This is a genomic window from Variovorax sp. GW821-FHT09B01, assembly GCF_059418345.1.
Map to the genome: position 1 here is coordinate 1 of NZ_JBWKPQ010000006.1, position 54,308 is coordinate 54,308.

54 protein-coding genes, 2 tRNA genes and 1 riboswitch (1 of these 57 running past the window's edge) are annotated in these 54,308 nt (G+C 69.2%); of the genes, 34 read left to right on the top strand and 22 right to left on the bottom strand.

Annotated features, from left to right (window positions below; all coding sequences use genetic code 11):
• The first annotated feature begins 327 nt into the window (after positions 1–327).
• The 7 genes from AC07RV_RS18925 to AC07RV_RS18955 are packed head-to-tail and all read left to right on the top strand — an operon-like array spanning position 328 to position 6,869.
• A complete protein-coding gene (locus AC07RV_RS18925; RefSeq protein ID WP_296789275.1) occupies positions 328–2,106 on the top strand; it encodes a nitrite/sulfite reductase in 1,779 nt (592 codons plus the stop codon).
• Positions 2,103–2,498 carry a DUF934 domain-containing protein gene (locus AC07RV_RS18930; protein ID WP_057596678.1) on the top strand — a complete coding sequence of 132 codons (396 nt, stop codon included), beginning with the start codon at positions 2,103–2,105 and terminating at the stop codon, positions 2,496–2,498. The genes AC07RV_RS18925 and AC07RV_RS18930 overlap by 4 nt, the downstream gene beginning before the upstream one ends.
• Before the next feature lie 27 nt (positions 2,499–2,525).
• Positions 2,526–3,146: a phosphoadenosine phosphosulfate reductase domain-containing protein gene (locus AC07RV_RS18935; RefSeq protein ID WP_093341456.1), complete on the top strand. Its 621-nt coding sequence runs from the start codon at positions 2,526–2,528 to the stop codon at positions 3,144–3,146.
• A gap of 41 nt (positions 3,147–3,187) precedes the next feature.
• The gene (gene cysD / locus AC07RV_RS18940) at positions 3,188–4,129 is read left to right on the top strand and encodes a sulfate adenylyltransferase subunit CysD (protein WP_296789274.1); all 942 of its coding nucleotides are present in this window, start codon (positions 3,188–3,190) and stop codon (positions 4,127–4,129) included.
• The gene (locus AC07RV_RS18945; RefSeq protein WP_296789273.1) at positions 4,129–5,469 is read left to right on the top strand and encodes a sulfate adenylyltransferase subunit 1; all 1,341 of its coding nucleotides are present in this window, start codon (positions 4,129–4,131) and stop codon (positions 5,467–5,469) included. The genes cysD and AC07RV_RS18945 overlap by 1 nt, the downstream gene beginning before the upstream one ends.
• A gap of 42 nt (positions 5,470–5,511) precedes the next feature.
• Positions 5,512–5,841, top strand: coding sequence for a ferredoxin FdxA (gene fdxA / locus AC07RV_RS18950; protein ID WP_057596674.1), 330 nt, complete (start codon positions 5,512–5,514; stop codon positions 5,839–5,841).
• The gene (locus AC07RV_RS18955; RefSeq protein ID WP_296789272.1) at positions 5,799–6,869 is read left to right on the top strand and encodes an NAD(P)/FAD-dependent oxidoreductase; all 1,071 of its coding nucleotides are present in this window, start codon (positions 5,799–5,801) and stop codon (positions 6,867–6,869) included. The genes fdxA and AC07RV_RS18955 overlap by 43 nt, the downstream gene beginning before the upstream one ends.
• 7 nt (positions 6,870–6,876) lie before the next feature.
• Here the strand turns inward: AC07RV_RS18955 and AC07RV_RS18960 are convergent, their stop codons facing one another.
• A complete protein-coding gene (locus AC07RV_RS18960; RefSeq protein WP_296789270.1) occupies positions 6,877–8,181 on the bottom strand; it encodes an aspartate aminotransferase family protein in 1,305 nt (434 codons plus the stop codon).
• A gap of 121 nt (positions 8,182–8,302) precedes the next feature.
• Here AC07RV_RS18960 and AC07RV_RS18965 point away from each other — a divergent pair, with 121 nt between their 5' ends.
• Entirely contained in the window at positions 8,303–9,052 is a 750-nt protein-coding gene (locus AC07RV_RS18965; RefSeq protein WP_296789269.1) for a TetR/AcrR family transcriptional regulator, read from the top strand.
• On the opposite strand, the gene AC07RV_RS18970 is transcribed toward AC07RV_RS18965, so the two are convergent.
• Positions 9,039–9,983 carry a LysR family transcriptional regulator gene (locus AC07RV_RS18970; protein ID WP_057596670.1) on the bottom strand — a complete coding sequence of 315 codons (945 nt, stop codon included), beginning with the start codon at positions 9,981–9,983 and terminating at the stop codon, positions 9,039–9,041. The two genes, AC07RV_RS18965 and AC07RV_RS18970, sit on opposite strands and share 14 nt — an antisense overlap.
• Positions 9,984–10,068: 85 nt before the next feature.
• Between AC07RV_RS18970 and AC07RV_RS18975 the strand changes: the two genes are divergently transcribed.
• Genes AC07RV_RS18975 through AC07RV_RS18985 form a run of 3 tightly spaced genes read left to right on the top strand, consistent with a single transcriptional unit; the run spans position 10,069 to position 13,270 of the window.
• Positions 10,069–11,070: a Bug family tripartite tricarboxylate transporter substrate binding protein gene (locus AC07RV_RS18975; protein ID WP_296789268.1), complete on the top strand. Its 1,002-nt coding sequence runs from the start codon at positions 10,069–10,071 to the stop codon at positions 11,068–11,070.
• Positions 11,067–12,299 (top strand): aromatic ring-hydroxylating dioxygenase subunit alpha, encoded by a 1,233-nt coding sequence (locus AC07RV_RS18980; RefSeq protein ID WP_296789267.1) that lies wholly within the window; start codon positions 11,067–11,069, stop codon positions 12,297–12,299. Before AC07RV_RS18975 ends, AC07RV_RS18980 begins: the two co-directional genes overlap by 4 nt.
• Positions 12,296–13,270 carry a PDR/VanB family oxidoreductase gene (locus AC07RV_RS18985; RefSeq protein WP_296789265.1) on the top strand — a complete coding sequence of 325 codons (975 nt, stop codon included), beginning with the start codon at positions 12,296–12,298 and terminating at the stop codon, positions 13,268–13,270. The genes AC07RV_RS18980 and AC07RV_RS18985 overlap by 4 nt, the downstream gene beginning before the upstream one ends.
• On the opposite strand, the gene AC07RV_RS18990 is transcribed toward AC07RV_RS18985, so the two are convergent.
• Positions 13,267–15,201: an adenylate/guanylate cyclase domain-containing protein gene (locus tag AC07RV_RS18990; RefSeq protein ID WP_296789264.1), complete on the bottom strand. Its 1,935-nt coding sequence runs from the start codon at positions 15,199–15,201 to the stop codon at positions 13,267–13,269. The genes AC07RV_RS18985 and AC07RV_RS18990 overlap by 4 nt on opposite strands.
• Before the next feature lie 102 nt (positions 15,202–15,303).
• Positions 15,304–15,406: riboswitch (TPP riboswitch) on the top strand.
• Between the two features lie 76 nt (positions 15,407–15,482).
• Between AC07RV_RS18990 and AC07RV_RS18995 the strand changes: the two genes are divergently transcribed.
• Complete coding sequence (locus tag AC07RV_RS18995) at positions 15,483–16,823, top strand: purine-cytosine permease family protein (protein ID WP_093341445.1); 1,341 nt, start codon at positions 15,483–15,485, stop codon at positions 16,821–16,823.
• On the opposite strand, the gene thiD is transcribed toward AC07RV_RS18995, so the two are convergent.
• Positions 16,762–17,616, bottom strand: coding sequence for a bifunctional hydroxymethylpyrimidine kinase/phosphomethylpyrimidine kinase (gene thiD, locus AC07RV_RS19000; protein ID WP_093341444.1), 855 nt, complete (start codon positions 17,614–17,616; stop codon positions 16,762–16,764). The two genes, AC07RV_RS18995 and thiD, sit on opposite strands and share 62 nt — an antisense overlap.
• Before the next feature lie 44 nt (positions 17,617–17,660).
• Between thiD and AC07RV_RS19005 the strand changes: the two genes are divergently transcribed.
• From AC07RV_RS19005 to AC07RV_RS19050, 10 genes are all read left to right on the top strand, one after another.
• Positions 17,661–18,746: an FAD-dependent oxidoreductase gene (locus tag AC07RV_RS19005; RefSeq protein ID WP_296789261.1), complete on the top strand. Its 1,086-nt coding sequence runs from the start codon at positions 17,661–17,663 to the stop codon at positions 18,744–18,746.
• 5 nt (positions 18,747–18,751) lie between these two features.
• Positions 18,752–18,949, top strand: coding sequence for a sulfur carrier protein ThiS (gene thiS, locus AC07RV_RS19010; RefSeq protein WP_208509429.1), 198 nt, complete (start codon positions 18,752–18,754; stop codon positions 18,947–18,949).
• 23 nt (positions 18,950–18,972) lie between these two features.
• Entirely contained in the window at positions 18,973–19,788 is an 816-nt protein-coding gene (locus AC07RV_RS19015; RefSeq protein ID WP_296789260.1) for a thiazole synthase, read from the top strand.
• Between the two features lie 8 nt (positions 19,789–19,796).
• Positions 19,797–20,753, top strand: coding sequence for a thiamine phosphate synthase (gene thiE, locus AC07RV_RS19020; RefSeq protein WP_296789259.1), 957 nt, complete (start codon positions 19,797–19,799; stop codon positions 20,751–20,753).
• Between the two features lie 59 nt (positions 20,754–20,812).
• Complete coding sequence (locus AC07RV_RS19025) at positions 20,813–22,906, top strand: TonB-dependent siderophore receptor (protein ID WP_296789257.1); 2,094 nt, start codon at positions 20,813–20,815, stop codon at positions 22,904–22,906.
• 68 nt (positions 22,907–22,974) lie between these two features.
• Positions 22,975–23,050 (top strand) — tRNA-Asn (locus AC07RV_RS19030).
• Positions 23,051–23,072: 22 nt separating this feature from the next.
• Positions 23,073–23,258, top strand: coding sequence for a hypothetical protein (locus AC07RV_RS19035; protein ID WP_296789256.1), 186 nt, complete (start codon positions 23,073–23,075; stop codon positions 23,256–23,258).
• A 101-nt stretch (positions 23,259–23,359) separates the two neighbouring features.
• Entirely contained in the window at positions 23,360–23,836 is a 477-nt protein-coding gene (locus AC07RV_RS19040; protein ID WP_296789254.1) for a hypothetical protein, read from the top strand.
• Positions 23,833–24,054: a hypothetical protein gene (locus AC07RV_RS19045; protein ID WP_296789253.1), complete on the top strand. Its 222-nt coding sequence runs from the start codon at positions 23,833–23,835 to the stop codon at positions 24,052–24,054. Before AC07RV_RS19040 ends, AC07RV_RS19045 begins: the two co-directional genes overlap by 4 nt.
• 14 nt (positions 24,055–24,068) lie before the next feature.
• Positions 24,069–24,590, top strand: a complete 522-nt coding sequence (locus tag AC07RV_RS19050) for a nuclease domain-containing protein (RefSeq protein WP_296789252.1) — start codon at positions 24,069–24,071, stop codon at positions 24,588–24,590.
• Here the strand turns inward: AC07RV_RS19050 and AC07RV_RS19055 are convergent.
• Positions 24,566–25,447, bottom strand: a complete 882-nt coding sequence (locus AC07RV_RS19055) for an AbiJ-NTD4 domain-containing protein (protein ID WP_296789251.1) — start codon at positions 25,445–25,447, stop codon at positions 24,566–24,568. The two genes, AC07RV_RS19050 and AC07RV_RS19055, sit on opposite strands and share 25 nt — an antisense overlap.
• 66 nt (positions 25,448–25,513) lie before the next feature.
• Between AC07RV_RS19055 and AC07RV_RS19060 the strand changes: the two genes are divergently transcribed.
• The 4 genes from AC07RV_RS19060 to AC07RV_RS19075 all read left to right on the top strand — a co-directional run bounded on the left by AC07RV_RS19060 (position 25,514) and on the right by AC07RV_RS19075 (position 27,463).
• A tRNA-Met gene (locus AC07RV_RS19060) sits at positions 25,514–25,591 on the top strand.
• A 736-nt stretch (positions 25,592–26,327) separates the two neighbouring features.
• Entirely contained in the window at positions 26,328–26,591 is a 264-nt protein-coding gene (locus tag AC07RV_RS19065; RefSeq protein WP_296789249.1) for a terminase small subunit-like protein, read from the top strand.
• Positions 26,592–26,910: 319 nt separating this feature from the next.
• On the top strand, positions 26,911–27,180 hold the full coding sequence (locus AC07RV_RS19070) for a hypothetical protein (RefSeq protein WP_057596661.1): 270 nt from the start codon (positions 26,911–26,913) through the stop codon (positions 27,178–27,180).
• A gap of 58 nt (positions 27,181–27,238) precedes the next feature.
• Positions 27,239–27,463: a hypothetical protein gene (locus tag AC07RV_RS19075; protein ID WP_296789248.1), complete on the top strand. Its 225-nt coding sequence runs from the start codon at positions 27,239–27,241 to the stop codon at positions 27,461–27,463.
• 138 nt (positions 27,464–27,601) lie between these two features.
• Here the strand turns inward: AC07RV_RS19075 and AC07RV_RS19080 are convergent, their stop codons facing one another.
• The gene (locus AC07RV_RS19080) at positions 27,602–27,838 is read right to left on the bottom strand and encodes a hypothetical protein (protein ID WP_093341437.1); all 237 of its coding nucleotides are present in this window, start codon (positions 27,836–27,838) and stop codon (positions 27,602–27,604) included.
• Positions 27,839–28,402: 564 nt separating this feature from the next.
• On the opposite strand from AC07RV_RS19080, the gene AC07RV_RS19085 reads away from it, so the two are divergent.
• Positions 28,403–29,293 carry a CsgG/HfaB family protein gene (locus tag AC07RV_RS19085; protein ID WP_296789247.1) on the top strand — a complete coding sequence of 297 codons (891 nt, stop codon included), beginning with the start codon at positions 28,403–28,405 and terminating at the stop codon, positions 29,291–29,293.
• Between the two features lie 73 nt (positions 29,294–29,366).
• Here AC07RV_RS19085 and AC07RV_RS19090 read toward each other — a convergent pair whose 3' ends face one another.
• Positions 29,367–29,771: a GFA family protein gene (locus tag AC07RV_RS19090; protein WP_296789245.1), complete on the bottom strand. Its 405-nt coding sequence runs from the start codon at positions 29,769–29,771 to the stop codon at positions 29,367–29,369.
• Between the two features lie 96 nt (positions 29,772–29,867).
• On the opposite strand from AC07RV_RS19090, the gene AC07RV_RS19095 reads away from it, so the two are divergent.
• The 3 genes from AC07RV_RS19095 (at position 29,868) to AC07RV_RS19105 (ending at position 33,594) form a co-directional block, all read left to right on the top strand.
• Positions 29,868–30,830: a helix-turn-helix transcriptional regulator gene (locus tag AC07RV_RS19095; protein ID WP_296789244.1), complete on the top strand. Its 963-nt coding sequence runs from the start codon at positions 29,868–29,870 to the stop codon at positions 30,828–30,830.
• Between the two features lie 108 nt (positions 30,831–30,938).
• A complete protein-coding gene (locus AC07RV_RS19100) occupies positions 30,939–31,691 on the top strand; it encodes a response regulator transcription factor (protein WP_093341431.1) in 753 nt (250 codons plus the stop codon).
• Complete coding sequence (locus tag AC07RV_RS19105; protein ID WP_296789241.1) at positions 31,633–33,594, top strand: sensor histidine kinase; 1,962 nt, start codon at positions 31,633–31,635, stop codon at positions 33,592–33,594. The genes AC07RV_RS19100 and AC07RV_RS19105 overlap by 59 nt, the downstream gene beginning before the upstream one ends.
• A 15-nt stretch (positions 33,595–33,609) precedes the next feature.
• Here AC07RV_RS19105 and AC07RV_RS19110 read toward each other — a convergent pair whose 3' ends face one another.
• From AC07RV_RS19110 to AC07RV_RS19130, 5 genes are all read right to left on the bottom strand, one after another.
• Entirely contained in the window at positions 33,610–33,966 is a 357-nt protein-coding gene (locus AC07RV_RS19110) for a hypothetical protein (RefSeq protein WP_296789239.1), read from the bottom strand.
• A gap of 34 nt (positions 33,967–34,000) precedes the next feature.
• Positions 34,001–35,476, bottom strand: a complete 1,476-nt coding sequence (locus tag AC07RV_RS19115; protein WP_093341427.1) for a DegQ family serine endoprotease — start codon at positions 35,474–35,476, stop codon at positions 34,001–34,003.
• 115 nt (positions 35,477–35,591) lie between these two features.
• On the bottom strand, positions 35,592–36,911 hold the full coding sequence (locus tag AC07RV_RS19120; protein ID WP_444813601.1) for an ATP-binding protein: 1,320 nt from the start codon (positions 36,909–36,911) through the stop codon (positions 35,592–35,594).
• 44 nt (positions 36,912–36,955) lie between these two features.
• On the bottom strand, positions 36,956–37,615 hold the full coding sequence (locus AC07RV_RS19125) for a response regulator (protein WP_057592472.1): 660 nt from the start codon (positions 37,613–37,615) through the stop codon (positions 36,956–36,958).
• A gap of 55 nt (positions 37,616–37,670) precedes the next feature.
• Positions 37,671–38,441: an IclR family transcriptional regulator domain-containing protein gene (locus AC07RV_RS19130; protein ID WP_296789238.1), complete on the bottom strand. Its 771-nt coding sequence runs from the start codon at positions 38,439–38,441 to the stop codon at positions 37,671–37,673.
• 130 nt (positions 38,442–38,571) lie between these two features.
• Between AC07RV_RS19130 and pobA the strand changes: the two genes are divergently transcribed.
• Positions 38,572–39,753, top strand: coding sequence for a 4-hydroxybenzoate 3-monooxygenase (gene pobA / locus AC07RV_RS19135; RefSeq protein ID WP_261213778.1), 1,182 nt, complete (start codon positions 38,572–38,574; stop codon positions 39,751–39,753).
• Here pobA and AC07RV_RS19140 read toward each other — a convergent pair.
• Genes AC07RV_RS19140 through AC07RV_RS19150 form a run of 3 tightly spaced genes read right to left on the bottom strand, consistent with a single transcriptional unit; the run spans position 39,723 to position 43,465 of the window.
• Positions 39,723–40,151: an SRPBCC family protein gene (locus AC07RV_RS19140; RefSeq protein WP_296789237.1), complete on the bottom strand. Its 429-nt coding sequence runs from the start codon at positions 40,149–40,151 to the stop codon at positions 39,723–39,725. The genes pobA and AC07RV_RS19140 overlap by 31 nt on opposite strands.
• A gap of 49 nt (positions 40,152–40,200) precedes the next feature.
• Positions 40,201–41,118, bottom strand: coding sequence for a helix-turn-helix transcriptional regulator (locus tag AC07RV_RS19145; protein WP_296789235.1), 918 nt, complete (start codon positions 41,116–41,118; stop codon positions 40,201–40,203).
• Between the two features lie 37 nt (positions 41,119–41,155).
• The gene (locus tag AC07RV_RS19150) at positions 41,156–43,465 is read right to left on the bottom strand and encodes a xanthine dehydrogenase family protein molybdopterin-binding subunit (protein ID WP_492714465.1); all 2,310 of its coding nucleotides are present in this window, start codon (positions 43,463–43,465) and stop codon (positions 41,156–41,158) included.
• Positions 43,466–43,724: 259 nt separating this feature from the next.
• Here AC07RV_RS19150 and aat point away from each other — a divergent pair, with 259 nt between their 5' ends.
• From aat to AC07RV_RS19165, 3 genes are read left to right on the top strand one after another with little or no spacing between them, the layout of a single operon-like run.
• Positions 43,725–44,480, top strand: coding sequence for a leucyl/phenylalanyl-tRNA--protein transferase (gene aat / locus AC07RV_RS19155; RefSeq protein ID WP_208511886.1), 756 nt, complete (start codon positions 43,725–43,727; stop codon positions 44,478–44,480).
• The gene (locus tag AC07RV_RS19160) at positions 44,477–45,226 is read left to right on the top strand and encodes an arginyltransferase (protein WP_093341418.1); all 750 of its coding nucleotides are present in this window, start codon (positions 44,477–44,479) and stop codon (positions 45,224–45,226) included. The genes aat and AC07RV_RS19160 overlap by 4 nt, the downstream gene beginning before the upstream one ends.
• Before the next feature lie 30 nt (positions 45,227–45,256).
• Positions 45,257–46,108, top strand: coding sequence for an IclR family transcriptional regulator (locus AC07RV_RS19165; protein ID WP_296789233.1), 852 nt, complete (start codon positions 45,257–45,259; stop codon positions 46,106–46,108).
• A gap of 112 nt (positions 46,109–46,220) precedes the next feature.
• Here AC07RV_RS19165 and AC07RV_RS19170 read toward each other — a convergent pair whose 3' ends face one another.
• From AC07RV_RS19170 to AC07RV_RS19200, 7 genes are all read right to left on the bottom strand, one after another.
• Positions 46,221–47,405 carry a serine hydrolase gene (locus tag AC07RV_RS19170; protein ID WP_093341415.1) on the bottom strand — a complete coding sequence of 395 codons (1,185 nt, stop codon included), beginning with the start codon at positions 47,403–47,405 and terminating at the stop codon, positions 46,221–46,223.
• 117 nt (positions 47,406–47,522) lie between these two features.
• Positions 47,523–49,061, bottom strand: a complete 1,539-nt coding sequence (locus AC07RV_RS19175; RefSeq protein WP_296789231.1) for a 2-isopropylmalate synthase — start codon at positions 49,059–49,061, stop codon at positions 47,523–47,525.
• Between the two features lie 50 nt (positions 49,062–49,111).
• Complete coding sequence (gene leuA / locus AC07RV_RS19180) at positions 49,112–50,818, bottom strand: 2-isopropylmalate synthase (RefSeq protein ID WP_296789230.1); 1,707 nt, start codon at positions 50,816–50,818, stop codon at positions 49,112–49,114.
• Between the two features lie 222 nt (positions 50,819–51,040).
• Positions 51,041–51,865, bottom strand: a complete 825-nt coding sequence (pssA, locus tag AC07RV_RS19185) for a CDP-diacylglycerol--serine O-phosphatidyltransferase (RefSeq protein WP_057592484.1) — start codon at positions 51,863–51,865, stop codon at positions 51,041–51,043.
• Between the two features lie 184 nt (positions 51,866–52,049).
• The gene (gene ilvC / locus AC07RV_RS19190; RefSeq protein WP_296789229.1) at positions 52,050–53,066 is read right to left on the bottom strand and encodes a ketol-acid reductoisomerase; all 1,017 of its coding nucleotides are present in this window, start codon (positions 53,064–53,066) and stop codon (positions 52,050–52,052) included.
• A 146-nt stretch (positions 53,067–53,212) separates the two neighbouring features.
• Positions 53,213–53,704 carry an acetolactate synthase small subunit gene (ilvN, locus tag AC07RV_RS19195; RefSeq protein ID WP_012747479.1) on the bottom strand — a complete coding sequence of 164 codons (492 nt, stop codon included), beginning with the start codon at positions 53,702–53,704 and terminating at the stop codon, positions 53,213–53,215.
• A gap of 141 nt (positions 53,705–53,845) precedes the next feature.
• A protein-coding gene (locus AC07RV_RS19200; RefSeq protein ID WP_296789226.1) for an acetolactate synthase 3 catalytic subunit crosses the window boundary here: on the bottom strand, positions 53,846–54,308 show its 3' portion. The gene runs 1,322 nt beyond the window's last position; 463 of the gene's 1,785 nt are visible here — the last part of the coding sequence; the start codon falls outside the window, past its right edge; it ends in the stop codon at positions 53,846–53,848.

Sequence of the window (54,308 nt, forward strand, 5' to 3'; positions counted from 1 at the left end):
CCTTTTCTTTGGTTACTTTCTTTTGGCGAAGCAAAAGAAAGTGACTCGCCCGCCGGGGCGAGACCCGGCCAACAGCCCAAAAACAGAACACACCCCCAACCCAACCTCCACCCCAAAGGCTTCCTAAAATCCCCCCTCCCCCCGCACCCGCCCTTATCCAGAATAAGCATCCAACCGCCCGCAAACCCGCATGAACACTGGCGAATAAGCTTATCCGCATAAGGCGCGAACCAAAAAATAGTTTGGTTCCATAAGGCACGCTTTCAGAATCCCGGCTTCTTGCTGGCGCGCTGGACGCACCGCACTTCAAGACAAGACTCACGCACGATGTACCAATACACAGACTTCGACCGCCAGTTCGTTCATCAACGAGCCGCCCAATTCCGCGACCAGCTCGAGCGCTGGCAAAAGGGCCGCCTCCACGAAGACGAGTTCCGTCCCCTGCGCCTGCAGAACGGCTGGTACGTGCAGCGCTACGCCCCGATGCTGCGCGTGGCCGTGCCCTACGGCGAACTCTCGAGCCGGCAGGTGCGCGTGCTCGCGAAGATCGCCCGCGAGTACGACGAGCCCGAGGCCGAGGTCTACAAGAAGGCCATCGAGACCCAGGGTCAGCTCGGCAGCCAGAAGCTGCCCACCCACTACGCCCACTTCTCGACCCGCCAGAACGTCCAGTTCAACTGGATCCCGCTCGCCAAGTCGGCCGACGTGATGGACCTGCTGGCCTCGGTCGACATGCACGGCATCCAGACCAGCGGCAACTGCATCCGCAACATCACGAGCGACGAGCGCGCCGGCATCGCCATCGACGAGGTGGCCGATCCGCGCCCCTACGCCGAAATCATGCGCCAGTGGAGCACGCTGCATCCCGAGTTCGCGTTCCTGCCACGCAAGTTCAAGATCGCGATCACGGGCGCCGACGAGGACCGTGCCGCCACGGGCTGGCACGACGTGGGCCTGAAGCTGGTGAAGAACGAAGCCGGCGAGATCGGCTTCCGCGTGCAGGTCGGTGGCGGCATGGGCCGCACGCCGATCGTGGGCACGGTGCTGCGCGAGTTCCTGCCGTGGCAGCAGATCATGAACTACCTCGAGGCCGTGATCCGGGTTTACAACCGCTACGGCCGCCGCGACAACATCTACAAGGCGCGCATCAAGATCCTGGTGAAGGCCGAAGGCCAGCGCTACATCGACGACGTCGATGCCGAATACAAGCAGATCCTCGAGCACGACGGCGCGCCGCACACGATCACGCAGGAAGAGTTCGACCGCGTGGCCGCCTCCTTCGTGCCGCCGGAACTGGCCACCCGCGTGCTGCAGGGCGCCGAGAAGACCGACGCCGAGCTGCGCGCCCATGCCGCCGACGACGTGCAGTTCGCACGCTGGCTCGCGCGCAACGTGGCGCCGCACAAGAACCCGGCCCTGCGCGCGGTCACGCTGTCGTTCAAGCGCCTGAAGCAGGCGCCCGGCGATGCCTCGGCCGACCAGCTCGACACGCTCGCGCAGCTGGCCGACCGCTTCTCGGCCGGCGAAGCCCGCGTGACGCACGACCAGAACGTGGTGCTGCCCTGGGTGCACGCCGAAGACCTGCATGCGCTGTGGCTCGCAGCCCGCGCGGCCGGCTTCGCGAGCGCCAACGTGCACCTGCTGACCGACATGATCGCCTGCCCCGGCGGCGACTTCTGCGCGCTGGCCAATGCGCGCTCGATCCCGATCGCCGAGGCGATCACCGAGCGCTACCAGGACCTCGACGAGCTCGACGACATCGGCGAGATCGACCTGCACATCAGCGGCTGCATCAACTCCTGCGGCCACCACCACAGCGGCCACATCGGCATCCTGGGCGTCGACAAGGACGGCAAGGAGTGGTACCAGGTCACGCTCGGCGGCTCCGACGGCTCGGCCCTCAGCGGCACGCCGCAGGCCGGCAAGGTGGTCGGCCCCTCGTTCTCGGCGGCCGAAGTGCCGGGCGTGATCGAGGCCGTGCTCACGACCTACCGCGACACGCGCGAGAACGGCGAGAACTTCATCGACACGCTGCGCCGCGTGGGACCCGACCCGTTCAAGGCCGCGGCCAACGGTGCGCGTTTCAAGGTGGAGGAAGCAGCATGAACAAGACCCTGAACATCCTGGCGGCCGAGGAACACGTGGACGACGGCGACCCGAAGGTGCTGCAACTGGCGAACGACGCCGATCCGCTCGCGATCGAGGTCTGCCTGTCGGACATCGAGCGCATCGACCTGCACTTCCCGAAATTCACCGACGGCCGCGCCTACAGCCAGGCCTTCCTGCTGCGCCGCCGCCTGGGCTTCAAGGGCGACATCCGCGCCACCGGCGACGTGCTGATCGACCAGCTGGTGCAGATGGAACGCACCGGCTTCTCGAGCGCCGTGCTCAAGGAAGGCGTGGACGCCTCCGACGCGCAGCGCCAGTTCGACCGCTTCTCGGCCTTCTACCAGGGCGACGCGGTGCAGACCGCGCCGCACTTCGCGGCCGGCAACTGAGTTCCCACAGCAACGCTTGATTCATCCATGAGCATCGACCTCGCACGCATCAACACCGAACTCGGCCGCAACGCCGAAGGCCTGGTGGACTGGGCCATCGGCCTGGGCCAGAACGCGATCGTCACCACCAATTTCCGGCCCTTCGAGGCCGTGATCCTGCACATGGTGACGCGCGCGAAGCGCGACGTGCCGGTGATCTGGATGGACAACGGCTACAACACCGAGGCCACCTACCGCTTCGCCGACGAGGTGACCAAGCAGCTGGGCCTGGACCTGCACATCTACCTGCCGCGCCGCTCGCGCGCGCACCGCGAGGCGGTCGACGGCCCGACGCCGGCGCTCGACGATCCGCGCCACGCCGCCTTCACCGAGGAGGTGAAGCTCGAGCCGTTCGCGCGTGCCCTGCGCGAGACGGCGCCCAAGGTCTGGTTCACCGCGCTGCGCGCCACCGACACGGCCGTGCGCGCGCAGATGGAGCCGGTCAGCATCAACCCCGACGGCCTGATCAAGGTCGCGCCGCTCTTGCACTGGTCGTCCAAGGACCTCTACACCTACTGCGAGGCGCACGGCCTGCCGAACAACTTCGACTACGTGGACCCGACCAAGGGCGAGGACAACCGCGAATGCGGCCTGCACCTCTCGCATTGAACGCACGCTCCACCGACTCCGAATCTCCAGCGCCCCACCCGATGAACGCCCGTACCGAATCCGATCTGCTGCTGCCGCCCGCGCACCTGTCCAACACGCACCTCGATGCGCTGGAAGAAGAGACCATCTTCATCCTGCGCGAAGTGGCCGCGGCCTTCGAGCGCCCCGCGCTGCTGTTCTCGGGCGGCAAGGACTCGCTGGTGCTGCTGAAGTGCGCCGAGAAGGCCTTCGGCATCGGCCGCCTGCCCTATCCGCTGCTGATGATCGACACCGGCCACAACTTCCCCGAAGTGACCGACTACCGCGACCAGCGCGCCAAGGAACTGGGCGCCGAGCTGATCGTGCGCAGCGTCGAGGACTCGATGAAGCGCGGCACGGTGCGCCTCGCGCACCCGGGCGAATCGCGCAACGCGCACCAGTCGGTGACGCTGCTCGAGGCGATCGAGGAATTCCGCTTCGACGCGCTGATCGGCGGCGCGCGCCGCGACGAAGAGAAGGCACGCGCCAAGGAGCGCATCTTCTCGCACCGCGACAGCTTCGGCCAATGGCAGCCCAAGGACCAGCGCCCCGAGCTCTGGACCCTGTTCAACACCCGCCTGGCACCGGGCGAGCACTTCCGCGTGTTCCCGATCTCGAACTGGACCGAACTCGACGTCTGGCAGTACATCGAGCGCGAGCACGTCGGCCTGCCCTCGATCTACTACACGCACAAGCGCGAGGTGGTCGAGCGCCGCGGCCTGCTGGTGCCGGTGACCGAACTGACCCCGCCGCGCGACGGCGAAACCATGCAGGTGCGCGACGTGCGCTTCCGCACCGTGGGCGACATCACGACCACCTGCCCGGTCGAGAGCCTCGCGGCCGACGCGGGCGACGTGGTGCTCGAGACGCTGTCGGTCGACGTCAGCGAACGCGGCGCCACCCGGATGGACGACATGACCTCCGAAGCTTCGATGGAAAAACGCAAGAAAGACGGTTACTTCTGATGAGCGCGACGACCACTGCAACCCCTGTCACCGCCGATGTCCAGGGCGACACCGGCACCGCGCTGCGCTTCATCACCTGCGGCTCGGTCGACGACGGCAAGAGCACGTTGATCGGCCGCCTGCTGGTCGACAGCAAGACCGTGCTGCAGGACCAACTGGCCGGCGTGCAGCGCGGCGGCGAGACCGACCTCGCGCTGCTGACCGACGGCCTGTCGGCCGAGCGCGAGCAAGGCATCACGATCGACGTGGCTTACCGCTACTTCTCGACCGCCAGGCGCAAGTTCATCATCGGCGACGCGCCGGGCCACGAGCAGTACACGCGCAACATGGTGACGGCCGCCTCGGCCGCCGACGCCGCCGTGGTGCTGGTCGATGCCACCAAGCTGGCCTGGGCCGCCGAGGTGGAAGACGGCACCGTGGTCAAGCGCGAGCTGCTGCCGCAGACGCGCCGCCACACGCTGCTGACGCACCTGCTGCGCGTGCAGTCGATCGTGTTCGCGGTCAACAAGCTCGATGCCATCGCCGATGCCGGCCTGGCCTTCGAACGCATCTCGGCCGCGCTCAACGCCTTCGCCGAGGCCGCGGGCGTGCAGGTGGCCGCGATCGTGCCGATCTCGGCGCTCGAGGGCTGGAACGTGGCCACGCGCCATGCCGACTGGGTCGGCTACGAGGGCCCGAGCCTGCTCGAGCTGCTCGAACAGCTGCCGGTGACGGCGCAGGACGAATCGGTGCCCTTCGCCTTCCCGGTGCAGTGGGTCGAGAAGTTCTCGTCCTCGGCCGACACCTCGCAGGGCCGCCGCGTGTTCTGGGGCCGCGTGGCCTCGGGCCATGTCGAGCCGGGCCAGCGCGTGACCGTGCTGCCGAGCAACCAGACCGCCACCGTGGCCCAGGTGCTGAGCCACGCGCGCCAGCCGAAGACCGTGCATGCGGGCCACAGCGCCGGCATCGTGCTCGACCGCGAGGTCGACGTGTCGCGCGGCGACTGGCTGCTGGCACCCGAGGCCTTCGAGCCGGTGCGCGAGATCACCGCCACCGTGGCCTGGCTCGACGACGAGCCGCTGGTCGCGGGCCGCGTCTACTGGGCGCTGCAGGGGCATCGCTGGGTCAAGGCCAAGGTCGCGCGCATCGTCGACCGGGTCAACATCACGACGCTCGAATCCGAGCCCGCGACCCAGCTCGAGGCCAATGCCATCGGCGACGTGGTGCTCGCGCTGCAGCAGCCGCTGGCCGTGCTGCCGTTCACGCGCTCGCGCACGCTGGGCTCGCTGGTGCTGGTCGATACGGCCTCGCATCGCACCTCGGCGGCCGTGCTCGTGCAGCCGAGCGCCGCAAAGGCCTAAAATCAAGGGTTTTTCCCGACCACAGACCGCATACAACGCCAAATGACCCACGTCGTCTCCGAAGCCTGCATCCGTTGCAAATACACCGACTGCGTGGACGTTTGCCCCGTCGACTGCTTCCGCGAAGGTCCCAACATGCTGGTGATCGACCCGGACGAATGCATCGACTGCGCGGTCTGCATTCCCGAGTGCCCGGCCAACGCGATCTTCGCCGAGGAAGACCTGCCGGCCGACCAGATCGCCTTCATCAAGCTCAATGCCGAGCTGGCCCAGGCCGACGGCTGGAAGAGCATCACCAAGCGCAAGCCCGCCCTGCCCGACGCCGACGAGTGGAAGGACAAGACGGGCAAGATCTCGGAGCTGGTGCGCTGAGCCAGGCCCCCGCCCCCATCGAGACCGACGCCCTGATCATCGGCGCCGGCCCGGTGGGGCTGTTCCAGGCCTTCCAGCTCGGCCTGCTCGAGATCTCCTGCCACATCGTCGATGCGCTGCCCGCCGCGGGCGGCCAGTGCGTGGCGCTGTACGGCCACAAGCCGATCTACGACATTCCCGGCACCCCGGTGACCAGCGGGCGCGAGCTCGCGCAGTCGCTGCTGGCGCAGGTGGCGCCGTTCAAGCCGGTCTTCCATTTCGGCGAGCAGGTCGCCACGCTCGAGCGCCAGGCCGACCAGCGGCTGCTGCTGGGCACCTCGGCCGGCCGCCACTTCCTCGCGAAGACGGTGTTCATCGCGGCCGGCGTCGGCGCCTTCGTGCCCAAGCGCATCGCGCTCGAGGACATCGGCCGCTTCGAAGGCCAATCGCTGTTCTATCACCCCGACTCGCTCGACCGCTTCGCGGGCCAGGCCGTGGTGGTCAATGGCGGCGACGACACGGCGCTCGAGATCGCGATCGCGCTGACCGCCATCGCCAGGCAGGTCACGCTGGTGCACCGGCGCGACGGCTTCCAGGCCGACGAGGCCACGGTGGCCGCGATGCGCGCGCTGGTGGCCGAGGGCCGGCTGGGCTTCCAGGTCGGCCAGCCCAGCGGCTTCGACGGCCAGACGCTGCGCATCGCCACGCCCGATGCCAGCACGGTCGAGCTGCCGCTCGATGCGCTGGTCGCCTGCCTCGGCATCTCGCCGCGCCTCGGTCCGATCGCCGACTGGGGCTTCGAGCTCGAACGCAAGCAGGTGCCGGTCGACACCGAGAAGTACCAGACGCGCGAAGCGGGCGTGTTCGCGGTCGGCGACATCAACACCTACCCGGGCAAGAAGAAGCTGATCGTCTGCGGCTTCCACGAGGCCACGCTGGCCGCCTGGGGCGCCGCGGCGATCGTGTTCCCCGGCAAGGCGATCCCGCTGCAGTACACGACCACCAGCACCCGGCTGCACGAGCTGCTGGGCGTGGCCGGCAAGGCCTGAGCCGCGCTCAGCCCAGCGCGGGCAGCAACGCGCGGTACTCGGCGATGAAGCCGCCGATGGCGGCCACGTAGCGCTCGATGTCGACGTCGCCGAGCGGCAGCGACAGCACCACGAAGCCGCGCGGCGAGGTGTAGATGCCCGCGTTCAGCAGATGGAAGAACAGCAGCTGGCGCAGCCGCCCATCGACCGCCGCGAGATCGGCCACGCGCCGCACCTCGCCCTGCAAAAAATGCGCGTTCATCAGCGAGCCCACGCCCGTGAACTGCAGCGCCACGCCCTCCTTCGCGCCCAGCGCGTTGAGCCGCGCGCGCATCGCCTCGCCGCGCTCGGCCAGCGCGCCGGCTGCCTCGGGCGTGAAGAGCCGGGTCAGGCCCGCCTGCCCGGCCGCCATGGTCATCACGTTGTTGTTGAAGGTGCCCGAGTGCGCGAGCGCGCCGGTGCGCGGGTCGAACTGCGCCATCACGTCGGCGCGGCCGCCGAAGGCGCCGAAGGACATGCCGCCGCCGATGTACTTGCCCAGGGTCGTGAGGTCGGCGCGGATGCCCAGCTCGTTGGCCAGGCCGCGCGGGCCCAGGCGCGAGGTCATGACCTCGTCGAAGATCAGCAGCGCGCCGGCCGCCGTGGCCGCCTCGCGCAGCGCCCGCAGGAAATCGGGCTGCCCCGGGATGCAGCCGGCCGCGCCCTGCATCGGCTCGACCAGCAGGGCCGCGATCTCCGAGGCCTGCTCGGCGATGCGGGCGCGCGCCGTCTCGGCGTCGTTGTAGGGCAGCACGAGGAAGTCGAAGGGCACGGTGGTGGGCAAGGGCTGGTCGCCGAAGCCCAGCACGCCGCCGTGGTAGCCGCCCGAGAACACCACGATGCGGCGCCGCCCCGTGAAGTGCAGCGCGGCCGTGAGCGCCATCAGGTTGGCCTCGGTGCCCGAGTTGGTGAAGCGCAGTCGCTCGACCTGCGGGAAGCGCTCGCGGATGGTCCGCGCCAGCCGGCCCTCGAGCAGGTTGTGGCCCGTGAGGTTGACGCCGCCATGCATCGCCTCGATCACGGCCTCGCGGATCTCGGGCGCCGAGTGGCCGTAGACGCCGGCCGTGTACTCGGCGATGAAATCGGCGTAGCGGTGGCCGTCGGCATCCCACAGCGCGGCCCCCTCGCCGCGCGCGATGGTCAGCGGGAACGGCGCGTAGAACAGCACCGAGCGCGTGTTGCCGCCGGGCATGGATTCGGCATTGGCCTCGAACTGGCGCCGGCTGGCGGGGTTGGCCTCGGTGAAGCGGCGGTGCGCCTCGGCCAGGGCATGGTCGATGGGGGCAAGGGTCATGGCTGCTCCTGGAAGGGGTTGGACGGCTGGAATTGGCGCTTGGCTCAGCGTTAATTGTTCGATGCTCAATTTTTCGATGTTTATACAATCAATTCACCGACCGAACAATGGCACCCACCCGATGACCACCGCGCGCAAGAAAGCCGCTCCCCCGCCCCGCACCGCCGGCCGACCCGCGGGCGGCGCCGCGCTGACCAAGAGCCGGATCGCCGAGGTCGCGCTGGCGCTGATCGACGAGGCCGGCCTCGGCGCCTTCAGCCTGCGCGAGGTGGCGGCACGGCTCGGCGTCTACCCGGCCACGGTGCACTGGCACGTGAGCTCGCGCGAGGCGCTGCTGGCCGAGGTCGCGGCCACGGTCATGGCCGACGTGGCGCCGCCCGCCGATGCCGTGCAGCCGGGCTGGCAGGCCTGGATCGCCGAGCTGTTCCGCCGCTGCCGCGCGGCCGTGCGGCGCCATCCCAACGTCGCGCAGCTGCTGGGCGCGCAGCTGGTGTCCAACGGCAGCCTGCCGACCGCGCTGGTCGAGGGCGTGCTGACGGCGCTGACCGAGGCCGGATTCGAGGGCGAGCCGCTGCGCGAGGCCTACAACTGCACGATCGCGGCGATGCTGGGCTTCCTCACGATGGAGTTCTCGCCGCTGCCTTCGGACAACACGCAGACCTGGGCGGAAGAGTTGCGCGAACGCGTCCACACCATCCGCCCGCTCGACCACCCGGTGCTCTCGCGCAACCTGCCGCTGCTGGCCAACCGCGCCTTCATCGTGCGCTGGGACAACGGCAGCACGGTGCCGCTGGACAGCAGCTTCGAGCGCCACGTCCAGATGACCATCGACGGCCTCGAGGCCTTCGCGCGGCGCGTCAGGCCGACGTAGGCACGGGCATCGGCACCGCATCGGCCTCGCGCCCGATGCGCAGCAGCGCGTCCTTGAGCCACAGCACGCCGGCGTCGGAATTCGAGCGCCGGTTCCAGCACACGACCGAGCGGTAGCCCTGCAGCTCGAAGGGCAGCGGATGCACCGCGAGCAGCGCGTCGAAGCGCGCGGCCACGCGCAGCGGCATCACCGCCACGTGGTCGGTCTGCGCCAGCAGGTCGACGATCTGGCCGAAGCTGGTCATGGCCACGCTCATGCTGCGCTGGCGGCCCTGGCGCGCCAGTACCTGGTCGATCAGGTCGTCGAGCGCCGAGCTGCCGTAGCCCAGGAACACGTGTGGCGCGGCGCAGAAGTCGTCGAGCGAGGCGGCCTCGCCCATGGTCGGATGGCCGCGGCGCACCGCGACCACGTAGCGGTCCTCGTAGAGCAGCGCCGATTCGCAGTCGCTCGGCGGCTGCAGCCGCGGCAGCACGGCGACGTCGAAATCGCCCTTGCGCAGCCGCTCGGTCAGCGTGAGGAAGGAGCTGGTCTCCCAGTACAGCCGCACGCGCGAGCCGCAGGCCACGAGCTCGTTGGCCAGCCGCGGCAACAGCAGGTGGCTGGCATAGTCGCCGCCCGAGATGCGGAAGATGCGCTGCGAATGCTCGGGCTGGAAGCGGTCGTCGGGCTCGAGCATGGCCGACAGGTCGGCCAGCACGCGCTCGACCTGGCCCGCCAGCGCCGTGGCGCGCGCGGTCGGCTGCACGCCGTGCGCGGTGCGCGTGAACAGCGGGTCGTCGAAGGTCTCGCGCAGCCGGTTGAGCGACGCGCTCACCGCGGGCTGACTCAGGAACAGGCGCGTCGCCGCGCGCGACACGCTGCGCTCGCGCATCAGCGCATCGAAGGTCCGCAGCATGCCGACGTCGAGGCTGCGGATATCACGTCGGGCCATATCTCATATCCAAAGCTTCGAATTGCCCGGGGCACGGGCGGTACTTATCGTCGGGTCCACAAGTACAGCACGACCTGGAGACACGATGAATCCGTTGCGACCCCAGCCGACGCGCCGACGCGCGCTCGGCCTTCTCGGCGCCGTCATGGCCGGCGCCGCCGGCCCGGCCTTCGCGCAGGCGAGCCCACCCAGTTTTCCCACCCGCGTGGTGCGCATCATCCCCTTCGGCTCGGGCGGCGGGCCGATGGACTCGATCGCGCGCATCTACGCCGAGAAGCTCAAGGCACGCTGGAACCAGCCGGTGATCGTCGAGCCCCGGCCCGGCGCCAGCGGCACCATCGCGGCCGACGCGGTCGCCAAGGCGGCGCCCGATGGCTACACGGTGCTGCTGACGCTGCCGCTCACGCACATCAACAACGTGGTGCTGCAGCCGCGGCTGCCCTACGACCCGGTGAAGGACTTCGAGCCGCTGTCGCAGCTCGCGACCGGCGGGCCGATGCTGATCGCGCGTGCCTCGGCGCCGTTCTCGAACGTGCGCGAGTTCGTCGCCTACGCCAAGGCGCACCGCGGCATCAGCTACGGCACCTGGGGCAACGGCTCGAACGCCCACCTGTTCGGCGAACTGCTCGCGCGCCAGGCTGGCATCGACCTGATCCACGTGCCCTACAAGGCCGAGGCGGCCGCGCACAACGACCTGTTCGGCGAGGCGCTGGGCGTGGCCTGGGCCAACCCGGCCACCGCGCGCGGGCTGGCGCAGGCCGGCCGCATCAAGGTGCTGGGCATCACGGGCCGGCGCCGCGTGCGCTCGATGCCCGAGGTGCCGACCTTCGCCGAGCAGGGCTTCGCGGGCTTCGACCTCGACAGCTGGATCGGCGTCTACGCGCCCGCGAAAACGCCGCAGCCCGTGATCGACGAATGGGTCGCCGCGCTGCAGGCGGTCACGCGCCAGCCCGAGGTGCAGGAGCGGCTCGCCGGCTTCGGCTTCGAGCCGCTGGGCAGCACGCCGGCCGAGTTTCGCGCCGGCCAGAAAGCCGATTTCCCCCGTGTCGCGGACCTGATCAAGGCCGCAGGAGTCACCCCCGAATGAGCACCGTCCTTCCCTCCTCCTCTTCTCCTGGCGCCGCCGAATGGCAGCCGGTCGCCTTCGACACCGGCACCGCCTACGGCCGCAAGCCGCCGAGCCACAAGGCCGAGCTGACCGAGGTCGGCGCCGGCACGCCGATGGGCGAGCTGCTGCGGCGCTACTGGCATCCGATCGGGCTGGCCGCCGATGCCACCGACACGCCGCGCCAGGTGCGCGTGCTCGGCGAGGACCTGATCCTGTTCCGCGACAAGGGCGGCCGGCCCGGCCTGGTGCACTGGCGCTGCGCCCACCGCGGCGCCTCGCTCTACTACGGCCGCGTGGAGGAAGGCGGCATCCGCTGCTGCTACCACGGCTGGATGTTCGACGTGCAGGGCCACTGCGTCGACCAGCCCTGCGAGCCCGAGAACGGCGCGCGCACCCGCGGCCGCGTGCGCCAGCCCTGGTACCCGGTCGAGGAGCGCTACGGCCTGGTCTGGGCCTACCTCGGCCCGGCCGAGAAGAAGCCGGTGCTGCCGCGCTACGACTGCCTGGAGGTGCTCGACGAGGGCGAGACGCTCGAGGCCGACGATAACAGCATCGGCGGCGGCGGGCCGCGGATCGTTCCCTGCAACTGGCTGCAGCACTACGAGAACGTGGCCGACCCCTTCCACGTGCCGGTGCTGCACGGCAGCTTCAGCGGCACCCAGTTCGTGGCGCTGATGGGCCAGATGCCCGAGGTGAACTTCGAGAGCACCGAGACCGGCGTGATGATCACCTCGATCCGCCGCCTCGAGGACGGCCGCGTGTTCCGCCGCGTGGCCGGGCCGGTGCTGCCGACCCTGCGCGTGGTGCCGAACCCGCGCGTGGCGGCCTATGGCCGGGTCGAGTCGATCGGCTGGGTGCTGCCGATCGACGACCACAGCTTCCGCATCTACACCGTGGGCCGGGTGAAGGAGCCCGGCGACCTCGCGCGCGTGCGCTCGCGCCTCAACGGCAAGCTGTGGGAGGAACTCAGCGAGGAGGAGCACCGCCGCTTTCCCGGCGACTACGAGGCGCAGGTGAGCCAGGGCGCGATCACCGCGCATTCGGAGGAGCACCTGGCGAGCTCCGACCGCGGCATCGTGATGCTGCGCCGGCTGCTGCAGCGCCAGCTCGACGCGCTGCGCGAGGGCCGCGACCCGGCCGGCGTGAGCTTCGACGCCGACGCGCCGCCGGTGCGCTTCGAGGCCGGCAACTTCCTGCAGGGCGAATGAGCGCGGCCGTCGAACGCATCGCGGTGCGCGTCGCGCGCAAGACGATCGAGGCCGAGGGCATCGCGGGTTTCCGGCTCGAGGCGGCCGACGGCGGCGCGCTGCCGCCCTTCGAGGCCGGCGCGCACATCGAGCTGCTGCTGCCCGGCGGCCTGGTGCGGCCCTACTCGCTGTGCAACCCGCCCGCGCGGGCGCCCGGCCACTACGAGATCGGCGTGCTGCGCGAGGCGGCATCGCGCGGCGGCTCGCGCGCGCTGCACGAGGCGGTGGCCGAGGGCACGCTGCTGCAGGTCGGTGCGCCGCGCAATCTGTTCACGCTCGATGAGGGGGCCGATCACAGCCTGCTGCTGGCCGGTGGCATCGGCATCACGCCGCTGCTGGCGATGGCGCACCGCCTCGCCGCGCTGGGCCGCGACTTCGCGCTGCACTGCTGCAGCCGCAGTGCGGCGCGCGCGGCGTATCGCGCGCGGCTGCGGGCGGAGGCCTTCGCCGACCGGGTCTTCTTCCACGACGACGACGGCCCGCCCGCGCAGCGCATCGACCTGGCCGCCACCATCGGCGCGCCGGCGCCCGGGCGCCATCTCTACGTCTGCGGGCCGAACGGATTCATCGAAGCGGTGCGCGCCGCCGCCCGCGCGCTCGGCTGGCCCGAAGAGCGCGTGCATTTCGAATGCTTCACGGGTGCGCCGCCGCCCGTCGGAGAGGCCGGCAGCTTCGAGGTGCAGCTGCGCAGCAGCGGCCGCGTGGTGCGCGTGCCGGCCGCGCTCAGCGTGGTGGACGCGCTCGCGGCCGAGGGCATCGAAATCCCTGTGTCCTGCGCCCAAGGCGTCTGCGGCACCTGCCTCACGCGCGTGCTCGAGGGCGAGGTCGCGCACCACGACCTCTTTCTCACGCGCGCCGAGCAAGCGGCCAACGACCAGTTCCTGCCCTGCTGCTCGCGTGCGAGCTCGCCGCGGCTGGTGCTCGATCTCTAGGGCGCCTCGTTCTCCTCGAGCAGTTCGTAGAGCACCATGCGCGTCTGCCGGCCGCGCAGCGCCACCTGCTCCTCGATGCGCCGCGTGGGCAGCCGCCCGTTCAGGCCCGCGTGGGTGGCTTCGGACATCAACGTGCGCGTGCCCAGTTCCTTGTTGCTGCCCTCGATGCGGCTCGCGGCGTTGATCACGTCGCCGAGCGCGGTGTAGGAGAGCCGGTCGCTGGACCCGAGCACGCCGGCGATCACCACGCCCGTGTGCATGCCGATGCGCGTGTGGAAGGGCTGCAGCCCCTCGGCCTGCCAGCGGCGGTTCAGCTCGGCCATCTCGGCATGCAGCTCGCGTGCCGCGAGGCAGGCGCGGTACTCGGCATCGGGCAGGTCGAGCGGCGCGCCCCACAGCACCATGATGCCGTCGCCCATGTACTTGTCGACCACGCCGCCATGGCGCGCGAACACGCGCTGCGCGAGGTTGAAGTACTCGGTGAGCTGGCGCACCAGCACGCCGGCTTCCAGCGATTCGGCGATGCTGGTGAAGCCCTCGACGTCGGTGAACATCGCCGTGATGCGGCGCGGCGAACCGCCGGGTGCCAGCGCATGGCCCTCGGCCACGAGCTGGCGGATCAGGTGCACCGGCACGAACTTGCTGAAGGCCCGCAGGCTGCGCGCGGAGTCGTCGAGCGCCTGGTTCAGGTGCTGGATCTCGAGCACGCGGCTGGGCTGCTGCGGCAGGTCGTCGAGCTCGAGCCGGCCGATGCGGCGCGCGGTCTGCGACAGCTTCTCGATCGGCGCGGTCACCAGCTTCGACAGCCGCAGCGAGATGAAGAGCGCGAACGCCAGGAAGGCCAGGGTCAGCAGCAGGCCCCAGCGCACCAGGCGCTCCACGCCGGCGAGCAGCGCGGCCTCGGGCTCCCAGCTGATCAGCTCCCAGCCCGTGGGGCCGATGCGCGAGGACTCGACCCGGTAGCGCTCGCCCGCGTGGGTGACGACGAAGCTCTCGTCCTCCACGTTCTCCGAGATGCCGTGGGCCAGCATGTAGGCATGCACCGCGCCGAGCACGCCGCCCTCGGGCCATTGCAGCGCGCGCACCGGATCGGGATGGTCGCTGCGCGCGAGCACGTGGTGGTCGTCGCTCAGCAGCACGCTCTCGCCAGGACCGCGGCTGCCGAACTGGCGCACCAGCGTCGACAGGTGGCCCAGCGACAGATGGCCGACCACCACCATCGACTGCAGGTGCCGCCCTTCGTCGTCGAGCCGCTCGGCCGGCTGGGCGTAGCTCACGCCGAGTTCCTCACCGTCGGCCAGGTGGAACGGCGGCGTCCACACCGGCGCCTTCCGCGCCAGCGCCTCGCGGTACCAGTCGCGCTCGGTGGCGTCGTGGTCGCTGCGGAAGGACTCGATGCGCGTGGTCGCGAAGCGCTGGCGCGGATCGCCGCCCTCGACGTCGACCGAGCGCTTGTATTCCCAGGTCTCGGTGCTGAAGGCCGGGTCGCGCACCACCTGGCGAATCGCCGACACCGGGTAGCGCTCGGCCATCAGCAGATGGCCGTCGTCGCTGGCCACGCCGAGGCTGTCGAGCTCGGTCGCTTCCTCGAGCAGGGTCCACAGCATCTCGGCGCTGCGCTCGCCGTCCTCGCCCAGCGGATGCAGGCTCGGCGAATCGCCGATGGCGTGCACCACCGCCTGGGTCTTGGCGAGGAAGGCCAGCACGTTGTCCTCGATGCGGTCGTGGTGGACCTTGTGCGCCGACTCGCCGACGCGCGACACCAGCCGCTGCGCGCCCCAGTAGCCCAGCGCCACCAGCAGCAGCGACTGGACCAGCGCGACGGCGCAGATGATCGTGCCGACGTCGACCCGGAAGTGGCGCAGGCGGGTGGCCGCCGGGGGTGGCCAGACGGCCTCCGTGGGGGCCGCGGATGCAGCAGCGTCTGCCATGTCGTTCCCTTTCGCGCGCTCGTGCGCGGCCTCGTTCGTTATGGCGCGGATTGTCCCGGACTTCTCGGAATGCCCCCGGTACGCCGCGACGGGCCTAAAATGGCGGTTCGCTAGGGGTGTTGGGTCGGCTTGCCGTCCCGGCTGAGAAAGTCCCTTTGAACCTGATTGAGGTAATCCTCGCGCAGGGAAGCTGGTCCGGCGGCCTGTCACGTTCTCTCGCGTGCCAGCCGTGCCGCTGGAGCCTCGCCCACCTGCCAAACCTTTTGCCCGGAGCAAAACGGATGGCACACGACGACACATCGAACCCTCTCGCCAACGAGGCGCTGACACCGCTGCCGGCGTCGCAGCGCGTCTTCGGCTGGCACGACCATGCCTCGCTCTGGTTCAGCCTGGGCGTGGGCCTGCTGGTGATGCAGATCGGCGCCTACCTGGTGCCGGCCGTGGGCACGCGCGACGCGGCGATCGCGATCGCGCTGGGTTCCTGCCTCGGCGCCGCGCTGCTGGCCTGGACCGCGCGCCTCGGCTGCGAGAGCGGCCTGGCCAGCGCGGGCCTGATGCATGCCACCTACGGCAGCGCCTTCGCACGGCTGCCAGTGCTGCTCAACATCGTGCAGCTGGTGGGCTGGACCACCTTCGAGCTGGTGATCATGCGCGAGGGCACGCAGGCCATCGGCCAGTCGGTGGCCGGGCCATGGCTCGGCAGCGCCTGGGGCGGCGTGGCGACCACGCTGCTGTGGGGCGCCGTGCTGCTGGCGCTGCTCGCGGGCTCGATGGTGAAACTGGTGCGGCGCTTCGTGAGCCGCTTCGGGCTGCCGCTGGTGGTGCTGTCGCTGTTGTGGCTGAGCTGGCAGTTCGCAACCCAGTTGCATGCCAAGGGCTTCGATGCCTTCTGGTCGCGCCCGGGCGACGGCAGCATGGGCATGTTCGGCGCCCTGGACCTCGTGATCGCGATGCCGGTGTCGTGGCTGCCGCTGGTGGCCGATTATGCGCGGCACGGCAAGCGCAGCGCGGGCGGACTCGGCAGCGCCTTCAGCGGCACCTGGATCGGCTATGCGCTGGCCAACATCTGGTGCTATGCGCTGGGCGTGATGGTGGTGAGCGTGGCCGAGCCCGGCACCAGCCTGGTCACGGCGCTGCTGCTGGCGCAGGGCGGGCTGGTGGCGCTGGGCCTGATCCTGATCGACGAGCTCGACAACGCCTATGGCGACGTCTACTCGGGCTCGGTCTCCACCCACAGCCTGCTGCCGCGCTGGAGCGTGAAGCGCTGGGGCCTGCTGCTGGCCGTGCTGTGCATCGCGCTCGCGCTGGTGCTGCCGATGCACACGCTCGAGCCCTTCCTGCTGTTGCTGAGCTCGGTGTTCGTGCCGCTCTACGGCGTGATCCTCGGGCGGCTGGGCGGCGGCCGCGCGGTGGCGCCGGCCGGCGCGCGCCCCAAGGTCGACCTGGCGGCGGCGCTGATCTGGATCGCGGGCATCGCGGCCTACCACGCGCTCGCGAAATGGGCGCCGCAGTTCGGCTCGGCGCTGCCGACGCTGGCGCTGACCTTCGTGCTGGCCTGGCTCAGCCGGCCGAAGATCGCAGCGGCAGGCGCTGCGTCGGCACTGGCGCAAAGCCGTGGTTGAGCGGGCCATGACCGGCACCGACCTGCACGTCGACAGCGGCCGCCATCGCGCCGAGGATGTAGGCGCGCGCGCGCTCCACCGCCTCGGGCAGCGCAGCGCCCAGTGCCAGGTGCGCGGCGATGGCCGACGACAGCGTGCAGCCGGTGCCGTGCAGGTTGCGGCTCTCGATGCGGCGCGAGGCCAGGCGCGTGCGTTCGCCACTGGATTGCAACAGCACATCGACCACCTCGCTGCCCGGCAGGTGGCCGCCCTTGAGCAGCACCGCGCGCGCGCCCAGCGCCAGCAGTTCGTCGGCCGCGCCGTCGAGCGCGCCGATGCCGTCGATCGCATGGCCGATCAGCAGGGCCGCCTCGTCGAGGTTGGGCGTGATCACCGCGGCGCGCGGGAACAGTTCGCGCACCAGCACCTGCACCGTCTCGGCCGCGATCAGGCGGTCGCCGCTGGTGGCGACCATCACCGGGTCGAGCACCACGTTCGGCAGGCGGTAGTGGTCGATGGCCCAGGCCACGACCTCGACCACCTCGGGCGCATGCAGCATGCCGAGCTTGACCGCGTCGACGCCGATGTCCTCGACCACGGCCTGGATCTGCGCCTTGAGGAAGGCCGGCGGCACGCCGTGGATGCCCGTGACGCCGAGCGTGTTCTGCGCGGTGAGCGCCGTGATGGCCGTCATGCCGTAGCAGCCGAGGGCCGCGAAGGTCTTGAGATCGGCCTGGATGCCGGCGCCGCCGCCGCTGTCGGAGCCGGCGATCGAGAGCACGCGCGCATAGCGCTGGGTGGGTCCTTGGGTCATGCCGAAAATTATCGACGCGATTCGAAGGCACAAGGAGCATGGCGATGAACCCGCCCTTCCGATCGGTGGCGATCCTCGGCGCGGGCCTCATGGGCCGGCTGATGGCCGTGACCCTGGCGCGGGCCGGCTGCCGCGTCGACCTGTATGAAGCGGGCAGCGCCGAGGCCGAAGGCGCGGCCGCGCGCGTGGCCGCGGCCATGCTCGCGCCGCTGGCCGAGTCGGCGGTGGCGCCGGTGCCGCTGGTGCGCATGGGCCACCACGCGCTGTCGCGCTGGCCCGAGCTGCTCGCGCCGCTGGCGCGGCCGGTGTTCTTCCAGCGCGAAGGCACGCTGGTGCTGTGGCACCGGCAGGATGCGAACGAGGCCGCGCGGCTCGCGCGCGTGCTGGCCCACACCGGCACGCAGGTGCCCGAGCTGGCGCCGATGCGCACGCTCGATGGCGCGGGCATCGAGGCGCTCGAGCCCTCGCTGGGCCGGCGTTTCGCCAGCGGCCTGTTCCTGCCCGGCGAAGGCCAGCTCGACAACCGCGCGCTGCTGGCCGCGCTGCTCGCGACGCTGCAGGCCGACGACAAGGTCACGCTGCACTGGCAGTCGCCGCGCGCGCCCGAGGACTTCGCGCCCGGCGCGCCGGGCCAGCCCGACTGGCTGATCGACTGCCGCGGCCTCGGCGCCCGGCCGCAATGGAACGCGCTGCGCGGCGTGCGCGGCGAGGTGATCCGCGTGCATGCGCCCGACGTGACGCTGGCGCGGCCCACGCGGCTCGTGCATCCGCGCTATCCGCTCTACATCGCGCCCAAGCCCGAGGGCCTGTTCGTGATCGGCGCGACCGAGATCGAGTCGGACGACATGTCGCCCGCGAGCGTGCGCTCCACGCTCGAACTGCTGAGTGCCGCGTACGCAGTGCACAGCGGCTTCGCCGAGGCGCGCATCGTCGAGATCGCGACGCAGTGCCGCCCCACCCTGCCCGACAACCTGCCCGCGCTGCGCCAGCCGCGGCCGCGCGTGCTGCAGATCAACGGCCTGTACCGCCACGGTTTCATGATCGCGCCCGCCCTGCTCGATGCCGCGATGGAGTGGCTCGCGCAGGGCCGCTCGCCGCTCGCGCAAGGCTTCGGCCTGGAGACTCCATGACGACGATGAACATCCTGATCAACGACAAGCCCTTCGCGCTGCCCGAGCACGCCACGCTGACCGACGCACTCGCCGCGCTGAATGCCACGCCGCCCTTCGCGGTGGCCGTGAACCGCGAGTTCGTGCCGCGCTCGGCCTATGCCGCGCGCGCGCTGCAGCCCGAAGACCGCGTCGAAGTGATCCGCCCCGTGACGGGCGGCTGAACGACTTGATGGAGACAAGACCGATGACCACGACCCCGAACGACCCGCTGGTGCTCTACGGCGAGACCTTCCACAGCCGCCTGCTGCTGGGCACCGCGCGCTACCCCTCGCCCGACCTGCTCGAGGCCGCCGTGAAGCGCGCGAAGCCCGCGATGCTCACGGCCTCGCTGCGGCGCCAGACCGCCAACCAGGGCTCGGGCAACAGCGAGCTCGGCAACGGCTTCTGGGAACTGCTGCGCCGGCTCGAGGTGCCGGTGCTGCCCAACACCGCGGGCTGCCACAGCGTGCAGGAAGTGGTCGCCACCGCGCAGATGGCGCGCGAGCTGTTCGACACGCCGTGGATCAAGCTCGAGCTGATCGGCGACGACTACACGCTGCAGCCCGACACGCTGAACCTGGTCGATGCCGCCTCGCAGCTGATCCGCGACGGCTTCAAGGTGCTGCCCTACTGCACCGAGGACCTGGTGCTGTGCCAGCGGCTGGTCGACGTCGGCTGCCAGGCCGTGATGCCGTGGGCCGCGCCGATCGGCACCGGCCGCGGGCCGGTCAACCCCTATGCGCTGCAGGTGCTGCGCGACCGGCTCGAGGTGCCGATGCTGGTCGACGCGGGCCTGGGCCTGCCCTCGCATGCCTGCCAGGTGATGGAGTGGGGCTTCGACGGCGTGCTGCTGAACACCGCCGTCGCACTGGCGCAGGACCCGGTCGCGATGGCCGGTGCCTTCGCCGATGCGGTGCAGGCCGGCCGGGCCGCGCGCCGCGCCGGCGCCATGGCCGCGCAGGATACGGCGCAGGCGAGCACGCCGGTGCTGGGCACGCCGTTCTGGCATCACGCGGGATGAGCGGCACCATGAACGACAGCCTTCATCTGGACCGCGCGCGCGTCGCGCAGGAGATCGTCGCGGCGCATGGCCTGCGCTTCGGCGCCGCCACCTCGGCCCCCGCGGCCGCCATCGCCTACAGCGCCGACGACGCCATCTACCGCGGCGCGCGGCAGGCCTGCGGCGCGCTCGGCTTCATCGACATCGACGCCGAATGCATCGCACGCGCCTGGCGCGCGCAGAGCGAACGCCTCGGCGGCTTCGATGCGCAGCGCTGGCCCGACGCGCCCGTCGATTTCGGCCTGCACGAATTTCCGCCGGCGGCGCGCGACAACGCCTTCGCGCCCTGCCCCGAGCAGCTCGGCCTCTATGCCGTGCTGCCCGATGCCGCCTGGGTCGGCCGCATGGCGCGCGCGGGCGTGCCGACGGTGCAGCTGCGCTTCAAGTCGGACGAGGCGGCGGCCGTGGCGCGCGAGGTTCACGCGGCCGTGGCGGCCGTGCAAGGCACCGGCGCGCTGCTGTTCATCAACGACCACTGGCGCGTGGCGATCGAGGCACGCGCCTACGGCGTGCACCTGGGCCAGGAAGACCTCGATGCGCTCGCGCCCGAGGAGCTGCAACGGATCCGCGCCGCCGGCCTTCGGCTGGGCGTCAGCACGCACGGCTATGCGGAGATGGTGCGCGCCGACGCGGTCGGCCCGAGCTACATCGCGATGGGGGCGGTCTATCCGACCACGCTCAAGAAGATGGCGACCGCGCCGCAGGGCGTGGCGCGGCTCGCGGCCTATGCGCGCCTGGTGCGTGGCTATCCGCAGGTGGGCATCGGCGGCATCGACGCGTTGCGCCTGCCCGAGGTGCTCGCCACCGGCGTCGGTTCCGTCGCTGTGGTGCGCGCGCTGGTCGCCGCCGAGGACCCTGAAGGCACGGCCGCGCAATGGATGGCCGCCATCGACGCCCACCACACCGCATCGGCTGCGAAGCCCTGAAATCCGACCGAATGACGCATCCCTCTCCTCTTCTTTCCCGCACCCCCATCGCCTGTGCGATGGCCGCCCTGCTCGCTGCTCACGGTGCCTTCGCCCAGGCACAGGACACCACCGCACTGCCCGCCGTGACCGTGAACCCGGCCGCCCTCGCGCCGCCGGCCGAGATCAGCGGCTTCGGCGACGTGCCGCTGCGCGAGCTGCCGCTGTCGGCCACCGTGATCGACAGCAACCAGCTGCGCGCGAGCGGTGCGCGACGCCTCGCGGACCTCACGCAGTTCGATGCCTCGGTGACCGATGCCTACAACTCGGCCGGCTACTGGGACTACCTCACGGTGCGCGGCTTCGTGCTCGACAACCGCTTCAACTACCGGCGCGAGGGCCTGCCGATCAGCGCCGAGACCTCGATCCCGCTCGACAACAAGGAGCGCGTCGAGATCCTGCGCGGCACCAGCGGCATCCAGGCCGGCACCAGTGCGCCGGGCGGACTCGTCAACTACGTGGTCAAGCGGCCGACCGAACACGATCTGCGCAACATGCGCATCGAGACCACGAGCCGCGGCAGCCTGCTCGGCGCGGTCGACCTCGGCGGGCGCTTCGGCGCGCAGCGCGAGTTCGGCTACCGGATCAACGTCGCGGCCGAGAACCTCAAGCCGCTGGTGCACGACCTCGACGGCAACCGCAACCTGTTCTCGCTCGCGGCCGACTGGCGCATCACGCGCGACTCGGTGCTCGAGTTCGAGATCGAGAAGAGCCGCAAGACGCAGCCGAGCCAGAACGGCTACAGCCTGCTGGGCGCCCGGTTGCCGGCGCCGGTCGATCCGCGCATCAACCTCAACAACCAGCCCTGGTCACAACCCTCGGAATTCGATGCGCTGACCGGCACGCTGCGCTTCAGCCAGGCCATCAACGCCGACTGGCGCTGGAGCGCGCAGATCGGCCGCCAGCGGCTGCGCACCGACGACCGCCTGGCCTATGCCTTCGGCTGCGGCGCCGAGGGCAACTACGACCGCTACTGCAGCGACGGCACCTTCGACGTCTACGACTTCCGCAGCGAGAACGAGCGCCGCACGCAGACCGCGGGCAGCCTCAACCTCAAGGGCAACGTGACGACCGGCAGCGTGCGGCACGAGCTCGGCATCGGCCTGCTGCAAAGCCGCGTGCGCAACCGCTTCCAGAACCAGGCCTACAACTACGCGGGCACCGGCAACATCTGGGCGACCTCCTTCGTGCCGCCCGCGCCCGACGCCACCACGCCGCAGACCAACCGCGACGAGCGCTCGACCGAGCTCACCTTGCAGGACGCGATCCGCTGGAACGAGCGCTTCACCACCTGGGTCGGCGTGCGCCACACGCGGCTCGACCGCAGCAGCATCGGCAACGACGGCTCGAACCCGACCGGCTACAAGCAGGACGTGACCACGCCGTGGGTGGCCGTGAGCTACGTGCTGCGGCCCGAGCTGCTGGCCTATGCGAGCTGGGGCAAGGGCGTGGAATCGCAGGTGGTGCCGAACCGGCCCGACCTCTACGGCAATGCGGGGCAGGCGCTCGCAGCACTCGCGTCGCGGCAATGGGAGCTGGGCCTCAAGGGCGGCAACGAGGCCTTCAACTGGCAGCTTGCGTGGTTCGACATCTCGCGGCCGCTGACCAACCTCGATGCCTGCGGCGAAGCGTGCACGGTGCGCAACGACGGCCGCGCCGTGCATCGCGGACTCGAGGCCGGCGCGCAATGGAACCAGGGGCCCTGGCGCCTCGGCGGCAGCGTGTCGGTCATCGATGCGAAGCGCCGCGGCAGCACGGCCGATCCCGCGCTCAACGGACAGTCGCCGACCAACGTGCCCAAGCAGGTGCTGCGCGCGCAGGTCGCCTACCGCGTGCCCGCGGTGGCGGGCCTCGAGATCGCGGGACAGCTGTCGTACGAAGGCCGGCGCAACGTGCTGCCCGATGGTTCGATCCGACTGCCGTCGTGGACGCGCCTCGATGCGGTGCTGCGCTACGAAACCAAGCTCAACGGCGTGAACACCAGTTGGTCGCTGGCCGTCGACAACGTCTTCGATCGCCGCTACTGGAAGGAATCGCCCTATCAGTTCAGCCATGTCTACCTGTTCCCGGGCGCGCCGCGCACGCTGCGATTGGGCGTGAGCATCGCGCTCTGAACTTTTTTAGCGAAAAGTTGCGTCGGTTTGCCAGACCCTCAAAAACGACGCTATAATCTGAGGCTTGTTCCTCGATAGCTCAGTCGGTAGAGCGCCGGACTGTTAATCCGTAGGTCCCTGGTTCGAGCCCAGGTCGAGGAGCCAAAACAAGCCGCAAGGCTACTGGATGCCCCGCTACTCACAAGGTAGCGGGGCATTTTCCTTTTTGGCCATTTATTTGGCAATTGCCAAATATCCAGTAGTTCGGTACGCGCCGCGCAGGAGGCCGGTGCGCTGCGGGCGCAACCGCTGGCTCGACAGCGACAACCTGCAAGGCAGCCTCAAGGGCGTGCGCGACCAGGTCGCCGCCTAGCTCGGAGGCGACGGCGCCGACGCCTCCATCACCTGGGACTACGGCCACCGCGTCGACGCCGCGGGCTAGTGGGCCTGCGAGATCCACGTGGTGCCGACGCCATGAGCCGCGTCGTGCTGACCCGTGGGGAGGACGGCAAGCTGGCCGGCCTCGGTGACGGCGGCCATCGCGCCTTCTCGAAGTTCAAGCGCGCGATCGAGGCGCTGCCCATCAGCGCCACGCTGCAGTTCGACTACCGGCTGCCGCGCAGCCCTAAGCACCATCGGCTCTTCTTCGCGAAGGTCCGCGCGCTGCACGACCGGCAGGAGACCTTCAACACCGAGGAGGACCTGCGCATGTGGCTGCTGGTGGGCGCGGGCTACTGCACTTTCCTGCCGGGCACCGACGGCCAGCTGGTGGCGGTGCCGCAGTCCATGGACTGGGCCACGCTCGAGGAGGGCGACTTCGTGGACGTGCACCAGCGCGTCGACGCCTTCGTCTGGGAGCCGCGCGCGCGCCGCGTGCTGTGGCCGCACCTGGGCGACGAGCGCACGTTCTACGTGGTCGAGCAGTGGCGCGAGGAGTTCGAGAAGCCATGACGGTGGTGCAGTTCCCGCGGGCAACAGCGGCGTGCCTTGAAGGGGGCATCACGCACGCGCAGGCGATGGAGGTGTTCCGTCGCTACTTCGAGCGCAACCAGGCCGTGCCGACCATCGCGCATGAGATGGGCATCGACTTCAAGGCAGCGTGCGATGCCATGGACGGCAGGGTGTGGCCCGGCGTGCACGAGCACTGGGTCGATCGGGTCATGCCATGAAGCGCAGCGCTCCGATGAAGCGCACGCCCTGGCCGCGCCGCGGGCAGCCGGCGCCCGGCACCGCGCCGGCGCGCGTCAAGCCCGTGGCCAAGCCTCTCGAGCGCCCCGTGCGCTACGCCCAGCCGGCCAACGAGCCGCTGTTCGCCGCACCGAAGTCGGTGGCGCACCGCAACCGCCGTCTCCTCGACCTGGCCTGCGGCATGCCGTGCCTGCTGCGCATCGAGGGGGTCTGCAACGGTCGCACCGACACGACGGTGGCCTGCCACAGCAACCTCTCCATCCACGGCAAGGCCGGCGCGCGAAAGGCGGACGATTGCTGGTCCTGCTGGGGGTGCAGCGCCTGCCATTGGTGGCTGGACCGGGGCCCGGCCGATGCGCTGGTGAAGGAGGCCGCGTTCCTTGCCGCTCACTTGCTGCAGGTCATCGAATGGCGGCGCGTGTCAACGGACACCACGCGTACTTTGCAAGATCGACGCGCAGTGGAATGGGCAATGAGCGCGCTCAACGGGTCTCAGGCAGCTTGGGTCAAGAGATAGCTACAGAACGCCGAACACGAGACCAGCATAAATTTTGCATCGGCGTAGGAAGGCGGTGTAGCTCCTTCCGCGAGGCCGTGTCGAATTCCCCCAGCATCGCTCGTGTATGCGAATAGCTTAATTATTGATTGTTCAAACGCAGGGTGTATTTCTCCAGATTTCTTAATAAGCCTTAGAGCGTCATTAAGTGTGGCGCTCGGCGACTTAGAAATCGCCTTGCAAACACTCTCGACCGCGGAGATGGATTCTTTTATCGAATTTCTGTAGTCCGGTGAGTTTCTGTCAGATAACAAGCGGAGGGCTTGGTTGAAATGCTCGCGCATTTCGACCGATCCTTTTGATATGGCCGTCTCGATTGCCTCGATCTCAATCGGATCTGTAACTCGAACTAGTTGATAGTCGATGCATCTATACGCTGAGTTCTCGCGTTTGAGAGCATCATTGAGTTCTGATTGGAAATTTGCCTTAATTTCATCGGGCGACGCTCTAACGATAAAGTCTACTAAATCATAGACTTTGTTCCAATCGCCGTCCGTCACTATGCGCCGCCAGACGCCCCACGCACCCGCTGTTTTCAGATGTTGGACTGGCGGTGCAGTGTCGAAAGTATTTTTTAGTAATTCGATCCAAGATTTTACGAAGAGATCTCTAATTTCGACCGTAAGGTTGTAGGATTTAAGGTCTCTAATGTAATACTGCGCAATGATTGAAATATCGATGGCATTCCAGATGGCATTTCGCAGTGCCTCATCGATCGATTCGCTCTGAATTGCCTTTTCCATGGGAATGATGCCCATTCGCTGCGAAAAAGTAGCCATTGCTTGTCTGCCTTTCTTGTTGAATTGGGAGTTTGCCATGCCCACTGCCACCCCGGGGGTACCGACCCCCCTTGAATCTGGCTCCGTCATCCGCTGCAATGACACCGTGATGTAGCGCAGCCAGGTAGCGCGGCGGCGCTCATAACCCGCAGGTCGCCCGTTCGAATCGGGCCATCGCAACCAGATACCACCCCCGAAGGGGCTCAACCGTGATCTGAGCACGGGCCGGAAGGCATGGTGCCGGGAGGCTGCGCAAGGCGGCCCGGCCGAGGCGATATGTCGCACCCGCTTGCGCCCGGCGCCCCGCATTTATCGCGTGCCCGACATACCGCGACTCCAGCGCGGTCCACCAGGGCTAAATGGTGGAGGTCTTTAACTGCACGGCGCGGGTCTGGGCGAGCCTACGGAGCCAGATGGTGATCTGGCCATCCTCGCGCCAGAGCGAGGGCATCGCACTGCAGGCCGCCGGGCCCGGGCATCCCCCTCTGTGCCCTGGCCGACCACCGACGGCCTGCAGCTGCGACGCGGGAGGGACCAGCACCCGCCCCCCTTGCACCCCCACACCCCGAATTGATGCAATGAGCGCGCGGGCTGATCCCCGTTGCTTGTCTCCCGATCCCCAAGGATCGTTTCCACCCGCCGGCTAACCCCCGGCGGGCTTTCTTTGCCCCAGAAGAAGCCGTCGCCTGCAGAAAACGCCAAGAAGCCCCCGAAGGCCAAGGCAGCGCCGACCCTCAAGACGCCCACCAAGGCTCCCACCCCCGCGAGGAAGGCGCCCCGTAAGAAGGCAGCGCCACCGCCCCCGACGCCTCCCGCAAGGAAGTGGCGCATCGCTTCGACCGAGACCGCATCCCCCGCCGAAGGGGCTGACGGGTCTGTGGCGACCACCGAGCCGACACGGCCCGAATCCCGTGCGCTCATGGTGATCCCGCAGCCCGAGCCGCTGACGCCGTGGGAGACGTTTAAGGCCAGCATGCCCGCTTCGTTCGAAGAGTTCGTGGGCTACATCGCCGGCGGCGGCCACCTAGCGGGATTCGTGAAGGAACGCGGGATTCCCTACACGACGATGCTGACGTGGATCGCCGTCGACTCGCAGCGCTCCGAGATGTACGCGCGCGCAAGGGAGGACCGGGCCGACGTGCTGGCCGACGAGATCGTGCCCATCGCGACGAGATCGAGGTGACGGTCGAGATGTCGCTCTCGGGGAAGGAGGTCATCAAGGTCGACAGCGTGAGCGAACGCAGCGGCACGATCGATGGCCGATCGCACGCGTCGCATCCGCTCTTTCTTCATCGCCCACGCGTAGCGCGATGACGCCGCCATCGATGAATCGCGCGGACAAAAAAAAGCCCGGCATCGGACCGGGCTCAAGCCTTCTTGCAGTCAAGCATCAAAGGGACGGGCAACCCGTCAAGGAGAATGGAAAGTGGTGCGCCGCGCGCCTGCCATGGGATGGAGTTTACTGTATATTTGTACAGTCTTCTCAACCCAGGAGTACTGCCATGCCCCGCATCGAACAACCCGTGGTCGTGCCCAACTACGCGCTGACCGACGCCCTCGCGTGGATCTCGAAATTCGCCCATGCCTGGAAGGCGATCGAGCCCGCGCCCGCCACGCTCAGCATCGACGGCTTCATCATCTGGGGACCGGTGCTCTACGAGAAGCACAGCGCCGAAGATCCGGTGCAGCTCGCGGCACGACTGTTCGGCAGCTCGGGGCCCTACTTCAGGTACCTGTACCCGGGTGCGGCGGCCGCGGCCAATCAGGGATGAAGCGTCGGGCGCGAAGGTGCATGTCTTGGCAGACGCGGGAATGTCGGAGAATCGTGCGATGAACTGGCATGCACCGTCCCTCCTGGCCCTCCTGTCGATCCCCTGCGCGCTGGCCATCGCCGGCTGCTCGACGCCCCCGAACGAAGTGATGCAGTTCCGCGAAGGCGTCCTGCGCGCCACCACCTATACGCAGGCGCAGCTGTACTGCGACAACAGGAGCCAGACCCCGCGTTGGCTCGGCAAGGCACCGGCCGAGAGCGGCGTGCTGTTCCGCTGCGATTGATGCGATGAGACAGGCCGCGCGCTGAGCCGCGGCCTTGCAAACACAGGCATCGTCGGGCTCGCACCGATCCCGCGACACTCGATCCACTCCGGCCGGCAAGCATTGCGCTTGCCGGCCTTTTCATTTCCGACGGTCCGATCAGTGCGCCGTGAGACCGCCTCCGCCGGTCGCGTCGCGGCGGGTCTTCGCGTTGTCGATGGTCGCGCTGACCGAGCTGGTGTTGATGGCCAGCGCCACGAGCACGGAGCCGACGAAGGCCGGGTCGGTCGAGCCGCTGAAATCCGAAGCGCCCGCGATGGCCAGGGCCTGCTGCACCTGCTGGCGGGTGAGTTCGGCTGCCGCTTCTCCAACGACGTTCTTCTTGGTGGTTGCCATCTGAAAACTCCTGATTCTGGAAGTGAGGAAAAAACAAAACAACGCCAGCCGACTGCAGGTCGCGTGAGATCCCTCACGCGCCACAACCCTCCGCCAACGATTAAATGTTAACTGGAGGTCAAAAATACGACGAAGGTTTTCATCGAAAGCGCGCAGCGAAAACGCCCTCGCCGTGCTCATCTTTCCTGAAGATTTCAAGATGGATAATCGCGCCTCGCTCCGCCAGCCGGCGCATCGCGCAAGCCCTCGGGCCTTGCCGTTCGCGCATCGCATCAGGCGGCGCGTTTCGAAGATGGGCCACCTTCCAAGAGCCCCCGTTCGAACCGAGGTCGAGGAACCGTTTTTCCACTCCAGGCCATGCCGGAATCCGCGCCGCGGACGACGCGCATGCGCACATGACTTTCGACACTGGCGTGCCGGGTGACCGGTCCGTATCGTCGCGCGGTCGCTTGCGACGCGGTATCGAATCGGGAGCTCGTATTGGCCACGCGGTCCCACCTTCGGCTGTTCGATAGGGGCGCCTGCCGCGCAGGCGCCGTGTTGTTTCACTTGATAGATCGGGACATGGCTTTTTCCAAACTTTCTCTCGCAAGCGCACTGGCCGGCCTGCTGGCCCTCTCGGGTTGCCAGACCATGGACATGCAGATGGGCAGCCAATCGGCCAAGACCGTGGCCACGGGCAGCGCGGCCGGCTCGGCCACCTCGGGCGAAAGCAGCGCGCTCGAGCGCTGCGACTCGCCGCTGGGCACCGTCTCGCTGATCGAGAACGTCAATGCCGGCTGGTACACGGTGCTGACCGGCGAATACAAGCTGCCGCCCACCGCCAACCTGCTGCGCCTGCTGGTGCAGCAATCGAACTGCTTCGTGGTGGTCGAGCGCGGCGCGGCCGGCATGAACGCGATGACGCGCGAACGCGCGCTGCAGCAGTCGGGCGAGATGCGCGGCGGCAGCAACTTCGGTCGCGGCCAGATGGTGGCGTCGGACTACGGCCTGTCGCCCGAGATCGTGTTCAGCAACAACGACGCGGGCGGCCTCGGCGGCGCCATCGGCGGGCTGGTCGGCGGCGGCCGCGGCCGTGCCATCGCGAGCCTGGGCGCGAACCTGCAGACCAAGGAAGCCTCGGCGCTGCTGACGCTGATCGACAACCGTTCGGGCGTGCAGGTCGCGGCCGCGGAAGGCAGCGCCTCGAAGACCGACTTCGCGGGCTTCGCCGACCTCGCCGGCGGCCGCGCGGCCGGTGGCATCGGCGGCTACACGCGCACGCCGCAGGGCAAGGTGATCGCGGCGGCCTTCATGGACGCCTTCAACCAGATGGTCCGTTCGCTGCGCAACTACAAGGCGCAGACGGTGCGCGGCCAGGGCCTCGGTGGCGGTGGCCGCCTCGGCGTGGATGGCGGCGCGGCGCCGTCGCAGACCTACGTGCCGGCCGAGCAGCCGGCGCGCCGCCGCAAGTAAGCGCGGCGAGCGACGAACAACGTCGCGCGAGCCCCGCCGCCGCCAGGCCGCGGGGCTTTTTCTCGCCCGCCCCTCACAGGTGCCGCGTCTCGGCCGGCGGGTTGAACCAGTTGTTGTTGCGCCCGTCCATGTACATCACGGGCGCGGCCACCAGCTCGTCGGGCGTGGCGTCGTCGAGGCAGCTGACGTTGATGCTGACGTACTTGCCGCCGACCTCGGCCACGTCGCCGCGGCCGAAGGGCCGCACGCCGCAATGGCGGCAGAACAGGTGGTGCGCGCTGTACGAGCCGAACTGGTAGCTCGACAGCTCCTCCTCGCCACTGACCATCCGGAAGGCCTCGGGCCGCACGATCGCGCCCCAGTTGCGCGCCTTGGCGCAGATCGAGCAGTTGCAGCGGCCGGTGCCGGCCGCGAGGTCGATGTCGGCCTGGAAGCGGACCTTGCCGCAGTGGCAGCTGCCGTTGTAGGTCTTGAGCATGGGCTTTTCTCCTGGGGGTCTGAGGTGTTGGAAGGCCCGAAGACTAAGGTCCATTGCGGACAGATCCTGTCCTCGATCGCAGGCATCATCGCGTCCATGCTCTCCGCCACCGCCCGCCTCATCCGCCTGTTGTCGCTGTTCCAGGCCCAGCGCGCCTGGACCGGCGCCGAGCTCGCGCGCCGCCTCGAGATCACCGAGCGCACCCTGCGCCGCGACGTCGACCGGCTGCGCAGCCTCGGCTACACGGTCGACTCCACCTCGGGCGTGGCCGGCGGCTACCGGCTGGGCGCGGGCAACAGCCTGCCGCCGCTGCTGCTCGAGGACGAGGAAGCGATCGCGGTGGCGGTCGGCCTGGGCGTGGGCCCGGCCTCCAGCGACGGCGGCAACGACATCGAGAACGCCTCGATGCGCGCGCTGGCCAAGCTCGAGCAGCTGATGCCGCCGCGGCTGCGCCGCCGGCTCGACAAGCTGCGCGCCACGGTGGTGCCGGTGCTGCAGAAGCGCTCGGACATCCGGCTCAAGGCGGTGTCGCTGTTCGCCGAGGCCTGCGCCGACCGCGCGCTGCTGCGCTTCGGCTACCACGATCACTACGAGGTCGTCAGCAGCCGCCGCGTGGAGCCGCACCGCGTGGTGCAGACCGGCCAGCGCTGGTACTTGCTGGCCTGGGATACGGACCGCGAGGACTGGCGCACCTTCCGGCTCGACCGCATCGTCGACCCCGAGCCCACCGGCGCGCACTTCACGCCGCGGCGGCTGCCGCACGGCGACATCGCGGCCTACATGCAGCACGCGCTGCAGATCTCGCCCTACCTGCACCATGCGCGCGTGCTGGTGCACGCGCCCGTGGCCGCGCTCGACGGGCAGCTGTCATGGGTCGGTGGCGTGCCCGAGGCCGTGGCGCCCGATCGCACGCGCATCCAGACCGCGGCCAACTCGCTCGATGCGCTGGCGGTCTGGCTCGGTTGCCTCGGGCACGACTTCGAAGTCGAGTCGCCGCCCGAACTCGGCGCGCACCTGCAGCGGGTGGCATCGCGGCTGGCGCGCATGTCGGGCCGCTGAGCGCGGCGGTCCGCTCCTCCACGTATCCCACGTATATAGGATGGGCACGGTGCGCGCCGGCCCCTACGCTGCGGACTCCACCCACCCGAGGACCGCCGCCCCCGCGCCATGGCCATCGACACCGCAGCCGCACCCCTTCTCTCGACCACGCAGGTCGCGCTGGTCGAGGACGACACCGGCATGCGCGAACGCCTGGCCCGCGTGGTCGATGCCGATCCCTCGCTGACCCTGGCCCACAGCGCCTCGACCGCGACCGAGCTGCTGGCCTGGCTTGAGGACAACGCGGTCGACGTGCTGCTGGTCGACCTGGGCCTGCCCGACCTGCCGGGCCTGCAGGTGATCGACCGCTGCCGCAGCATGCAGCCGGCCTGCGCGGTGATGGTGCTGTCGATCTTCGGCGACGAGGCCAACATGCTGCGCGCCTTCGAGGCCGGCGCCAGCGGCTACCTGCTCAAGGACGGCACCGAGAGCGAGCTCGCGGCCCACATCCGCCACCTGCGCGCGGGCGGCTCGCCGATGTCGCCGGTGATCGCGCGGCAGCTGCTGCGCCGCTGGCAGGCGCGCACCGATGCGCCCCTGCATGCCGGCGCCAGCGCGCTGGTCGGGCTGGCCCAGGGCACGATCGGCTCGGCCATGGCATCCTCGGCGCTCCCGCGCACGCCGCCGGTGCGGTTGTCGCCGCGCGAATCGGAGGTGCTGGACCTCGTTTCCCGTGGTTTCACCTATGCCGAAGTCGGCGCGCAGATGGGAGTCTCGGCTTCGACCGTCCAAACCCATATCCGCAATATCTACGGCAAGCTGGATGTCCACAACAAGTCCGAAGCCGTGTTCGAGGCGCGCAACCTGGGCTGGCTGCCCTGAGCATCCTTCCGCCGCCTCTTCGTCCGATCTGCGCTTCCTGTTCGTCCTGGTCGCCGCGCTGCTGCTGATCGCCGGCCCGGCCGCCGCCAGCAGTACCGGCGGCGGCACCGCCACGCCCTACACCGTCACCAGCGCCGAGGCCCGCCTCGAGCCCGACGGCCTGCCCGCCGAGGAGCGCCGCGTGCAGCTGCCGTTCCGCTGGGACCAGGCCTTTCCGGGCCGCGGCGGCAAGGCCACCTACCGCATCGCCCTGCCCGCGGCGGCGGCGCCCGCGAGCGAACCGGCCGCGCTGCTGTTCGCGGGCGTGGGCAACCAGGTCGCGATCGAGTTCAACGGCACGCCGCTCGCGGGCTTCGGCACGCTGGGCGATCCGTCCTACGACACCAAGGGCACGCCCTTCGTGCCGGTGGCCGCCTCGCTGCAGCGCACCGGCGCGGCGCAGGAACTGGTGATCCGCACCACCGTGCAACGCCAGCGCGGCGCGGCGCTGGCCACGCTGCAGTACGGCACCGAGCGCGAGCTGCTGCCGCGCTACCGCGTCTACCAGCGCTGGCGCCACACCTCGGTGATCGCCAACGCGGCCATCCTCGCGCTGATGGGCTGCCTGTCGGGCGCGCTCTGGCTGCGCCAGCGCGAGGCGCTCTATGGCTGCTTCGCGCTCGCCGCGCTCTCGGGCCTGCCGCACAACGTCGACCGGGTGCGGCCCGACATGAACCTGCCCTGGCCGCTCTGGGGCGTGGTGATCGCGGTGTGCTATGCGCTGCACATCGGGCTCATCACGCGCTTCGTGCTGCTGGTGCTGCAGCGCGGCCCGGCGGGGCTGGTGCGCGCGCTCTACGCGGCCATGGGCATCGCGGTCGCGAGCGCCATCGCCTCCTTCGTGCTGGCCTGGCCGGCGCTGTGGACCGCCGGCCTGGTGCTGCTGAACCTCACGGGCGTGGCCTGCCTGCCGGTGGTGGCGCGCAGCGCCTGGGTCGAGCGCCGCACGATCGCCATGCTGCTGCTGCTGGCAGGCGTGCTCGCGATCCTCGCGGGCATGCACGACCTGCTGCTGGTGCGCATGGGCTTCTTCGGCGGCTCCGACACCTCGCAGACGCCGCGCGCGATGTTCTTCTTCGTGCTGATCCTCGCGGGCCTGGTGGTCGACCGCTACAGCCGCACCGTGGCCGACTACGGCGCGCTCAACGCCACCCTGGCCGAACGCGTGGCCGAGCGCGAAGGGCAACTGCGCGTGGCCTTCGACGCGCTGCGGCTGCAGCAGCAGGAACAGGCCGTGCTGCTCGAACGCCAGCGCATCATGCGCGAGATCCACGACGGCGTCGGCTCGCAGCTCGTGGGCCTGCTCAACGTCGTGACCCAGCCCGCGCCCGACCGCGCCGTGGTCGAGGAGCACGTGAAGCTCGCGCTCGACGAGATGCGCATGGCGGTCGACTCGCTGCAGCCCACGCACGACGACCTCGCCACCGTGCTCGCCACCCTGCGCTACCGGCTGCAGCCGCGGCTGGACGCGGCCGGCATCGCGCTGGTGTGGGACGTGGGCGTGATCCCGCCGGTGGCGCCGTTCTCGGCCCAGGCCGCGCTGCAATTGCAGCGCATCCTGCTCGAGGCCTTCACCAACGTGCTCAAGCACGCGCGCGCCACGCGCATCGTGTTGCATGCGCGCTGGCAGGCCGAGGCACAGCCGCCGCGCGTGCACATCGTGCTGACGGACGACGGCGTCGGCTTGCAGCCCGCGGGCGCAGCGCCGAAGACGAAGGGCCACGGCATCGCGAACATGCGGGCGCGCGCGCTGAGCATCGGCGCGCGGCTGGAGATCGCGGCGGTCGAGCAGGAAGAGAACACCGCCAGCGGCACGCGCATCACGCTCGAGTGGCCGGGCGCGATCGACTGCCCGCAGCACTGAACGCGGGCGCTGGACTCAGCGCAAGGCGAAAGTCAGCGCCACCGCGCCGAGCGCCAGCAGCGCCAGTCCCGCGATGAACACCACCTCGCCCCAGGCCTCGAGCCGCGCACCCGAGCGCCGCATGCGCATCGAGATGAACGACAGCAACGCGCTGGCCAGGAAGACCAGCGCGTCGACCGCGAGCAGCCGATCGATCACCAGCCGCAGATCGTCGCGCGGACCGAGGTGCCCGATGGACATCACGGTCATGCACACGCCGATCATGGTGGCGGAGGTCGGCAGGATGTGGGCCGACAGCCCGTTGGCGGCGCTGTCGGCAGGGTCGAGGCGTTCGGCCTGCGGGGCCGAAGTCCGTCGGTGCGGCGGCTTCATCGGTCGTCGCGCGTCGGGGTCCGGCCCGGGGCGGTCAGCCGATGCGCACCGGCACGAAGATCTTGTCGTCGCCGCGCTGGATCAGCAGCGCCACCGACTTGTCGGCCTTCGCGACCACCTCGCGCACCTGCTCCACGGTCTTGGCGGGCGTGCCGTTGATCGCCAGCAGCACGTCGCCGGCCTGTACGCCGGCCATCGCCGACGGACCGGCCGCGTCCTCGATCAGCAGGCCGGTCTCGACCGCGGCCTCGCGCTTCTCGTCGGGCTGCAGCGGACGCAGCGCCAGGCCCAGCTTGCCCTGGCCGGTGGCCTTGTCGGCCTTCGCGACCTGGGCCGGCTTGTCGCTGGCATCGCCGAGCTTCGCCGTCAGCTCCTGGCGTTCGCCCTGGCGCCACACCTCGAGCGTGACCTTGGTGCCGGGGGCCTGCTGGCCGATCACCGCGGGCAGGTCGCCCGAGGACACGATGGGCTGGTCGCCGACCTTGCGGATCACGTCGCCGGCCTTCAGGCCCGCCTTGTCGCCGGGGCCACCCTTCTCGATGTTCGAGACCAGCGCGCCCTCGGGCTTGTCGAGCTTGAAGGAATCGGCGAAGGCCTGGTTCACTTCCTGCACCGCCACGCCGAGGCGGCCGTGCACCGCCTTGCCGGTGGCGACGATCTGGTCCTTGACCTGCACCGCCACGTCGATCGGGATCGAGAACGACACGCCCTGGTAGCCGCCGCTGCGGCTGTAGATCTGCGAGTTGATGCCGACCACCTCGCCGCGCGTGTTGAGCAGCGGGCCGCCCGAGTTGCCGGGGTTCACCGCCACGTCGGTCTGGATGAAGGGCACGTAGCTGTCGTCGGGCAGCGTGCGGCCCTTGGCGCTGACCACGCCGGCCGTCACGGTGTTCTCGAAGCCGAACGGCGAGCCGATGGCCAGCACCCATTCGCCGACCTTCAGGTCCTTGGTGTTGCCCAGCGCGAGCACGGGCAGGTTCTTGGCGTCGATCTTGAGCACCGCGATGTCGGTCTTGGCATCGGCGCCCAGCACCTTGGCGCGGTACTCGCGGCGGTCGGTGAGCTTGACGGTGACTTCCTTCGCGTCCTTCACCACGTGGGCGTTGGTCAGGATGATGCCGTTGGCGTCGACGATGAAGCCCGAGCCCTGGGCCCGCACCGGCACGTCGCGCTGCTGCTGGCCGCGCGGGTTGATCTGGCCCTGGAAGCGGCGGAAGAACTGGAACATCGGATCGTCGGGATCGATGCCCTGGATCTGCGCGGCCTCCTCGTCGTCCGAGGCCTTCATGGTGCCGGTGACGCTGATGTTGACCACGGCCGCGCCGTCGCGCGCGGTGATGGTCGAGAAGTCGGGCAGCGTGACCATGGCGGCCGGCGCGGTCGCGGTGGCGTTGGTGGGCGTGCCCACGGCGCGCGCGCTGGTGTAGGCGCCGGCGCCGACGGCGCCGATCACGCCCGCGGTGGCCAGGGCCAGGACCAAGGCACGGGGCGAAGTCAGTCGGGTGTTCATGGATCGGTTCCTTTCATTGCGTCGTGACGCTGATGCGATGGAAGGAATGTCGTTGCGCTCGCTTAAGCGCCGCTTAAACGCCGCTTGAACGATCCGGCCGGGCTCGGCCGCGGTGTCAGGCGTGCTGCGGAAAGCGCACCACCACCCGCAGCCCGCCCAGGCTCGGCGAGGCATCGAGCGCCACGCTCGCGCCATGCAGCTCGGCGATCGACTTGACGATCGAGAGGCCGAGCCCGCTGCCCGGCGCCTGCGGCTCGCCCGAGCGGTAGAAGCGGTCGAGCACGCGCTCGCGCTCGGTGGGCGGCAGGCCCGGGCCGCTGTCGTCGACGCTGAGCTCGACCGCCTCGCCCTGGCGCGCGATCGCGATGTCGACGCGGCCGTCCTCGGGCGTGTACTTCACGGCGTTCTCGAGCAGGTTGCGCAGCAGCATGCGCAGCGCCTCGGGCTGGCCCTTCACCGCGGCGCCCTCGTCGGCGCGCGCGATGCCGATGTCGATGCGCCGCGCCTGGGCCGCGGCCACGGCGTCCGACACCGCCAGCCGCGCCACCTCCGCGAGCACTACCGGCTCGGGCGGCGCGCCCGCGGCCATGCTGGCCTCGTGGCGCGCGAGCGCGAGCATCTGCTCGACCAGCCGCGTCGCGCGGTCGATGCCCGCCACCAATCGGCCGATGGCGAGCTCGCGCGCGCCGTCGTCGGTGGCACGCTGCAGGCCCTGCACCTGCAGCTTGAGCGCGGCCAGCGGCGAACGCAGCTCGTGCGCGGCGTCGGCCACGAAGTGCTTCTGCGCCTCGAAGGCCTGCCGCACGCGGTCGAACAGCAGGTTGAGTTCCTGCACCAGCGGCCGTACCTCGTCGGGCAGTTTCTCCTCGCTCACGGGCGAGAGATCGTCGGCTTGGCGCGAAGCCACCTGGGTGCGCACGCGCGCCACCGGCGCGAGCGAACGGCTCACCACCCACCACACGACCAGCATCAGCAGCGGCGCCATCAGCGCCACCGGCGCGACGGTGCGCAGCGCCAGGGTGCCGGCCATGTGCTGGCGCGCCGCCATGTCCTGCGCCACCTGGATCACCAGCCCGCGCGTCTGCATCGAGAACACGCGGTAGGTGGTGCCGCGCGCGCGCACGTCGGCGAAGCCCAGCACCGCGAGCTGCGGCAGCGCGGCCTGGTCGGCCGACTCGAAGATGCGCACGCCGTCGGCGGTCCAGACCTGCACCACGAAATCGAAGTTCTGCTCGGCACCGCCGAGGCCGCCCACCGCCGCGCTGGGCGGCAGGCCGGCGCGCAGCGACAACGCCATCTGCTGCATGTGGTAGTCGAAGATCTCGTCGGCCTCCTTGAGCACCGTGCGGTAGGCCACCAGCGCCTGCGCGCCGGCCGCCAGCACGATGGCCGCGAGCAGGAACCACAGCAGGCGCGCGCGCAGCGAGCCGGTCATGCGCGCGGCCAGTCCCGTCACGCCCCTCACGCCGCTCACGCCGCTCACGCCTTCGGCACCATGTAGCCGACGCCGCGCACGTTGCGGATCAGCTCCGCGCCGAGCTTCTTGCGCAGGCCGTGCACGTAGACCTCGACCGCGTTGCTGCTGATCTCGTCCTTCCAGCTGTAGAGCTTCTCCTCGAGCTGCGCGCGCGAGAGCACCATGCCGGGCCGCGCCAGCAGCGGCTCGAGCACGGCCCATTCGCGGGCCGACAGCACCACCGGCTGGCCGGCCACGCTGACCTCGCGGGTGGCGGGATTGATGCTCACGCCCATGTGCTCGTAGACCGGCTCGGCGCGCCCGGCCGCGCGGCGCAGCAGCGCGCGGATGCGCGCCAGCAGCTCGTCGAGGTCGTAGGGCTTGAGCACGTAGTCGTCGGCGCCGGCGTCCAGGCCCTCGATGCGCTGCTGGATCGAGTCGCGCGCGGTGGCGATCAGCACCGGCATGCGCTGCTTGCGCGCGCGCAAATTGCGCAGCACCTCCAGCCCGTCGCGGCGCGGCACGCCGAGGTCGAGCAGCACCAGGTCGTAATCCTGGGTGCGCAGCGCCGACTCGGCGCTGTCGCCGTCCTTGACCCAGTCGACCGCGTACTGCTCGGCACGCAGCAGGTCGAGCACGGCTTCGCCGATCATCACGTCGTCTTCGAGGAGCAGCAGTCGCATGGCGGGTTCCTGATGTTCTGGTTTGGCGGTTCGAGGCGGTGGGACCGGGCGAAGTTCAAAGCAGCGCGCGCACCTCGCGCGCGGCCTCGAACAGCAGCGGCAGCATGTCGCGCCGCAGGGCCTCCTCCTGGTAGCGCGCGCCCGACAGCACCACGTTGAGCGCGGCCACCGTGTGACCCTGCATGTCGCGCAGCGGCACGGCGAGCGCCTGCACGCCGAGCTCGTGCTCCTCGCTCGCGAAGCAATGGTCTTCCTTGCGCGCGCGCGTCACCAGCTGGCGCAGCGCGCGCGCCTGGGTGGTGGTCTGCGGCGTGAGGCGCGCGAGATGGCGCCCCTTGAGCCAGCGTGTGAACTCGGCCGGCGGCAGCGCGGCCAGCAGCACGCGGCCGGTGGAGGTGGCATGGGCCGGCAGCCGCGCGCCCAGGTGCAGGCCATAGGCCAGCACGCGCGTGGGCGTGCCGTAGCTGCCGCTGCGCGCCACGATCACCACCTCCTCGCCGTCGAGCACCACGGCCGAGAAGGATTCGCCGGTCTGCGCCGCCAGCCGGTTCAGGGTGGGCTGCAGCGCGCGCGGCAGGCGCGACGAGGCCAGGTAGCTGCCCGAGAAGCGCAGTACCTTGGGCGCCATCCAGAAGTAGCTGCCGTCGGTCTCGAGGTAGCCCAGGTGCGCCAAGGTCAGCAGGTGCCGGCGCGCCGCGGCGCGCGTGAGACCGGCGCGCTCGGCCGCCAGGGTGGCGTTGAGGCGCTGGCGCTCGGTGTCGAAGCTTTCGAGCACCGCCATTCCCTTGGCGATGCCCTCGATGAAGTCGGCTCTGGCGATGGTCATGAGTGGGGCGAAGCGGGAAGTTGCGCGATCATCGCGCAGCCATTCGCATGATCGCACACAGCCGCATCGGCCGGCGTGCCAGGGCGGCGCGCGCGCCCTACGCTTCGCGGAACTTCTCGGAGACAACGACATGCGCACCCAGGTAGCGATCATCGGCGCCGGCCCGGCCGGCCTTCTGCTCGGCCAGCTTCTGTTCAAGGCCGGCATCGACAACGTCATCGTCGAACGCCAGAGCGGCGACTATGTACTCGGGCGCATCCGCGCGGGCGTGCTCGAGCAGGTCACGATGGACCTGCTGGAACGTGCCGGCGTCGACGCCCGCGCCAAGGCCGAGGGCCTGCCGCACGGGGGCATCGAGCTGCTGTTCAAGGGCGCGCGCCACCGCATCGACATGCACGGCCTCACGGGCGGCAAGCAGGTCACGGTGTACGGCCAGACCGAGGTGACGCGCGACCTGATGGAAGCGCGCGCGGCCGAGGGCCTGGCCACGGTCTACAGCGCGGCCAACGTGAGCCTGCACGACTTCGATTCGCGCTCGCCGCGCGTGCGCTACGAGAAGGACGGCCAGACGCACGAGATCGAGTGCGACTTCATCGCCGGCTGCGACGGCTACCACGGCGTGAGCCGCGCGAGCGTGCCGGCCGATGCGATCCAGACCTACGAGAAGGTCTACCCCTTCGGCTGGCTCGGCGTGCTGGCCGACGTGCCGCCGGTGTCGCACGAGCTGATCTACGCCAACACCGAACGCGGCTTCGCGCTGTGCAGCATGCGCAGCGCCACGCGCAGCCGCTACTACGTGCAGGTGCCGACCGAGGAACGGGTGGAGAACTGGAGCGACGAGGCCTTCTGGAACGAGCTGCGCGCGCGCCTCGACCCGGAAGCGCGCGAGCGGCTGGTGACCGGCCCTTCGCTCGAGAAGAGCATCGCGCCGCTGCGCAGCTTCGTGGCCGAGCCGATGCGCTTCGGCTCGCTGTTCCTGGCCGGCGACGCGGCGCACATCGTGCCGCCGACCGGTGCCAAGGGGCTGAACCTCGCGACCGCCGACGTGGGCTACCTGTCGCGCGCATTCGAGATCTTCTACCGCGAGCGCTCGGCCTCGGCGCTCGACCGCTATTCCGACCTGTGCCTGCGCCGGGTCTGGAAGGCCGAGCGCTTCTCGTGGTGGTTCACCTCGCTGATGCACCGCTTCCCCGAGACCGGCGCCTTCGGCCAGAAGATCCAGGAGGCCGAGCTCGACTACCTCGTGCATTCGCACGCGGCCTCGACCTCGCTGGCCGAGAACTACGTCGGGCTGCCGCTCGAGGACTTCTGAGCCTCGGCCTCGAGCTTCTTCTTCATCGCGGCCGCGCCCTCGTCCATCATGCCGGCGATGTAGGGCGCGAGCTCGTCGGGCAGCACGTCGGTGATCCAGACGAAACGCGAGCGCCCTTCGCCCGCGTCGAACACCTGCGCCGACGCATGGTGATGCCGCATGCGGCTGCCCGTGACGGTGTAGGCGATGCGGTGCAGCGACTCGTCGATCGACACCGGCAGCTCGCGCGCCACGCTGCCGTTGGAGAAGTCGAGGATGCGCGCGCCCTCCTCGTCGATGCGGCAGGCCGTGAGGAAGCCCGGCGCGAGCCGCTGGTGCACGGCGCGGAAGTCGCGCAGCGCGTCCCAGACCTGCGCCGCGCTCGCGGTGAGTTCGAATTCCCGGTGGATGGTGGCCATGGCGGGCTCCTTCGCGCTCAGGGATGGCGGCCTGCGCGGGCCGGGACTGTCAGTTCGAGTTCGATGGCGTGGTGCATGGCGATGGCTTCCTGCTCGATGAATGGATCAGGCGCTCATCGTCGAGCAAGGCCGCGAGGCGGTCTTGGAGAATCTTGCGGTCGCCGCGCGCGGCACGGCGGAAATCGCCCGGCGAGACACCGGCGGCGCGCCGGAAGGTGCGCACGAAATTGCTGAGGTCGGCAAAGCCCACGTCGAGCGCGATCTCGGTCACGGGACGGTCGCCGTCGGCGAGCAGGCGCGCCGCATGGCGCAGGCGCGAACGCACCAGGTACTGGTGCGGCGTCACGCCCAGCACCTGGGAGAACAGCCGCAGGAAATGGAAGGCGCTGACCCCGGCCTCGGCCGCGGCCTGCTCGAGGCCGATGTCCTCGTGCGAACCCTCGGCGATCCACATCGCGGCATCGACGGCGCGGCGCCGGTCGCGCGCGGGGGCCGCTCCGGGCCGCGGCGCATCGCGCCCTTCCACGAGGTCGACGAAGCGATGGGCGAACTGCATGCCGACCTCGTCGAGGCCGAGATCGCTGCGCCCCTCGACCGCGGCCTGCGCGAGTTCGCCGAGCACCATCAGCCCGGACAGCGGCGGCAGGCCGCCGGCCTGCCAGGTGCCGCGCCCGCCGCCGATCAGCTCGACGAAGCCCGGCGAGAGGTGGAAGGCCAGGCACTCGTCGCCGCAGACGTGGTGGTCGTGGGTGCAGACGTATTCGTCGCCCGGCGCGCCGACGAGCACCGAGCCGGCCACGAGCTCGTAGGCATGGCCGCGCGTGCGGTAACCGAAGCTGCCCTTGCGCACGTACGAGACCGAATGGCCCTCGTGCATCTCGGCGAAAGGCGGGGCATCGGGGCCCGCGTCGCAGCGGTAGCTCGAGACCCGGATCGGCTCGGTCTGCAGTTCGGTGACCACGAGCATGGTGGTTCTCCCGCAGTACCGGCCGTGCGGCGGGTCCTCAGTCGACCGTCTGCATCGCCTGCCACACGCGCGAGGGGCTCAGCGGCATGTGCAGGCGCGGCGCGCGGGCGGCGAGGCCGTTGCGCGCGAAGGCGTCGGCCACGGCATTGACGATGGCCGGCGTGGCACCGATGGTGCCCAGTTCGCCCACGCCCTTGACGCCCAGCGGGTTGTTCTTGCAGGGCGTCGACTCGTCCATCTCCATGTGGAACATGGTGCTGACGATGTCGGCGCGCGGCGCGGCGTAGTCCATCAGGCTGCCGGTGACGGGTTGGCCGGTCTCGTGGTCGTACACCACCTGCTCGTAGAGCGCCTGGCCGATGCCCTGCACCGCACCGCCCTCGAGCTGGCCGCGCACGATCATCGGGTTGACCACGCGGCCCACGTCGTTGACCGAGCTGTAGGCCACCACGCTGATCTCGCCGGTGGGCGGATCGATCTCGATCTCGCAGATGTGGCAACCGTTGGGCCAGGTCGGGCCGGCCACGGTGCTGGTGGAGTCGACGAAGATCTCGCGCTCGGGCTGCTTGCCGGCCAGCGTGAACAGGTCGAGCTCGAGGTCGGTGCCGATCACGGCGAAGGCGCCGCGGCTGTAGGTCACGTCGTCGATCGCCACCTCGAATTCCTGGGCCGCGAGTTCGCGCGCCTTGTCGATGGTGCGCTCGGCGCCGATGCGCACGGCCGAGCCGCCGGTGAACAGCGAGCGCGAACCGGCGCTGCCGAAGCCGTCGCCGCGGTCGGTGTCGCCGAGCACCACGCGCACCTTCTCGATCGGCACGCCGAAGGCGTCGACCGCGAGCTGCGCCAGCGAGGTGGCGATGCCCTGCCCCATGGCATTGACGGCCGAGAACACCTCGATCACGCCATCGGCCTGCACCGAGACGGTGACGCGCTCCTCGAACACGTTGCCGCCGGTCCATTCGAGAAAAGTGGCGATGCCCAGGCCGCGGTGGCGGCCGTTGCGCGCCGATTCGGCGGCGCGGCCCTCGAAGCCGTTCCAGTCGGCCAGGCCCAGCGCCTGGTCCATCACCGATTCGAACTTGCCGGTGTCGTAGGTCTGCGCCATCGGGTTCTTGTACGGCATCTGCTCGGGGCGGATGAAGTTGCGCCGGCGCAGCTCGATGCGGTCGATGCCGGTCTGGCGCGCGGCCTCGTCCATCAGCCGCTCGATGGTGAAGATCGCCTCGGGCCGGCCGGCGCCGCGGTAGGCGCCGGTGGGCGCGGTGTTGGTGAGCACCGCCTTGAAGTGGAAGTCGATGGTCTGGATGTCGTAGACGCTGGTCTGCACCCAGGGGCCGATCAGCAGCTGGATCGCGACGCCAGTGCCGGTGGCATAGGCGCCGACGTTGGCCAGCGTCTTGATGCGCAGCGCAAGGATGCGACCCTTGGCATCGAGCGCGAGCTCGGCCTTGGCCTCGATGTCGCGGCCATGGGCGCTCGAGAGGAATTCCTCGCTGCGGTCGGCCACCCATTTCACGGGGCGCTTCACCTGCAGCGCCGCGAAGGCCACCGCGATGTCCTCGGGATAGGCGCCGGTCTTCATGCCGAAGCCGCCGCCGACGTCGCCGACCACCACGCGGACCTTGTCCTTGGCCAGGCCGATGGCGGCGCAGATCGAATCGCGCACGCCCGAGGGCATCTGGGTGCTCATGCGGATCGTGAGGCGGCCGGTGTCGGCGTCGGGCGCGGCGAGCACCGAGCGCGGCTCGATGGTCAGCGCCACCACGCGCTGGTTGACCACGTCGAGCGCCACCACGTGGGCGGCCTTGGCGAAGGCGGCCGTGGCGGCCTCGCTGCTGCCGTGGCGCATCTCGGCCGCGATGTTGCCGCTGGCCTCGTCGCACAGCTGCGGCGCGCCTTCGGCGGTGGCGGCCGCGAGGTCGACCACCATCGGCAGCTCCTCGTACTCGACCATCACGGCTTCGGCCGCGTCGCGCGCCTGCTGGACGGTGTCGGCCACCACCACGGCGACGGCCTCGCCGACGAAGCGCACGCGTTCGTGCGCGATGGCATGGCGCGCGGGGCTGGCGCTGTCGCCGCCGTCGGCACGCTTGAAGCCGGCGGCGCCGGGCATCGGCTTGACGCCGGCCGCGGCCAGGTCGGCGCCGGTGATCACGGCGAGCACGCCCGGCAACGCGAGCGCCGCCGAGGCGTCGACCGAGGCGATGCGCGCATGAGGGTAGGGAGAACGCAGGAAGACCAGGTGGGACTGGCTCGGCAGGGACACATCGTCCGTGTAGCGGCCGGCACCTGAAAGAAGACTCTGGTCTTCGAGCCGGCGCACGGCCTGGCCGCTGCCGAAACGCATGGGATTGGGGTCTGTGGTCAACGTGGTCCTCTTGTACCGGGCCCGCGCACAACGCTGGCGCGCAGAGACCGTCATGGGGTGCTTCTTCGAAGGAAGCTCCGCACTATATGTGAGCTGGAGCAAACGTGTGCGCCTTTGGACGAGTGCATTGGGAGGGCACCAGAAAGGGGCATGCCCGAGGGGGCCCGGGTCGGGGCCGGCGTTGGGTTTTCGCCTCTGATACGAAGATGCGCCCCGCAAGCCGTGTATACCTACGGCCATGCGACAACTGCCCTGGCTCGAACCCGGCGATGCCCTGCCCGACCCCTCGACGGCGTGGGGGATCGCCGATCCCGTGCCCGGGCTGCTGGCGGCCGGCGGCTCGCTCGACGTCGATACTCTCTTGCGCGCCTACGGCCGCTGCGTCTTCCCCTGGTTCAGCGAGGACCAGCCGATCCTGTGGTGGAGCCCCGATCCGCGCATGGTGCTGCAGGTGGCCGATTTCCGGCTCCACCGCTCGCTGCGCAAGACGCTGGCGCGCTTCGCGCAGGCGCCGGGCTGCGAGATCCGCATCGACCACGACTTCGGGGCCGTCATCCGGGCCTGCTCGGGCTCGGCCCGCCCGGGCCAGTCGGGCACCTGGATCGTGCCCGACATGGTCGCCGCCTATACCGAATTGCACCGGGCCGGCCATGCCCACAGCGTCGAGACCTGGATCGACGGCGAACTCGCGGGCGGCCTCTACTGCGTGGCGATCGGCGGCGCGGTATTCGGCGAGTCGATGTTCACGCGCCGCCCCGACGCCTCGAAGACCGCGCTGGCGGCGCTGGTGTGCCTGTGCCGGCGCTTCGGCGTGCGGATGATCGACTGCCAGCAGAACACGGCCCACCTCGCGAGCCTGGGCGCGCATGAAATGCCGCGCGCGCGCTTCGTCGAACACGTGGCCCGGGCTCGGGAAGCGACGGGGCCCGCCTGGCGTTTCGAGCCCGTATACTGGTCCGAACTCCTGTCTGCGCGACCCTCTCACCCGACGTGACGCACCTCAAGGATCTCCCGCTCCATACGCTGCAGTTCTACGCGACCGCGCCCTATCCCTGCAGCTACCTGCCGGACCGCCAGGCCCGCTCGCAGGTGGCCACTCCCAGCCACCTGATCCACAACGACGCGTACTCGGACCTGGTGCTCAGCGGCTTCCGGCGCAGCGGCATGTTCACCTACCGCCCGTACTGCGACGGCTGCCGCGCCTGCGTGCCGCTGCGGGTGCTGGCCAATGCCTTCAAGGCCTCGCGCAGCCAGCGCCGTGCCGCCAAACAGCACGTCGACCTGCAGGCCCGCGTGCTCAAGCTGTGCTTCGTGCCCGAGCACTACCAGCTCTACCTGCGCTACCAGAACGGCCGCCACGCCGGCGGCGGCATGGACCACGACAGCATCGACCAGTACACCCAGTTCCTGCTGCAGAGCCGCGTGAACTCGCGACTGGTGGAGTTCCGCGAGACCCTGCCCGACGGCAGCGCGGGCGCGCTCAAGATGGTGTCGATCCTGGACGTGCTCAACGACGGCATCTCGGCCGTCTACACCTTCTACGAGCCCGAAGACGGCATGGCCTACGGCACCTACAGCGTGCTCTGGCAGATCGAGCAGGCGCGCAAGCTCGGCCTGCCCCACGTCTACCTGGGCTACTGGATCGAACACAGCCCGAAGATGAACTACAAGGCGCGCTTCGCGCCCCACGAATTGCTGATCGACGGCCGCTGGCAGCGCGCCAGCGATTTCACAAGATAAAATGGCGCTCGGTCTTCACCGCACAGCGCCATGAGAAAAAACCATTCAGACATTCCGGCCACCCCCGTCATCCAGGTCATCGAACGCATGTTCGCGCTGATCGACGTGCTGGCCTCGCGCGAAGAAGCCATTTCCCTGAAGGAAATCAGCGAAAAGACGGGGCTTCATCCCTCCACCACCCACCGCATCCTCAACGACCTCGCGGTCGGCCGCTTCGTCGACCGTCCCGAGGCCGGCAGCTACCGGCTCGGCATGCGCCTGCTGGAGCTCGGCAACCTGGTCAAGGGCCGGCTCAACGTGCGCGACGCCGCGCTGGGCCCGATGCGCGAGCTGCACAAGCTCACGCAGCAGCCGGTCAACCTCAGCATGCGCCAGGGCGACGAGATCGTGTACATCGAGCGCTCCTACAGCGAGCGCTCGGGCATGCAGGTGGTGCGCGCCATCGGCGGCCGCGCCGCCCTGCACCTCACTTCCACCGGCAAGCTGTTCCTGGCCGCGGACGATCCGCAGCGGGTGCGCAGCTACGCCACCCGCACCGGGCTGGCCGGCCACACGCGCAACAGCATCACGCAGCTGCCGGCGCTCGAGCGCGAGCTGTCGAAGGCGCGCCAGTACGGCATCGCGCGCGACAACGAAGAGCTGGAGTTGGGCGTGCGCTGCATGGCCGCCGGCATCTACGACGACCAGGGCAAGCTGGTCGCGGGGCTGTCGATCTCGGCGCCGGCCGACCGGCTCGACGAAGGCTGGCTGCCCAAGCTGCAGGCAACGGCGAACGAAATCTCGGAGGCGCTGGGCTTCAAGCAGGGCGTGGCACCCGCTGCCGGGGCCGTGGCAACCGCTTCGGGGTCGCCGGGCGGCCCCTCCCCCTCCGTGGGGGCTTGAGCGCGCCTGGGCGCGTTTCAGGCCCTTGCGGCGACCCTCAGGGGCCGAAGCGCTTCCCCCGCACCATGAAAAAAGCCGGCAACCGCCGGCTTTCGTCTTTGGGCAGGCTCGCTCAGCCCGCGATCTGGTACGCCACGGCGCGCGAGGCGGCCGGCGAACCCGGCACGGCATGCGTGGCCTCGACCCACCGGCGCACGCGCTCGGCGTCGGCGATGCGGCTGAACTTGCCGGCCGAATCGAGGAACACCATGATCAGCTTGCGGCCCGCGACCCGGGCCTGCATCACCAGGCACTGGCCGGCTTCGGAGATGTAGCCGGTCTTCTGCACGCCGATGTCCCAGTCGGGGCTCTTCACGAGGCGGTTGGTGGTGTTGAACTGCAAGGTGCGGCGGCCGACCTCGACCTGGTACTCGGGCGAGGTGGACAGCGAACGCACGGTGGCGTCGGCGTAGGCGGCGTTCACCAGCAGCGCCAGGTCTTGTGCGCTCGACTGGTTGCGGCTCGACAGGCCGGTGGGCTCGACATAGCGCGTGTCCTTCATGCCGAGCATGCGCGCCTTGGCGTTCATGATGCTCACGAAGGTGCTCAGGCCACCGGGATAGGTGCGGCCCAGCGCGTGGGCGGCGCGGTTCTCGCTCGACATCAGCGCCAGGTGCAGCAGTTCGCCGCGCGTGAGCGTGGTGCCGACCGTCAGGCGCGAGCTGCTGCGCTTCTCGGTGTCGACGTCGTCCTGGGTGATGGTGATGAGCTCTTCGTTCGGCAGCTTGGCCTCGCTGATCAGCAGGCCGGTCATGAGCTTGGTGAGCGAGGCGATCGGCAGCACGGCGTGGTCGTTCTTGCTGAACAGCACCTCGTGCGTGTCCTGGTCGACCACCAGCGCGACGCTCGACTTGAGCTCGAGCGCGTCGTCGGTGGTGTGCAGGCCGGCCATCTGGCCGAAGGACTGGCGCGGCGGCGCCTCGACACGGACCACCGAGCGGCGCTGCACGGCCACCACGGTCTTGCCGTTCTTCTTTTGCAGGGTGGCCACCACGTTGCGGCCACCACGGACCACCTTGTCGGCCTTGTCGTCGCGCTCGGCACGGCCACCACGCTTGGCGACCTTGGACGACGCGGCATTGCGCTTCACCTCGACCGGCGCAGCGCCGCGGGCTTTCTTCGAGACGGCCGCCGTCTTGGCAGGGGCCGCCTTCTCTTTCTTGGCGGCTTGGGCGCCGGACAACAAAAAAGCCGTCGCGCAGAACGCGACGGCGAGGGTGCGAAGGCTTGAAACGCGGTGGAGACGGGCTTCGGGCATGTACAAAATCTCCAGCGGCAGGAATAAGGACCGCAGTGTATCGAAATCAAAAAAGGCACGCAATATCAGCTACTTGCATCCTTTTCTTCATTCGAATACCAAGGATCGCCTGAAAACCTAACCTTGTGCCGCCACTCTCTCAGCTTGGCTCTGTAACTTGTTGAGCGCACTCAAATAAGCCTTTGCTGACGCCACCACGATGTCGGGATCCGCCCCGACGCCGTTGACCACCCGCCCTGCGTTTTGTAACCGGACTGTAACTTCTCCCTGGCTTTCCGTCGAGCCACTGATGGCATTGACCGAGTAAAGCACCATCTCGGCGCCGCTCTTGACGTGCGACTCGATGGCCTTCAGGGAAGCATCGACCGGGCCATTGCCGTCCGACTCGCCCGTGACTTCCTTGCCATGGACGGTGAAGACGATCTTCGCCTGGGGGCGTTCACCGGTTTCGCTGTGCTGCGCGAGAGAAACGAAAGCAAACTGTTCGCCAACGTTCGCACCCTCCTCCGCGCTGACAAGCGCGAGGATGTCTTCGTCGAAAATTTCGGACTTGCGGTCGGCCAGCTCCTTGAAGCGCAGGAAGGCGGCGTTGATCTCGCCCTCGCTCTCCATGGCCACGCCGAGCTCCTGCAGCCGCTGCTTGAAGGCGTTGCGGCCGCTGAGCTTGCCCAGCACGATCTTGTTGGCGGCCCAGCCCACGTCCTCGGCCCGCATGATCTCGTAGGTGTCGCGCGCCTTGAGCACGCCGTCCTGGTGGATGCCCGAGGCATGCGCGAAGGCATTGGCGCCCACCACCGCCTTGTTGGGCTGCACCACGAAGCCGGTGGTCTGGCTGACCATGCGGCTCGCGGCCACGATGTGCTGGGTGTCGATGTTCAGCGTGAGGCCGAAGTAGTCCTTGCGGGTCTTCACGGCCATCACCACCTCTTCGAGCGAGCAGTTGCCCGCGCGCTCGCCGAGGCCGTTGATGGTGCACTCGATCTGGCGCGCGCCGCCGATCTTCACGCCGGCCAGCGAGTTCGCCACCGCCATGCCGAGGTCGTTGTGGCAGTGCACCGACCAGATCGCCTTGTCGCTGTTGGGAATGCGCTCGCGCAGCGTCTTGATGAAATTGCCGTAGAGCTCGGGGATCGCGTAGCCCACGGTGTCGGGCACGTTGATCGTGGTCGCGCCCTCGGCGATCACGGTCTCGATCACGCGGCACAGGAAGTCGGGATCGCTGCGGTAGCCGTCCTCGGGACTGAATTCCACGTCGCCCACCTGGTTGCGCGCGAAGCGCACCGCGAGTCGGGCCTGCTCGTACACCTCGTCGGGCGACATGCGCAGCTTCTTCTCCATGTGCAGTGGCGAGGTCGCGATGAAGGTGTGGATGCGGCCGCGCGCCGCGCCCTTCAGCGCCTCGGCGGCGCGCGCGATGTCGCGGTCGTTGGCGCGCGACAGGCCGCACACCGTCGATTCCTTGATCGCGTTGGCGATCGCCTTGACCGCCTCGAAGTCGCCGTTCGAGCTGGCCGGGAAGCCAGCCTCGATGACGTCGACCCGCAGCCGCTCGAGCTGCTTGGCGATGCGCAACTTCTCGTCGCGCGTCATCGAGGCGCCGGGCGACTGCTCGCCGTCGCGCAAGGTGGTGTCGAAAATTATGAGTTGGTCGGTCATCGTGGTTCTCCTTCGTTTCTGGCCACCTGGCGCTTCGGTCGGATCGAGGCTCAGACGGTCGCGGTCTCCGATTGTGCGCTGTGCGCGCCGTTGCCCCTGGCGCGCTCCACGCCCGAGACGATCGCCTTCAGCGAGGCGGCGATGGTGTCCTCGTCGATGCCCACGCCGAACAGCGTGCGCGACTCGTCCACGCGCAGCTCCAGGTAGGCCACGGCCTTGGCGTCGGCACCGGCGCCGATCGCATGCTGGTGGTAGTCGATGACGCGCACCGCATGGCCGGTCGCGGCGCTCAGCGCGTGCGTGAAGGCATCGATGGGACCGTTGCCGCGGCCCTCGATGGCCACGGTCTCGCCGTTCCAGGCCAGGTCGCCGCGCAGAAGCACCGAGGCGTTGGCGCCGTCCTTGCCCTCCTCCTGCAGCACGCGGTGCTGGAGCGCCTGCACCGACTCGATGCCGTACTCGCGCACGAAGAGCTGCCAGAGGTCCGCGGCCGTGAGTTCCTTGCCCGCGACGTCCATCACGCGCTGCACCGTCTGGCTGAATTCCATCTGCAGGCGGCGCGGCATCTCGATGCCGTATTCGCTCTCGAGCAGGTAGGCGATGCCGCCCTTGCCCGACTGGCTGTTGACGCGGATCACGGCCTCGTAGCTGCGGCCGACGTCCTTCGGATCGATCGGGAGGTAGGGCATGTCCCAGATGTCGCCGTCCTTGCGCGCGGAGAAGGCCTTCTTGATCGCGTCCTGGTGCGAGCCCGAGAACGAGGTGTAGACCAGGTCGCCCACGTACGGGTGGCGCGGATGCACGGGAATCTGGTTGCAGTGCTCGACCGTGGCGCGGATCTCGTCGATGTTCGAGAAGTCGAGTTCGGGCGAGACGCCCTGCGTGTAGAGGTTGAGCGCCACGTTGACGAGGTCGAGGTTGCCGGTGCGCTCGCCGTTGCCGAACAGGCAGCCTTCGATGCGGTCGGCGCCGGCCATCAACGCGAACTCGCCGGCGGCGGTGCCGGTGCCGCGGTCGTTGTGCGGATGCACCGAGAGCACGATCGCATCGCGGCGTTCGAGGTTGCGGTGCATCCACTCGATCATGTCGGCAAAGATGTTCGGCGTGGAATGCTCGACCGTCGACGGCAGGTTGACGATGCACTTGCGCTCGGGCGTCGGTGTCCAGACCGCGGTGACCGCGTCGACCACGCGCTTGGAGAACGCGAGGTCGGTGCCCGAGAACATCTCGGGCGAGTACTGGAAGGTCCAGCGCGTGTTGGGCTGCTTCGCGGCCATCTCGTTGAACATGCGCGCATGCGAGGCGGCGAGCTCGACGATGCCGTCCTCGTCCATGCCGAGCACCACGCGGCGCATCACGGGCGCCACCGCGTTGTAGAGATGGACGATGGCGCGCGGCGCGCCCTGCAAGGCCTCGAAGGTGCGGGCGATCAGGTGGTCGCGCGCCTGCGTCAGCACCTGGATCGTCACGTCGTCGGGAATGCGGTCTTCCTCGATGAGCTTGCGCACGAAGTCGAATTCGACCTGCGACGCGGAGGGAAAACCGACCTCGATCTCCTTGAAGCCGATGGCCACGAGGGTCTCGAACATGCGCATCTTGCGCGTGATGTCCATCGGCTCGACCAGGGCCTGGTTGCCGTCACGCAGATCGGTCGACAGCCAGATCGGCGCCTTGGTCAGCACGGCGTCGGGCCAGGTGCGGTCCTTGAGACCGATAGGCGCGAACGCACGGTATTTGGCTTGAGGTTGCTTCAACATGTCGATTTCTCTGCTGTGATGGTTGGTGATCAACCAGCAACCCCAAAAACAAACGGCCCGTTGCTGGTGCGAACGGGCCGTGGTGATGGATTGCGCGTGCGCTACCGTCTCCGCCCGTGAGGGAGAGCTAGTAGGGCCAGCAGCGAAATCATCTTCGTCATGAGGGTTGCGAATTTAGCACAGGCTTCGAGACTTTGTGAAGACAGTGCCGCAATGCCTGTCTCAGTTGTGCAAACCGCGCTCGTCGGGTTCCTCGGTCGAGGTGCTGATCACGCTGGTCTGCTGTCCCTTGGCCTTGCGCCATGCATAGACCACGTAGCCGCTCAGGCCGTAGACCACGAACAGGCCGAACAGCACCGTCGGCGGATGGATGTTGATGACCGCGATGCCGAGCGCGATCAGCACGATCACGGCGAAGGGCACGCTCTTCTTCATCTGCACGTCCTTGAAGCTGTAGAACGGCGCGTTGGTCACCATCGTGAGGCCCGCATAGAGCGTGAAGGCGAAGGTGATCCAGGTGATCTGGGTCCACGAGAGGTACAGCACCTCGCCGCCGCGCTTGCCCCACTCGGTCATGAGCCAGATGAAGCCGGCCACCAGCGCCGCCGCCGCGGGCGACGGCAGGCCCTGGAACCAGCGCTTGTCGACCACGCCGGTGTTGACGTTGAAGCGCGCGAGCCGCAGCGCCGCGCAGGCGCAATAGACGAAGGCCGCGATCCAGCCCCAGCGGCCCAGGCCCTTGAGCGACCACTCGTAGGCGATCAGCGCGGGCGCGGCGCCGAACGAGACCATGTCGGACAGCGAGTCCATCTGCTCGCCGAACGCGCTCTGCGTGTTGGTCATGCGCGCCACGCGGCCGTCGAGGCTGTCGAGCACCATGGCCGCGAAGACGCCCAGCGCGGCGAGGTCGAAGCGCGCGTTCATCGCCATCACGACCGAATAGAAGCCGCCGAACAGCGCGGCCAGCGTGAACAGGTTCGGCAGGACGTAGATGCCCTTTCGCCGCTTGCGCGGCTGGACCTCGTCGGGGACGGTGTCGTCATGCATTGAATAGGTCTCCGTCCCTCATGGGCATTGTCGGCTCAGCTATCTCTTCGATAGCAATTCGGTCACTGGATCGCATCCCCGGGAGTGTAGTTCAGGGGCACGCCCACCCCTCCAAGCAAAAGGGCCACCGCGAGGGTGGCCCTTGGGGGGAATCGGGCGCCGCAGCGCCCTGCTCGCCGGGAGATCAGTTGCGGGTCTGGTCGACCAGCTTGTTCTTCTTGATCCAGGGCATCATCGCGCGCAGCTTTTCACCAACCACTTCGATCTGGTGCTCTGCACCCAGACGACGGCGGCTGATCAGCGTGGGCTGGCCGGCAGCGGCTTCGAGCACGAAGCTCTTGGCGTATTCGCCGGTCTGGATGTCCTTGAGCACCTGCTTCATGATCTTCTTGGTCTCGTCGGTCACGATGCGCGGGCCCGTGACGTACTCGCCGTACTCGGCGTTGTTCGAGATCGAGTAGTTCATGTTGGCGATGCCGCCTTCATAGATCAGGTCGACGATCAGCTTGAGCTCGTGCAGGCATTCGAAGTACGCCATTTCGGGCGCGTAGCCGGCTTCCACCAGCGTTTCGAAACCGGCCTTGATCAGCTCGACCGTGCCGCCGCACAGAACCGCTTGTTCGCCGAACAGGTCGGTCTCGGTTTCTTCGCGGAAGTTGGTCTCGATGATGCCGGCCTTGCCGCCGCCGTTGGCGGTGGCGTAGCTCAGCGCGAGGTCACGCGCCTTGCCGCTCTTGTCCTGGTGCACGGCCACGAGGTGGGGCACGCCGCCGCCTTGGGTGTAGGTGCTGCGCACGGTGTGGCCCGGGGCCTTGGGAGCGACCATCCACACGTCGAGGTCGGCGCGCGGCTGCACGAAGCCGTAGTGCACGTTGAAGCCGTGCGCGAAGACCAGCGAAGCGCCTTCCTTGATGTTCGGCGCCACGTCGTTCTTGTAGACGTTGGCGATCTGCTCGTCGGGCAGCAGGATCATGACGACGTCGGCGGACTTCACGGCATCGGCCACTTCGGCGACCTGCAGGCCGGCCTTGCCGACCTTGTCCCACGAAGCGCCGCCCTTGCGCAGGCCGACCACGACCTTGACGCCGCTGTCGTTGAGGTTCTGCGCGTGCGCGTGACCTTGCGAGCCGTAACCGATGATGGCCACCGTCTTGCCCTTGATCAGGCTCAGGTCCGCGTCCTTGTCGTAATAAACCTTCATGATGTTCTCCAGATAGATATGCGAGTTGCAGTGTGTTGTGCCGTTCGTCCTGAGCCTGTCGAAGGGCTCAATGCAGTCCCCGCTCGCGCGGGGGCTTCGACAAGCTCGGCCCGAACGGGCAGCGACCGAGCTCCGTTTTCATCGGGTCAGACCCGCAGGATGCGCTCGCCGCGGCCGATGCCGCTGGCGCCGGTGCGCACGGTCTCGAGGATGGCGCTGCGATCGATCGCCTCGAGGAAGGCGTCGTTCTTGCCATGGTCGCCGGTGAGCTCGATGGTGTAGCTCTTGTCGGTGACGTCGATGATGCGGCCGCGGAAGATCTCGGCCATGCGCATCATCTCCTCGCGCTCCTTGCCGACCGCGCGCACCTTCACCATCATGAGCTCGCGCTCGGTGTAGGCGCCTTCGGTCAGGTCGACCACCTTGACCACCTCGATCAGGCGGTTCAGGTGCTTGGTGATCTGCTCGATCACGTCGTCCGAACCGGCGGTGACGATGGTCATGCGCGACAGGCTCGCATCCTCGGTGGGCGCGACGGTCAGCGACTCGATGTTGTAGCCACGGGCCGAGAACAGGCCCACCACGCGGGAAAGAGCACCGGGCTCGTTTTCCAGCAGAACGGCAATGATGTGTTTCATGTGTGCGTGACTCCTCTTTTCGCCAGCGCGGAAGCTTTCGCTTTCGCCGCCCTCCCCCGCGCACGGTAATGCGCGGGCTCGGCGGGCAATAGATTCGTCAGTGAAAGGTTGAGAACGAACGGTCGAAAACAGGCCGAGGGATCAGAGATCCTCGGACCCCAGCAGCATCTCGGTGATGCCCATTCCGGCCTTGACCATCGGGAACACGTTCTCGGTGGGGTCGGTGCGGAAATCCATGAACACGGTGCGGTCCTTGAGCTTGCGTGCTTCGCGCAGCGCGGGCTCCACGTCCTGCGGACGCTCGATCAGCATGCCGACGTGGCCATAGGCCTCGGCGAGCTTCACGAAGTTGGGCAGCGCATCCATGTAGCTGTGGCTGTAGCGGCCGGAGTACTCGATCTCCTGCCACTGGCGCACCATGCCGAGGTAGCGGTTGTTCAGCGAGCAGATCTTGATCGGCGTGTTGTACTGCAGGCAGGTCGACAGTTCCTGGATGCACATCTGCACCGAGCCTTCGCCCGTGATGGTGAAGACTTCCGATTCCGGCTTCGCGAGCTTGATGCCCATGGCGTAGGGAATGCCCACGCCCATGGTGCCCAGGCCG

Excerpts from the sequence above, each read along its gene's own strand:
- AC07RV_RS18925 (WP_296789275.1), top strand. The coding sequence starts at position 328 with ATGTACCAATACACAGACTTCGACCGCCAGTTCGTTCATCAACGAGCC.
- AC07RV_RS18930 (WP_057596678.1), top strand. The coding sequence starts at position 2,103 with ATGAACAAGACCCTGAACATCCTGGCGGCCGAGGAACACGTGGACGAC.
- AC07RV_RS18935 (WP_093341456.1), top strand. The coding sequence starts at position 2,526 with ATGAGCATCGACCTCGCACGCATCAACACCGAACTCGGCCGCAACGCC.
- cysD (WP_296789274.1), top strand. The coding sequence starts at position 3,188 with ATGAACGCCCGTACCGAATCCGATCTGCTGCTGCCGCCCGCGCACCTG.
- AC07RV_RS18945 (WP_296789273.1), top strand. The coding sequence starts at position 4,129 with ATGAGCGCGACGACCACTGCAACCCCTGTCACCGCCGATGTCCAGGGC.
- fdxA (WP_057596674.1), top strand. The coding sequence starts at position 5,512 with ATGACCCACGTCGTCTCCGAAGCCTGCATCCGTTGCAAATACACCGAC.
- AC07RV_RS18960 (WP_296789270.1), bottom strand. The coding sequence starts at position 8,181 with ATGACCCTTGCCCCCATCGACCATGCCCTGGCCGAGGCGCACCGCCGC.
- AC07RV_RS18965 (WP_296789269.1), top strand. The coding sequence starts at position 8,303 with ATGACCACCGCGCGCAAGAAAGCCGCTCCCCCGCCCCGCACCGCCGGC.
- AC07RV_RS18970 (WP_057596670.1), bottom strand. The coding sequence starts at position 9,983 with ATGGCCCGACGTGATATCCGCAGCCTCGACGTCGGCATGCTGCGGACC.
- AC07RV_RS18975 (WP_296789268.1), top strand. The coding sequence starts at position 10,069 with ATGAATCCGTTGCGACCCCAGCCGACGCGCCGACGCGCGCTCGGCCTT.
- AC07RV_RS18980 (WP_296789267.1), top strand. The coding sequence starts at position 11,067 with ATGAGCACCGTCCTTCCCTCCTCCTCTTCTCCTGGCGCCGCCGAATGG.
- AC07RV_RS18985 (WP_296789265.1), top strand. The coding sequence starts at position 12,296 with ATGAGCGCGGCCGTCGAACGCATCGCGGTGCGCGTCGCGCGCAAGACG.
- AC07RV_RS18990 (WP_296789264.1), bottom strand. The coding sequence starts at position 15,201 with ATGGCAGACGCTGCTGCATCCGCGGCCCCCACGGAGGCCGTCTGGCCA.
- AC07RV_RS18995 (WP_093341445.1), top strand. The coding sequence starts at position 15,483 with ATGGCACACGACGACACATCGAACCCTCTCGCCAACGAGGCGCTGACA.
- thiD (WP_093341444.1), bottom strand. The coding sequence starts at position 17,616 with ATGACCCAAGGACCCACCCAGCGCTATGCGCGCGTGCTCTCGATCGCC.
- AC07RV_RS19005 (WP_296789261.1), top strand. The coding sequence starts at position 17,661 with ATGAACCCGCCCTTCCGATCGGTGGCGATCCTCGGCGCGGGCCTCATG.
- thiS (WP_208509429.1), top strand. The coding sequence starts at position 18,752 with ATGAACATCCTGATCAACGACAAGCCCTTCGCGCTGCCCGAGCACGCC.
- AC07RV_RS19015 (WP_296789260.1), top strand. The coding sequence starts at position 18,973 with ATGACCACGACCCCGAACGACCCGCTGGTGCTCTACGGCGAGACCTTC.
- thiE (WP_296789259.1), top strand. The coding sequence starts at position 19,797 with ATGAACGACAGCCTTCATCTGGACCGCGCGCGCGTCGCGCAGGAGATC.
- AC07RV_RS19025 (WP_296789257.1), top strand. The coding sequence starts at position 20,813 with ATGGCCGCCCTGCTCGCTGCTCACGGTGCCTTCGCCCAGGCACAGGAC.
- AC07RV_RS19035 (WP_296789256.1), top strand. The coding sequence starts at position 23,073 with ATGCCCCGCTACTCACAAGGTAGCGGGGCATTTTCCTTTTTGGCCATT.
- AC07RV_RS19040 (WP_296789254.1), top strand. The coding sequence starts at position 23,360 with ATGAGCCGCGTCGTGCTGACCCGTGGGGAGGACGGCAAGCTGGCCGGC.
- AC07RV_RS19045 (WP_296789253.1), top strand. The coding sequence starts at position 23,833 with ATGACGGTGGTGCAGTTCCCGCGGGCAACAGCGGCGTGCCTTGAAGGG.
- AC07RV_RS19050 (WP_296789252.1), top strand. The coding sequence starts at position 24,069 with ATGAAGCGCACGCCCTGGCCGCGCCGCGGGCAGCCGGCGCCCGGCACC.
- AC07RV_RS19055 (WP_296789251.1), bottom strand. The coding sequence starts at position 25,447 with ATGGCAAACTCCCAATTCAACAAGAAAGGCAGACAAGCAATGGCTACT.
- AC07RV_RS19065 (WP_296789249.1), top strand. The coding sequence starts at position 26,328 with ATGGTGATCCCGCAGCCCGAGCCGCTGACGCCGTGGGAGACGTTTAAG.
- AC07RV_RS19070 (WP_057596661.1), top strand. The coding sequence starts at position 26,911 with ATGCCCCGCATCGAACAACCCGTGGTCGTGCCCAACTACGCGCTGACC.
- AC07RV_RS19075 (WP_296789248.1), top strand. The coding sequence starts at position 27,239 with ATGAACTGGCATGCACCGTCCCTCCTGGCCCTCCTGTCGATCCCCTGC.
- AC07RV_RS19080 (WP_093341437.1), bottom strand. The coding sequence starts at position 27,838 with ATGGCAACCACCAAGAAGAACGTCGTTGGAGAAGCGGCAGCCGAACTC.
- AC07RV_RS19085 (WP_296789247.1), top strand. The coding sequence starts at position 28,403 with ATGGCTTTTTCCAAACTTTCTCTCGCAAGCGCACTGGCCGGCCTGCTG.
- AC07RV_RS19090 (WP_296789245.1), bottom strand. The coding sequence starts at position 29,771 with ATGCTCAAGACCTACAACGGCAGCTGCCACTGCGGCAAGGTCCGCTTC.
- AC07RV_RS19095 (WP_296789244.1), top strand. The coding sequence starts at position 29,868 with ATGCTCTCCGCCACCGCCCGCCTCATCCGCCTGTTGTCGCTGTTCCAG.
- AC07RV_RS19100 (WP_093341431.1), top strand. The coding sequence starts at position 30,939 with ATGGCCATCGACACCGCAGCCGCACCCCTTCTCTCGACCACGCAGGTC.
- AC07RV_RS19105 (WP_296789241.1), top strand. The coding sequence starts at position 31,633 with ATGTCCACAACAAGTCCGAAGCCGTGTTCGAGGCGCGCAACCTGGGCT.
- AC07RV_RS19110 (WP_296789239.1), bottom strand. The coding sequence starts at position 33,966 with ATGAAGCCGCCGCACCGACGGACTTCGGCCCCGCAGGCCGAACGCCTC.
- AC07RV_RS19115 (WP_093341427.1), bottom strand. The coding sequence starts at position 35,476 with ATGAACACCCGACTGACTTCGCCCCGTGCCTTGGTCCTGGCCCTGGCC.
- AC07RV_RS19120 (WP_444813601.1), bottom strand. The coding sequence starts at position 36,911 with ATGACCGGCTCGCTGCGCGCGCGCCTGCTGTGGTTCCTGCTCGCGGCC.
- AC07RV_RS19125 (WP_057592472.1), bottom strand. The coding sequence starts at position 37,615 with ATGCGACTGCTGCTCCTCGAAGACGACGTGATGATCGGCGAAGCCGTG.
- AC07RV_RS19130 (WP_296789238.1), bottom strand. The coding sequence starts at position 38,441 with ATGACCATCGCCAGAGCCGACTTCATCGAGGGCATCGCCAAGGGAATG.
- pobA (WP_261213778.1), top strand. The coding sequence starts at position 38,572 with ATGCGCACCCAGGTAGCGATCATCGGCGCCGGCCCGGCCGGCCTTCTG.
- AC07RV_RS19140 (WP_296789237.1), bottom strand. The coding sequence starts at position 40,151 with ATGGCCACCATCCACCGGGAATTCGAACTCACCGCGAGCGCGGCGCAG.
- AC07RV_RS19145 (WP_296789235.1), bottom strand. The coding sequence starts at position 41,118 with ATGCTCGTGGTCACCGAACTGCAGACCGAGCCGATCCGGGTCTCGAGC.
- AC07RV_RS19150 (WP_492714465.1), bottom strand. The coding sequence starts at position 43,465 with ATGCGTTTCGGCAGCGGCCAGGCCGTGCGCCGGCTCGAAGACCAGAGT.
- aat (WP_208511886.1), top strand. The coding sequence starts at position 43,725 with ATGCGACAACTGCCCTGGCTCGAACCCGGCGATGCCCTGCCCGACCCC.
- AC07RV_RS19165 (WP_296789233.1), top strand. The coding sequence starts at position 45,257 with ATGAGAAAAAACCATTCAGACATTCCGGCCACCCCCGTCATCCAGGTC.
- AC07RV_RS19170 (WP_093341415.1), bottom strand. The coding sequence starts at position 47,405 with ATGCCCGAAGCCCGTCTCCACCGCGTTTCAAGCCTTCGCACCCTCGCC.
- AC07RV_RS19175 (WP_296789231.1), bottom strand. The coding sequence starts at position 49,061 with ATGACCGACCAACTCATAATTTTCGACACCACCTTGCGCGACGGCGAG.
- leuA (WP_296789230.1), bottom strand. The coding sequence starts at position 50,818 with ATGTTGAAGCAACCTCAAGCCAAATACCGTGCGTTCGCGCCTATCGGT.
- pssA (WP_057592484.1), bottom strand. The coding sequence starts at position 51,865 with ATGCATGACGACACCGTCCCCGACGAGGTCCAGCCGCGCAAGCGGCGA.
- ilvC (WP_296789229.1), bottom strand. The coding sequence starts at position 53,066 with ATGAAGGTTTATTACGACAAGGACGCGGACCTGAGCCTGATCAAGGGC.
- ilvN (WP_012747479.1), bottom strand. The coding sequence starts at position 53,704 with ATGAAACACATCATTGCCGTTCTGCTGGAAAACGAGCCCGGTGCTCTT.